General features: G+C 72.1%; 49 protein-coding genes and 1 riboswitch (1 of these 50 only partly in view). Of the genes, 10 read left to right on the top strand and 39 right to left on the bottom strand.

The window, feature by feature from the left end; translation table 11 throughout:
- Positions 1-931: aldehyde dehydrogenase family protein (locus ACGFMM_RS06675; RefSeq protein ID WP_393643735.1), on the bottom strand; the 931-nt coding region annotated here is incomplete at its 3' end.
- Positions 932-1,119: 188 nt separating this feature from the next.
- Between ACGFMM_RS06675 and ACGFMM_RS06670 the strand changes: the two genes are divergently transcribed.
- The 4 genes from ACGFMM_RS06670 to ACGFMM_RS06655 all read left to right on the top strand — a co-directional run bounded on the left by ACGFMM_RS06670 (position 1,120) and on the right by ACGFMM_RS06655 (position 5,053).
- Positions 1,120-1,626 carry an Lrp/AsnC family transcriptional regulator gene (locus tag ACGFMM_RS06670; protein WP_393643733.1) on the top strand — a complete coding sequence of 169 codons (507 nt, stop codon included), beginning with the start codon at positions 1,120-1,122 and terminating at the stop codon, positions 1,624-1,626.
- Complete coding sequence (locus ACGFMM_RS06665; RefSeq protein WP_393643731.1) at positions 1,611-2,990, top strand: aspartate aminotransferase family protein; 1,380 nt, start codon at positions 1,611-1,613, stop codon at positions 2,988-2,990. Before ACGFMM_RS06670 ends, ACGFMM_RS06665 begins: the two co-directional genes overlap by 16 nt.
- Positions 2,991-3,203: 213 nt before the next feature.
- A complete protein-coding gene (locus tag ACGFMM_RS06660) occupies positions 3,204-3,932 on the top strand; it encodes an ABC transporter ATP-binding protein (RefSeq protein WP_393643729.1) in 729 nt (242 codons plus the stop codon).
- Positions 3,914-5,053 (top strand): hypothetical protein, encoded by a 1,140-nt coding sequence (locus tag ACGFMM_RS06655; protein ID WP_393643727.1) that lies wholly within the window; start codon positions 3,914-3,916, stop codon positions 5,051-5,053. Before ACGFMM_RS06660 ends, ACGFMM_RS06655 begins: the two co-directional genes overlap by 19 nt.
- Before the next feature lie 47 nt (positions 5,054-5,100).
- Here the strand turns inward: ACGFMM_RS06655 and ACGFMM_RS06650 are convergent, their stop codons facing one another.
- The 9 genes from ACGFMM_RS06650 to rpsB form a co-directional block, all read right to left on the bottom strand.
- Positions 5,101-6,147 carry an ABC transporter ATP-binding protein gene (locus ACGFMM_RS06650; protein WP_393643725.1) on the bottom strand — a complete coding sequence of 349 codons (1,047 nt, stop codon included), beginning with the start codon at positions 6,145-6,147 and terminating at the stop codon, positions 5,101-5,103.
- On the bottom strand, positions 6,147-7,760 hold the full coding sequence (locus ACGFMM_RS06645; protein ID WP_393643779.1) for an ABC transporter permease: 1,614 nt from the start codon (positions 7,758-7,760) through the stop codon (positions 6,147-6,149). The genes ACGFMM_RS06650 and ACGFMM_RS06645 overlap by 1 nt, the downstream gene beginning before the upstream one ends.
- Positions 7,761-7,825: 65 nt before the next feature.
- Entirely contained in the window at positions 7,826-8,914 is a 1,089-nt protein-coding gene (locus tag ACGFMM_RS06640) for a thiamine ABC transporter substrate binding subunit (protein ID WP_393643724.1), read from the bottom strand.
- A gap of 90 nt (positions 8,915-9,004) precedes the next feature.
- Positions 9,005-9,131: riboswitch (TPP riboswitch) on the bottom strand.
- A gap of 20 nt (positions 9,132-9,151) precedes the next feature.
- On the bottom strand, positions 9,152-10,264 hold the full coding sequence (rlmN, locus tag ACGFMM_RS06635; RefSeq protein WP_393643722.1) for a 23S rRNA (adenine(2503)-C(2))-methyltransferase RlmN: 1,113 nt from the start codon (positions 10,262-10,264) through the stop codon (positions 9,152-9,154).
- 124 nt (positions 10,265-10,388) lie between these two features.
- Positions 10,389-11,420 (bottom strand): phosphatidate cytidylyltransferase, encoded by a 1,032-nt coding sequence (locus ACGFMM_RS06630; RefSeq protein ID WP_393643720.1) that lies wholly within the window; start codon positions 11,418-11,420, stop codon positions 10,389-10,391.
- A complete protein-coding gene (gene frr / locus ACGFMM_RS06625) occupies positions 11,420-11,977 on the bottom strand; it encodes a ribosome recycling factor (protein ID WP_393643718.1) in 558 nt (185 codons plus the stop codon). The genes ACGFMM_RS06630 and frr overlap by 1 nt, the downstream gene beginning before the upstream one ends.
- 122 nt (positions 11,978-12,099) lie before the next feature.
- Complete coding sequence (gene pyrH, locus ACGFMM_RS06620) at positions 12,100-12,864, bottom strand: UMP kinase (RefSeq protein WP_393643717.1); 765 nt, start codon at positions 12,862-12,864, stop codon at positions 12,100-12,102.
- Between the two features lie 157 nt (positions 12,865-13,021).
- The gene (gene tsf / locus ACGFMM_RS06615; RefSeq protein ID WP_393643715.1) at positions 13,022-13,858 is read right to left on the bottom strand and encodes a translation elongation factor Ts; all 837 of its coding nucleotides are present in this window, start codon (positions 13,856-13,858) and stop codon (positions 13,022-13,024) included.
- A 102-nt stretch (positions 13,859-13,960) separates the two neighbouring features.
- Positions 13,961-14,851 (bottom strand): 30S ribosomal protein S2, encoded by an 891-nt coding sequence (rpsB, locus tag ACGFMM_RS06610; RefSeq protein WP_393643713.1) that lies wholly within the window; start codon positions 14,849-14,851, stop codon positions 13,961-13,963.
- 263 nt (positions 14,852-15,114) lie between these two features.
- On the opposite strand from rpsB, the gene ACGFMM_RS06605 reads away from it, so the two are divergent.
- Positions 15,115-15,570 (top strand): murein hydrolase activator EnvC family protein, encoded by a 456-nt coding sequence (locus tag ACGFMM_RS06605; protein ID WP_393643711.1) that lies wholly within the window; start codon positions 15,115-15,117, stop codon positions 15,568-15,570.
- 6 nt (positions 15,571-15,576) lie between these two features.
- Here the strand turns inward: ACGFMM_RS06605 and ACGFMM_RS06600 are convergent, their stop codons facing one another.
- The 17 genes from ACGFMM_RS06600 to ACGFMM_RS06520 form a co-directional block, all read right to left on the bottom strand.
- A complete protein-coding gene (locus tag ACGFMM_RS06600; RefSeq protein WP_393643777.1) occupies positions 15,577-16,134 on the bottom strand; it encodes a TetR/AcrR family transcriptional regulator in 558 nt (185 codons plus the stop codon).
- A gap of 53 nt (positions 16,135-16,187) precedes the next feature.
- Entirely contained in the window at positions 16,188-17,024 is an 837-nt protein-coding gene (gene whiG / locus ACGFMM_RS06595; RefSeq protein ID WP_393643710.1) for an RNA polymerase sigma factor WhiG, read from the bottom strand.
- A gap of 218 nt (positions 17,025-17,242) precedes the next feature.
- The gene (gene dprA, locus ACGFMM_RS06590; protein WP_393643708.1) at positions 17,243-18,439 is read right to left on the bottom strand and encodes a DNA-processing protein DprA; all 1,197 of its coding nucleotides are present in this window, start codon (positions 18,437-18,439) and stop codon (positions 17,243-17,245) included.
- Positions 18,436-20,064, bottom strand: coding sequence for a YifB family Mg chelatase-like AAA ATPase (locus ACGFMM_RS06585; protein ID WP_393643706.1), 1,629 nt, complete (start codon positions 20,062-20,064; stop codon positions 18,436-18,438). Before ACGFMM_RS06585 ends, dprA begins: the two co-directional genes overlap by 4 nt.
- Entirely contained in the window at positions 20,064-20,429 is a 366-nt protein-coding gene (locus ACGFMM_RS06580) for a YraN family protein (RefSeq protein WP_393643704.1), read from the bottom strand. The genes ACGFMM_RS06585 and ACGFMM_RS06580 overlap by 1 nt, the downstream gene beginning before the upstream one ends.
- A gap of 128 nt (positions 20,430-20,557) precedes the next feature.
- The gene (locus tag ACGFMM_RS06575) at positions 20,558-20,866 is read right to left on the bottom strand and encodes a DUF2469 domain-containing protein (protein ID WP_055510545.1); all 309 of its coding nucleotides are present in this window, start codon (positions 20,864-20,866) and stop codon (positions 20,558-20,560) included.
- Between the two features lie 55 nt (positions 20,867-20,921).
- Entirely contained in the window at positions 20,922-21,422 is a 501-nt protein-coding gene (locus tag ACGFMM_RS06570) for an NUDIX hydrolase (protein WP_393643702.1), read from the bottom strand.
- On the bottom strand, positions 21,419-22,174 hold the full coding sequence (gene lepB / locus ACGFMM_RS06565; protein WP_393643700.1) for a signal peptidase I: 756 nt from the start codon (positions 22,172-22,174) through the stop codon (positions 21,419-21,421). Before lepB (ACGFMM_RS06565) ends, ACGFMM_RS06570 begins: the two co-directional genes overlap by 4 nt.
- A gap of 148 nt (positions 22,175-22,322) precedes the next feature.
- Complete coding sequence (gene lepB / locus ACGFMM_RS06560; RefSeq protein WP_393643775.1) at positions 22,323-23,240, bottom strand: signal peptidase I; 918 nt, start codon at positions 23,238-23,240, stop codon at positions 22,323-22,325.
- Positions 23,191-24,219 (bottom strand): signal peptidase I, encoded by a 1,029-nt coding sequence (gene lepB, locus ACGFMM_RS06555; RefSeq protein WP_393643698.1) that lies wholly within the window; start codon positions 24,217-24,219, stop codon positions 23,191-23,193. Before lepB (ACGFMM_RS06555) ends, lepB (ACGFMM_RS06560) begins: the two co-directional genes overlap by 50 nt.
- Positions 24,212-25,054 (bottom strand): signal peptidase I, encoded by an 843-nt coding sequence (lepB, locus tag ACGFMM_RS06550; protein WP_393643697.1) that lies wholly within the window; start codon positions 25,052-25,054, stop codon positions 24,212-24,214. The genes lepB (ACGFMM_RS06555) and lepB (ACGFMM_RS06550) overlap by 8 nt, the downstream gene beginning before the upstream one ends.
- A gap of 60 nt (positions 25,055-25,114) precedes the next feature.
- On the bottom strand, positions 25,115-25,465 hold the full coding sequence (gene rplS, locus ACGFMM_RS06545; protein ID WP_393643695.1) for a 50S ribosomal protein L19: 351 nt from the start codon (positions 25,463-25,465) through the stop codon (positions 25,115-25,117).
- Between the two features lie 133 nt (positions 25,466-25,598).
- Complete coding sequence (gene trmD, locus ACGFMM_RS06540) at positions 25,599-26,420, bottom strand: tRNA (guanosine(37)-N1)-methyltransferase TrmD (RefSeq protein WP_393643693.1); 822 nt, start codon at positions 26,418-26,420, stop codon at positions 25,599-25,601.
- Positions 26,420-26,989 carry a ribosome maturation factor RimM gene (gene rimM, locus ACGFMM_RS06535; protein ID WP_393643691.1) on the bottom strand — a complete coding sequence of 190 codons (570 nt, stop codon included), beginning with the start codon at positions 26,987-26,989 and terminating at the stop codon, positions 26,420-26,422. The genes trmD and rimM overlap by 1 nt, the downstream gene beginning before the upstream one ends.
- A gap of 76 nt (positions 26,990-27,065) precedes the next feature.
- Complete coding sequence (locus ACGFMM_RS06530) at positions 27,066-27,305, bottom strand: RNA-binding protein (RefSeq protein WP_005311361.1); 240 nt, start codon at positions 27,303-27,305, stop codon at positions 27,066-27,068.
- Positions 27,306-27,307: 2 nt separating this feature from the next.
- Positions 27,308-27,748: a 30S ribosomal protein S16 gene (gene rpsP, locus ACGFMM_RS06525; protein WP_393643690.1), complete on the bottom strand. Its 441-nt coding sequence runs from the start codon at positions 27,746-27,748 to the stop codon at positions 27,308-27,310.
- 192 nt (positions 27,749-27,940) lie between these two features.
- The gene (locus ACGFMM_RS06520) at positions 27,941-28,534 is read right to left on the bottom strand and encodes a hypothetical protein (RefSeq protein WP_393643688.1); all 594 of its coding nucleotides are present in this window, start codon (positions 28,532-28,534) and stop codon (positions 27,941-27,943) included.
- A 419-nt stretch (positions 28,535-28,953) separates the two neighbouring features.
- Between ACGFMM_RS06520 and ACGFMM_RS06515 the strand changes: the two genes are divergently transcribed.
- Positions 28,954-29,628, top strand: coding sequence for a methyltransferase type 11 (locus tag ACGFMM_RS06515; RefSeq protein ID WP_393643687.1), 675 nt, complete (start codon positions 28,954-28,956; stop codon positions 29,626-29,628).
- Between the two features lie 12 nt (positions 29,629-29,640).
- Here ACGFMM_RS06515 and ftsH read toward each other — a convergent pair whose 3' ends face one another.
- The 6 genes from ftsH to ACGFMM_RS06485 all read right to left on the bottom strand — a co-directional run bounded on the left by ftsH (position 29,641) and on the right by ACGFMM_RS06485 (position 39,350).
- A complete protein-coding gene (gene ftsH, locus ACGFMM_RS06510; protein ID WP_393643685.1) occupies positions 29,641-31,566 on the bottom strand; it encodes an ATP-dependent zinc metalloprotease FtsH in 1,926 nt (641 codons plus the stop codon).
- A gap of 133 nt (positions 31,567-31,699) precedes the next feature.
- Entirely contained in the window at positions 31,700-33,253 is a 1,554-nt protein-coding gene (gene ffh / locus ACGFMM_RS06505; protein ID WP_393643683.1) for a signal recognition particle protein, read from the bottom strand.
- 84 nt (positions 33,254-33,337) lie between these two features.
- Positions 33,338-35,785: a [protein-PII] uridylyltransferase gene (locus ACGFMM_RS06500; RefSeq protein ID WP_393643682.1), complete on the bottom strand. Its 2,448-nt coding sequence runs from the start codon at positions 35,783-35,785 to the stop codon at positions 33,338-33,340.
- Between the two features lie 24 nt (positions 35,786-35,809).
- Positions 35,810-36,148: a P-II family nitrogen regulator gene (locus tag ACGFMM_RS06495; RefSeq protein WP_030117734.1), complete on the bottom strand. Its 339-nt coding sequence runs from the start codon at positions 36,146-36,148 to the stop codon at positions 35,810-35,812.
- Entirely contained in the window at positions 36,145-37,494 is a 1,350-nt protein-coding gene (locus tag ACGFMM_RS06490; RefSeq protein WP_393643680.1) for an ammonium transporter, read from the bottom strand. Before ACGFMM_RS06490 ends, ACGFMM_RS06495 begins: the two co-directional genes overlap by 4 nt.
- Before the next feature lie 362 nt (positions 37,495-37,856).
- Positions 37,857-39,350, bottom strand: coding sequence for a hypothetical protein (locus ACGFMM_RS06485; RefSeq protein WP_393643678.1), 1,494 nt, complete (start codon positions 39,348-39,350; stop codon positions 37,857-37,859).
- Positions 39,351-39,775: 425 nt separating this feature from the next.
- Between ACGFMM_RS06485 and ACGFMM_RS06480 the strand changes: the two genes are divergently transcribed.
- The gene (locus ACGFMM_RS06480) at positions 39,776-40,429 is read left to right on the top strand and encodes a bifunctional DNA primase/polymerase (protein ID WP_393643677.1); all 654 of its coding nucleotides are present in this window, start codon (positions 39,776-39,778) and stop codon (positions 40,427-40,429) included.
- Positions 40,430-40,490: 61 nt separating this feature from the next.
- Here ACGFMM_RS06480 and ftsY read toward each other — a convergent pair whose 3' ends face one another.
- The gene (gene ftsY, locus ACGFMM_RS06475) at positions 40,491-41,693 is read right to left on the bottom strand and encodes a signal recognition particle-docking protein FtsY (RefSeq protein WP_393643676.1); all 1,203 of its coding nucleotides are present in this window, start codon (positions 41,691-41,693) and stop codon (positions 40,491-40,493) included.
- A 124-nt stretch (positions 41,694-41,817) separates the two neighbouring features.
- On the opposite strand from ftsY, the gene ACGFMM_RS06470 reads away from it, so the two are divergent.
- On the top strand, positions 41,818-42,795 hold the full coding sequence (locus tag ACGFMM_RS06470) for an LLM class flavin-dependent oxidoreductase (RefSeq protein ID WP_393643674.1): 978 nt from the start codon (positions 41,818-41,820) through the stop codon (positions 42,793-42,795).
- Positions 42,796-42,799: 4 nt separating this feature from the next.
- Here the strand turns inward: ACGFMM_RS06470 and ACGFMM_RS06465 are convergent, their stop codons facing one another.
- The 4 genes from ACGFMM_RS06465 to ACGFMM_RS06450 form a co-directional block, all read right to left on the bottom strand.
- Positions 42,800-44,233, bottom strand: a complete 1,434-nt coding sequence (locus ACGFMM_RS06465; protein ID WP_393643672.1) for a sugar porter family MFS transporter — start codon at positions 44,231-44,233, stop codon at positions 42,800-42,802.
- Between the two features lie 112 nt (positions 44,234-44,345).
- Positions 44,346-47,897: a chromosome segregation protein SMC gene (smc, locus tag ACGFMM_RS06460; RefSeq protein WP_393643671.1), complete on the bottom strand. Its 3,552-nt coding sequence runs from the start codon at positions 47,895-47,897 to the stop codon at positions 44,346-44,348.
- Positions 47,898-48,113: 216 nt separating this feature from the next.
- Complete coding sequence (locus tag ACGFMM_RS06455) at positions 48,114-48,305, bottom strand: hypothetical protein (protein WP_393643669.1); 192 nt, start codon at positions 48,303-48,305, stop codon at positions 48,114-48,116.
- 415 nt (positions 48,306-48,720) lie between these two features.
- Entirely contained in the window at positions 48,721-49,002 is a 282-nt protein-coding gene (locus tag ACGFMM_RS06450) for an acylphosphatase (RefSeq protein WP_393643668.1), read from the bottom strand.
- A gap of 156 nt (positions 49,003-49,158) precedes the next feature.
- On the opposite strand from ACGFMM_RS06450, the gene ACGFMM_RS06445 reads away from it, so the two are divergent.
- Both ACGFMM_RS06445 and ACGFMM_RS06440 read left to right on the top strand, forming a co-directional pair.
- A complete protein-coding gene (locus ACGFMM_RS06445) occupies positions 49,159-50,019 on the top strand; it encodes a CAP domain-containing protein (protein ID WP_393643667.1) in 861 nt (286 codons plus the stop codon).
- Positions 50,020-50,090: 71 nt separating this feature from the next.
- Positions 50,091-50,468, top strand: a complete 378-nt coding sequence (locus tag ACGFMM_RS06440) for a winged helix-turn-helix transcriptional regulator (RefSeq protein WP_393643665.1) — start codon at positions 50,091-50,093, stop codon at positions 50,466-50,468.
- Between the two features lie 4 nt (positions 50,469-50,472).
- On the opposite strand, the gene mutM is transcribed toward ACGFMM_RS06440, so the two are convergent.
- Positions 50,473-50,837, bottom strand: the end of a protein-coding gene (mutM, locus tag ACGFMM_RS06435; protein WP_393643663.1) for a bifunctional DNA-formamidopyrimidine glycosylase/DNA-(apurinic or apyrimidinic site) lyase. It continues 487 nt past the right edge of the window; the window shows 365 of its 852 coding nt (coding positions 488-852); its start codon lies off the right edge, out of view; the stop codon is at positions 50,473-50,475.

The following is a 50,837-nucleotide window of genomic DNA, read 5'->3' as shown; positions in this document are numbered from 1 at the left end:
CGGTCGCGGCCTTGGCGAGCGCGGCGACGAACTCGTCGTGGATGGACTCGTGCACGAGCACACGGGTCGCGGCCGTACAGTCCTGGCCCGCGTTGAAGAAGCCCGCCACCGAGATGTCCTCGACGGCCTTGGCGATGTCGGTGTCCTCGAAGACCACGACCGGGGCCTTGCCGCCGAGCTCCAGGTGGACGCGCTTGACGTCCTTGGACGCGGACTCGGCGACCTGCATGCCGGCGCGCACGGAGCCGGTGATGGAGGCCATGGCCGGGGTCGCGTGCTCGACCATCGTGCGGCCGGTCTCGCGGTCGCCGCAGATGACGTTGAAGACGCCCTTGGGGACGATCTGGCCGATGATCTCGGCCATCAGCACCGTGGACGCCGGGGTGGTGTCCGAGGGCTTGAGGACGACCGTGTTGCCCGCGGCGAGGGCCGGGGCGAACTTCCACACGGCCATCATCATCGGGTAGTTCCACGGCGCGACCTGGGCGCAGACGCCGACCGGCTCGCGGCGGACGATCGAGGTCATGCCCTCCATGTACTCGCCGGCGGACTTGCCCTCGAGCAGCCGGGCGGCGCCCGCGAAGAAGCGGATCTGGTCCACCATCGGCGGGATCTCTTCGCTCGCGGTGAGCGCCACCGGCTTGCCGGTGTTCTCGACCTCGGCGGCGATCAGGTCCTCGGCGCGCTCCTCGAAGGCGTCGGCGATCTTGAGCAGGACCTTCTGGCGCTCGGACGGCGTGGCGTCGCGCCAGGCGGGGAAGGCGGCCGCGGCGGCCTCCATGGCGGCGTCGACGTCGGCCTGGCCGGAAAGCGGGGAGGTCGCGTACACCTCGCCGGTGGCCGGGTTGATCACGTCGATCGTGCGGCCGTCGGCCGCATCCCGGAACTCCCCGTTGATGTAGTTGCGCAGCCGGCGCAGCTCGGTGGTCACTTGCCACCCCTCCTGTCACGTTATGTGTCGCACGTCGTCGTGCGTGTCCCGATGGGTGAGACACCCAAGCCTAATCGCTTCACCGACGCTTTCAACAGGCCCGACGCCCACCAACTTCGGATTCAGTGCGAAGAGCAACCTCAAACAACGAATTTCATCGCTCTCGGGTTGCCAGACTGTCGAACCTCGTGCACAGTGAAGGCGTGGCCAGTCAAAACACCCACTCCAGAACCGGAAGCGGCTCGTCCCCGACGGTCGATGCCGTCTCCCTGGCGATCATCGAACAGCTCCAGGAGGACGGGCGCCGTCCGTACGCCGCCATCGGCAAGGCCGTGGGCCTGTCCGAGGCAGCCGTGCGACAGCGCGTCCAGAAGCTGCTCGACCAGGGCGTCATGCAGATCGTCGCCGTCACCGACCCGCTCACCGTGGGCCTGAGGCGACAGGCGATGGTCGGCATCAACGTCGAGGGCGACCTGGATCCGGTCGCGGACGCGCTGACGGCCATGTCCGAATGCGAGTACGTGGTGATGACCGCAGGCTCGTTCGACCTGATGGTGGAGATCGTCTGCGAGGACGACGACCACCTTCTGGAAGTCATCAACAAGCGGATACGCACGCTCCCCGGCGTGCGCTCCACCGAGAGCTTCGTTTACCTGAAGCTCAAGAAGCAGACCTACATGTGGGGAACTCGATAGTCGTGAGCAAGGACCTCTCCCAGACCGCCTACGACCACCTGTGGATGCACTTCACCCGCATGTCGTCGTACGAGAACAACCCCGTCCCCACCATCGTCCGCGGTGAGGGCACCTACATCTACGACGACAAGGGCAGGAAGTACCTCGACGGCCTCGCCGGCCTGTTCGTGGTCCAGGCCGGACACGGCCGTACCGAGCTCGCCGAGGTGGCCGCGAAGCAGGCCCAGGAGCTCGCCTTCTTCCCGGTGTGGTCCTACGCCCACCCGAAGGCCGTCGAGCTGGCCGAGCGCCTCGCCAACGAGGCCCCCGGCGACCTGAACAAGGTCTTCTTCACCACGGGCGGCGGCGAGGCGGTCGAGACCGCCTGGAAGCTGGCCAAGCAGTACTTCAAGCTGACCGGCAAGCCGACCAAGTACAAGGTCATCTCGCGCGCGGTCGCCTACCACGGCACCCCGCAGGGCGCCCTGTCCATCACCGGCCTGCCCGGCCTGAAGGCCCCCTTCGAGCCGCTGGTCCCCGGCGCGCACAAGGTCCCGAACACCAACATCTACCGCGCCCCGCTCTTCGGCGACGACCCGGAGGCCTTCGGCCGCTGGGCCGCCGACCAGATCGAGCAGGAGATCCTCTTCGAGGGCCCCGACACCGTCGCGGCCGTCTTCCTGGAGCCGGTGCAGAACGCCGGCGGCTGCTTCCCGCCGCCGCCCGGGTACTTCCAGCGGGTCCGCGAGATCTGCGACAAGTACGACGTTCTGCTCGTCTCCGACGAGGTCATCTGCGCCTTCGGCCGCCTCGGCACCACCTTCGCCTGCGACAAGTTCGGCTACGTGCCGGACATGATCACCTGCGCGAAGGGCATGACCTCGGGCTACTCCCCGATCGGCGCCTGCATCGTCTCGGACCGCCTGGCCGAGCCGTTCTACAAGGGCGACAACACCTTCCTGCACGGCTACACCTTCGGCGGCCACCCGGTCTCCGCGGCCGTGGGCCTCGCCAACCTCGACCTGTTCGAGAAGGAGAAGCTCAACCAGCACGTGCTCGACAACGAGGGCAACTTCCTGTCGACGCTGCAGAAGCTGCACGACCTGCCGATCGTCGGCGACGTCCGCGGCAACGGCTTCTTCTACGGCATCGAGCTGGTGAAGGACAAGCACACCAAGGAGTCCTTCAACGACGAGGAGACCGAGCGCGTCCTGTACGGCTTCCTCTCCAAGGCGCTGTTCGAGAACGGCCTGTACTGCCGTGCCGACGACCGTGGCGACCCGGTCATCCAGCTGGCGCCGCCGCTGATCTCGGACCAGTCCACCTTCGACGAGATCGAGGGGATCCTGCGCGCCACCCTCTCCGAGGCCTGGACCAAGCTGTAACCGGCCTCGACACGCGCCACGCCGCCCTCACGGCGTGACCCCGGCCCGGGCATGCCGCCATCCGAGTGGATGGCGGCGGCCCGGGCCGCGTGCTGTCCGTACAAGCGGATCTGAATCCTTACGGTGCCGAGTGAGCCACGTGACCCACAGGCCCGTCTCCTCGTTCCCCCGTACGGGGGAACACACATCAGATCCGACAACGAGGTGTACGCGATGGTGGCCCCACCGGACAACGACGTGCTCTGGGCACGCTCCCTGCACCACTCCCTCGGAGGCACCCCCGCCCTCGGCGGCGTCTCCCTCGGCGTCCGCGAGGGCGAGATCCTCGCCGTCACCGGCCCGCGCGGCAGCGGCAAGACGACCCTGCTGCGCTGCCTGTCCGGCCAGCTGGTCGCGGACAAGGGCGAGGTCTGGTTCAACAGCGGGCCCGTGCACACCCTGAGCCTCGTCCAGCGCGAGCGGCTGCGGCGCGACCGGTTCGGCTGGATCGACCCCGAGCCCGGCCTCGTCCCCGAGCTGACCGCCTGGGAGAACGCCGCCCTGCCGCTGCTCCTGCGCGGCGTCTCGCACCGCACCGCGAAGTCCGCCGCCACGGAGTGGCTGGACCGGCTCGACATCGGCGCCGCCGCACGGAAACGGCCGCAGGACCTCACCCAGTCGGAGCGGCAGCGGATCGCCACCGCGCGCGCCCTGGTCACCACGCCGTCCGTGCTCTTCGCCGACGAGCCCACCGCCACCCTGCACCGCGCCGACGGCGCCCAGGTGCTGCGCACCCTGACCGCCGCGGCCCGCTCGCACCGGATCACCGTGCTCATCGCCACCCACGACCCCGAGGTGGCCGCGCTCGCCGACCGGGCCGTCGGGCTCGTCGACGGCCGCCGCGTCGCCACCGCCCCGCCGACGGGTTCGGAGGGCCGCGCCGCGTGCTCGCTCTCCGTCTGACCCGGGGCTCCCACCCGCTGGTCCTGCTGCGGCGGCTGCTCGTCGCCGCAGCGGCGGCGGGCGTGGGCTTCCTCCTGCTGTGCACCCTCGGCTACGCCGCCGGGCACCCCGCGCAGGCGCCGGGCTCCTCGCTGCGGCTGCTGTGGTGCGTGATCCCGCTGGCGGCGACCGTGCAGTTCGCCGTCGCCGTGGCCCGTACGGACCCCAGCACCCGGCCCCGGCCAGGCCTGTCCGCGGTCGGGCTCGGACCCGCCCGGCTGACCGCGCTCGCCGCGGCCTCCACGGCCGTCGCCTGCACCCTCGGCTCGGCCCTGGCGCTGCTGTTCTATCTGCACCTGCGCGGCGACATCACCGGGCTGCCGTTCGACGGGGCCGCCGCGGAGCTGCTCGCCGCCGACCGGCCGATGCCGCTCGCCGCGGCGCTCACCCTGCTCGCCGTGCTGCCGGTGGCCGCCGCGACCGCCGCCGCGCTGGCGCTGCGGCCGCGACCCGCCGGGGGCGACGAGGCGCGCGTCGGGGACATGCCCGGCGGGCTGCCCTGGGGCGTGGCGCTGCTCGCGTCCGGGCTCGCCGTGGAGACGTACGCGGCCCGCGCCGGGGGCGAGGCGGCGACGCTGCCCGGCCGCTTCGAGGCCGGCCCGATCGGCGTCCTCGCCGGCTGGGCGCTCACCGCCGCCGGCCTGGCGCTGGCCGGCCCGGCGCTCGCGTACGTGTCGGGCCGGCTGCTGCAGGTGTTCCGCCCCGGAGCGACACGGCTCCTGGCGGGCCGGGTCCTGATGGCGGAGGCGGGCCGGATCGGCCGCCCTCTGGGGGTCGTCGCCGCCGTGGCCTCGGCCGCGCTCGCCGCGGCGACGGTCGGGGGCCTCGGCCCGGGCGGCTCGGGTCCCCTGACGGTCCTGGGCGCGACGCTGGTCGTCGCCTGCACGACCGCGACCCTGCTGACCGCGGCCCTGGAGTCCAAGCAGACGCGCACCCACACGGCTCAGGCCCTCCAGCGGCTCGGCGCCCCGCCCACGGTCCTGCGCACCGCGGCCCTGCTGCGCGTCGCGGCCCTGCTGGCCGTCTTCGTCCCGCTGACCTGGACGGTCGCCACCCTGGCCGCGGCGCCGCTGAAGGGCTGACCGCTCCGCGGACCGGCGCTCAGGGCTCGGGGCTCAGGGCTCACGGCTCAGGGCTCGTCAGGGCTCCTCGGCTCCTCGCCGAGCAGGACGACCTCGTCCGGCGCAAAGGCGACGCCCACCTCCGTACCGGGTTCCGGGGCCTCCCGGAGGGTGACCTCGGCCTCCAGTGCGGGGGCGTCCCCGGTCGGGCGGAGGAGGAGGGCGGCGTGGTGGCCGCGGAACGTACGGGCCTCGACCGTGCACGTCAGGCCCTCGCCGGGGGCCACGAGACGGACGCCGGTGGCGCGGATCATCAGACGGACCGGGCCCTGCGGGGAACCCGGCGGGACCGGCACCTCACCCCAGGGGGTCTGCGCGGACCCGCCCGACACCGTCACCGGGACCACGTTGTCGAAGCCGAGGAAGCGGGCCACGAACTCCGAGGCGGGCCGCTGCCACACCTCAAGAGGCGTACCCGACTGTGCGATCCGGCCGTCCCGCATCACCACCACCCGGTCGGCCAGCGCGAACGCCTCGCCCTGGTCGTGCGTCACGGCCAGCACCGTCGTCCCCAACCGCCCGAACAGCTGCCGCAGTTCGACGACCAGCCGCTCCCGCAGCCCGCGGTCCAGCTGGCCCAGCGGCTCGTCCAGCATCAGCAGCCGGGGCCGCGGCGCGAGCGCCCGGGCCAGCGCCACCCGCTGCTGCTCACCGCCGGACAGTTCGGCGACCGCCCGCCGCTCCGCTCCCGGCAGCCCGACCAGATCCAGCAACTCCCCCACCCGTACGGCCTGTTCGGCACGGTCCGCGCCGTGCATGCGCAGCCCGAACGCGACGTTCCCGGCCACGTCCCGCTGCGGGAACAGCTGGTGGTCCTGGAACATCAGGCCCACCCCGCGCCGGTGCACCGGCACCCCGCTCTGGTCCGCGCCCCCGAGCAGCACCCGGCCGCCGTCCAGCGCCTGCAGCCCCGCGACGGCGCGCAGCAGCGTGGACTTGCCGCTGCCGCTCGGCCCGAGCACGCACACGATCTCGTGCTCGGCGACCTCCAGGTCCACCGCGTCGAGCGCGGCGCGCGCCCCGAACCGCACCGTCGCAGCGTCCAGCCTCAGCATCAGAACTCCCCGGAGGTCCGCTCGGTGCGCAGCCGTTCGAGCAGCAGCAGGGCCGCCGCGCACACCACCATCAGAATCGTCGACAGGGCCATCGCCTGCCCGTAGTTGAGCTCCCCGGGCCGGCCGAGGAGACGGGCCACCGCCACCGGCAGCGTCGGGTTGTCGGGCCGGGCGATGAACACCGTCGCCCCGAACTCGCCCAGCGACACCGCGAACGCGAACCCGGCGGCGATCAGCAGCGCCCGCCACACCATCGGCAGGTCCACCTCCCGCCAGGCCCGCAGCGGCGAGGCCCCCAGCACGGCCGCGGCCTCCCGCAGCCGCACGTCGACCGCCCGCAGCACCGGCAGCATCGTCCGTACCACGAAGGGCACGCCGACCAGCGCCTGCGCCAGCGGCACCAGGATCCAGGAGGACCGCAGGTCCAGCGGCGGCTCGTCCAGGGTGATCAGGAACCCGAAGCCGACGGTCACCGCCGAGACCCCCAGCGGCAGCATCAGCAGCGCGTCGAAACCGCGCACCAGCCGCCCGGCCCGCCGGGTGAGCGCGGCGGCCGCGAGCCCGCCGATCAGCAGCGCGATGCCGGTGGCGACGACCGCGTACTCCAGCGAGTTCCCGATCGCCTCCAGCGGCGGTACGAGGAAGGTGCCGGCCTCGTCGAGCGAGCCCAGCGCCCGGTAGTAGGCGAGGCCGTACCCGTCGGGACCGGCGAAGGACCGCTCCACCAGCGTGCCCAGCGGCAGCAGGATCAGCAGCGCCACCGACGCCAGCACCCCGCCGAGCAGCGCCCACTGGCCCGCCCCGCGCGGCCGGCGCGCCGTGCTCCCGGCGGGGACCAGCTGCAGCGCGGTCTCCTTGCGCCGCACCGTCCGGGCGTGCACCGCGAGGATCGTGCCCACGGCGACGAACTGCACCAGCGTCAGCACCGCCGCCGTCGGCAGGTCGAGCAGCCGGGCGGTCTGCCGGTAGATCTCCGCCTCCAGCGTGGAGTACGACGTCCCGCCGAGGATCTGCACGACGCCGAAGGAGGTGAAGGTGAACAGGAAGACCATCAGCGCCGCCGCGGCCACCGACGGCGTCAGCGCGGGCAGCGTCACCCGCCGCCACGCCTGCCAGCGGGACGCGCCGAGCACCCGCGCCGCCTCCTCCTGCCGCGGGTCGAGCTGCGCCCACAGACCGCCCACGGTCCGGACGACCACCGCGTAGTTGAAGAAGACGTGCGCGAGCAGGATCGCCCACACCGACGTGTCGAGCCGCAGCCCCCACAGTTCGTCCGTCAGCCCGCCCCGGCCGACAAGGGCCAGGAACGCCGTGCCGACCATGACCGTGGGCAGCACGAACGGCACGGTCACCACGGCCCGCAGCACCGTCTTGCCGGGGAAGTCCAGGCGGGCGAAGACATACGCGCCGGGCAGCGCGACCAGCAGCGTCAACGCCGTCGACGCGGCGGCCTGCCAGAGCGTGAACCACAGCACCTCGAGGATGTCCGGCCGGCTCAGCGTCTCGCCGATCCGGCCGAACTGCCAGGTCCCGTCGGTCCTCACGCCGCGGGCGACGATCGACACGACGGGCCAGGCGAAGAAGACCGCGAAGAACGCGACGGGCAGGGCCATCAGGCCGAGCCGCACCGCGCTCCCGCGCAGGTCCCGTACCACCGGCCGGCCGGCGGGGGCCCGGCCTACTTCAGGACGAGCGACGACCACGACTGGATCCACTGCTCACGCTTCTCGGCGATCTTCTCCGGAGCCATCGTCTGCGGCTGGGCGATCACCGCCCCGTGCTTCGTGAACAGCTCCGGCAGGGCCGCGTCCTTCGTCACCGGGTTGACGAACATCTGCAGCGGCATGTCGTCCTGGAACTTCTTCGAGATCAGGAAGTCGATCAGCTCCTTGCCGCCCTCGGCGTTCTTCGCCCCCTTCAGCAGGCCCGCGAACTCCGTCTGCCGGAAGCAGGTGCCGGTGGAGACGCCCGTCGGGGCCTCCTTCGGCTGCGGCTCGGAGTACAGCACCTCGACCGGGGGGCTGGAGGCGTACGAGACGACCAGCGGCCGGTCGCCCTTGGCCTTCTTGCCGCCCGCGGAGCCGGAGAACTCCTGGTTGTAGGCGAGCTCCCAGCTGTCGACGGTCTTCACGCCGTTGGCCTTGAGCTTCGTCCAGTAGTCCTGCCAGCCCTCGTCGCCGTACTGCGCGGCGGTGCCGAGCAGGAAGCCGAGGCCCGGGGAGGAGCGCTCGGGGTTCTCCACCACGAGCAGGTCCTTGTACGCGGGCTTCGCCAGGTCGTCGAAGGTCTGCGGCGGGGCGAGCTTCTTGTCGGCGAAGTACTTCTTGTCGTAGTTGACGCAGATGTCGCCGGTGTCGATCGGGGTGACCCGGTGCTCGGCCTTGTCGAGCTGCAGCGCGGCCGGGATCCGGTCCAGGCCCTTGGCCTCGTACGGCTCGAAGAGGCCGTTGTCCAGGCCACGGGAGAGCAGGGTGTTGTCGATGCCGAAGAAGACATCGCCCTGCGGGGAGCCCTTGGTGAGGATCTCCTTGTTGAGGGCCTCGCCGGCGTCGCCGCTCTTGAGGACCTTGACGGTGAGACCGGTCTGCTTCGTGAACTCGGCCAGCACCTCCTTGGAGGCGTTGAACGAGTCGTGGCTGACGAGCGTGACGGTCTTGGACTTCGTGCCCTCGCCGGCGGTGTCGGCCTTGTCGCTGCCGCACGCGGCCAGCGTCGTGACGCCGAGCGCCGCGACGAGCGCGACGGCGGCGGCCTTCTTGGTGCTCACTGATTCCTCCTGGGTATGACCAGGAGAAGACGCGGCCCTGCCCGCGGCCGGGGACGTGCGGATCCACCGGCTGCGGGCAGGGCGCAACAGCTCGAGTAACGACCGAACTTCCTACCCAGAATGACCTGGGCGAGGTTCAGAGGGTCTGCGGCCGCTGTGCCTGTTCAACAGCGTGTTACCGCACTCTCAGCGCTGTGGCGCTCCCCTGTCGGAATATGCAGATGTACGAGGCCCAGACTACCGTTCGGCCGCGGCGAGCTGTCCGCAGGCTCCGTCGATCTCCTGGCCGCGGGTGTCCCGGACGGTCACCGGGACGCCGTGCGCGGCGATGGCCTCGACGAACGCCTTCTCGTCCTCGGGGCGGGAGGCGGTCCACTTCGAGCCGGGCGTCGGGTTGAGCGGGATGAGGTTGACATGCACCCGCTTGCCCTTCAGCAGCCGGCCGAGCAGGTCACCACGCCAGGCCTGGTCGTTGATGTCGCGGATCAGGGCGTACTCGATGGAGATCCGGCGGCCGGACTTCTCCGCGTACTCCCAGGCGGCGTCGAGGACCTCGCGGACCTTCCAGCGGGTGTTGACCGGCACGAGGGTGTCACGCAGCTCGTCGTCGGGGGCGTGCAGGGAGACGGCGAGGCGGCACTTGAAGCCCTCGTCGGCGAACCGCAGCATCGCCGGCACCAGGCCGACGGTGGAGACGGTGATACCGCGCTGCGACAGTCCGAGGCCGTCCGGCTCCGGGTCGGTCAGCCGGCGGATCGCGCCGACGACCCGGTTGTAGTTGGCGAGCGGCTCGCCCATGCCCATGAAGACGATGTTGCTCAGGCGGGCGGGGCCGCCGGGGACCTCGCCGTCGCGCAGGGCGCGCATGCCGTCGACGATCTGGTGCACGATCTCGGCGGTCGACAGGTTCCGGTCCAGGCCGGCCTGGCCGGTGGCGCAGAACGGGCAGTTCATGCCGCAGCCGGCCTGCGAGGAGATGCACATGGTGACCCGGTCCGGGTACCGCATCAGCACGGACTCGACGAGCGTGCCGTCGTGCAGCCGCCACAGCGTCTTACGGGTGGTGTCCTCGTCGCACGAGATGTGCCGGACCACCGACATCAGGTCGGGCAGCAGCTCCCCGGCGAGCTTCTCGCGGGCGGCCGCCGGGATGTCGGTCCACTGGGCCGGGTCGTGCACGTACCGCGAGAAGTAGTGCGTCGACAGCTGCTTGGCGCGGAACGGCTTCTCGCCGATCGCGGCCACGGCGTCCTTGCGCTCCGCGGGCGTGAGGTCGGCGAGGTGCCGCGGCGGCTTCTTGGCTCCGCGCGGCGCGACGAAGGTGAGCTCTCCCGGTGCGGGGCGGGCCATGGCAGGTACTCCTCGTAATGACGAAAGGCGCGCCGCTCGGAGCAGCGCGCCCTTCCAGGGTAACGGCACGGGAAACCTCCGGCCGAAACCACAGCTCTCAGCCGGAGCCGCAGACAGCCCCGGCTCAGCCCGAACCGACGAACACGACCAGCAGCAGCCACACCACCGGGGCCGTGGGCAGCAGCGAGTCCAGGCGGTCCATGATGCCGCCGTGACCGGGGAGCAGGGTGCCCATGTCCTTGATGCCGAGGTCGCGCTTGATCATCGACTCGCCGAGGTCGCCGAGCGTCGCGCTCGCCGCCACCGCCAGGCCGAGCAGCAGACCCTGCCACCACGTCCCGTCGTCGATCAGCAGCTCCATGCACAGCGCGCCGGCCGCCATCGCGAACGTGACCGCGCCCAGCAGGCCCTCGCGGGTCTTGCCGGGGCTGATCCGCGGGGCCAGCTTGTGCTTGCCGAAGCGCCAGCCGATCGCGTACGCGCCGGTGTCGCTGACCACGGTCAGCAGCAGGAACGTCAGCACCCGCTCGGGCCCGTCGTCCGCGGTCAGCATCATGGACACGAACGTCGCCAGGAACGGCACGTAGAACGCGGCGAAGACGCCGGCCGTGACGTCCTTCAGGTACCCCTCGGGGGGTTCCGTCATGCGCCACACCAGCACCGCGAGCGCGGTCAGCGCCATCGCGACCCAGGCGCCCTCCGCACCGCGCACGTACCCGGCCACGACCATCGCCGCGCCGCCGACCGCGAGCGGGACGAGCGGGGCCTTGATGGCCTTGCGTTCCTGCAGGCGGGTGGTGAGCTCCCAGAGCCCGACGACGACGGCGACCGTTATGACGCCGACGAACGCGGCCTTCCAGATGAACAGGGAGGCGATGATGACGGCACCGAGTCCGACGCCGACCCCTATCGCCGCTCCCAGGTCACGTCCCGCGCTCTTCTTCTGCGGGGGCGGGGGCGGCGTGGACATGGGCTCCTGGTCTCCGGCGGCCGGAACATCGGGCACGATGGGCATGGGCGCAGTCTGCTGCGCCCGATGCTGATCGTATGCGGGACCCGCCGGAAGCGGCCCCCCGGGACCCGCCGGGGCGGGTCCCTGGTCGGGTCCCCAGACACCGGCGGGGGCCGGGGGGGCTCCCCAGGAAGAGTCGTTCATCAGACCTCGAGAAGCTCGGCTTCCTTGTGCTTGAGCAGCTCGTCGACCTGCGCGACGTACTTCGCGGTCAGGTCGTCGAGCTCCTTCTCCGCGCGCCGGCCCTCGTCCTCGCCGATGTCGCCGTCCTTGATGGCCTTGTCGATGGTCTCCTTGGCCTTGCGGCGCACGGAGCGGATCGAGATCTTCGAGTCCTCGGCCTTGCCCTTGGCGACCTTGATGTACTCGCGGCGGCGCTCCTCGGTGAGCTCCGGGAACGTCACACGGATGATGTTGCCGTCGTTGCTCGGGTTGACGCCGAGGTCGGAGTCGCGGATGGCCTGCTCGATGTTGCGCAGGGCGCTCTTGTCGAACGGGGTCACCACGGCCATGCGCGGCTCGGGCACCGAGAAGGACGCCAGCTGGTTGATGGGCGTGAGGGCGCCGTAGTAGTCCGCCACGATCTTGTTGAACATCGCCGGGTGCGCACGGCCGGTGCGGATCGCGGCGAAGTCCTCCTTGGCGACCACGACGGCCTTCTCCATCTTCTCCTCGGCCTCGAGGAGGGTCTCTTCGATCACCACTTGCTCCTGCGTGTCGTCGCGTCTGTGTCCTGCACGGTGTACCCCCGGCAGGGCTCTGTCCATCCCATGGGGGTCCCCCCGGGGCCCTGGGGGCTCCGGGGGAGGGGCGGTAACCGGCTTCAGGCCCGGGTGCCCTGGTCGCTCACGAGAGTGCCGATCTTCTCACCCTTCACCGCGCGGGCGATATTGCCCTCCGCGAGAAGCTCGAAGACGAGGATCGGGAGGTTGTTGTCGCGGCAGAGCGTGACGGCGGTGGCGTCCGCGACCTTCAGGTCCCGGGAAATCACCTCGCCGTACTCCAGCGCGTCGAACTTCACCGCGTCCGGGTTGGTCTTCGGGTCGGAGTCGTACACGCCGTCGACGCCGTTCTTGCCCATGAGCAGGGCTTCCGCGTCGATCTCCAGGGCGCGCTGCGCCGCGGTGGTGTCGGTGGAGAAGTACGGCATGCCCATGCCCGCGCCGAAGATGACCACACGGCCCTTCTCCAGGTGCCGTACGGCACGCAGCGGGATGTACGGTTCCGCGACCTGGCCCATGGTGATGGCGGTCTGGACGCGGGAGTCGATGCCCTCCTTCTCCAGGAAGTCCTGGAGTGCCAGGCAGTTCATGACGGTGCCGAGCATGCCCATGTAGTCGGAGCGGGCCCGGTCCATGCCGCGGACCTGGAGCTCGGCGCCCCGGAAGAAGTTGCCACCGCCGATGACGATCGCGATCTCCGCGCCGTCGCGGACGACGGCGGCGATCTCGCGCGCGATGGCGTGGACGATGTCGGGGTCGACGCCGAGGCCGGTGCCGCCGGAGAAGGCCTCGCCGGACAGCTTCAGCATGAAGCGGCCGGCCTTTTTGGCGTGGATGTCGTCGCCCTGTGCGGCGCCCTGGTTCATGGAGATCTCCTCGTGCACATACGAAGAAGGCCATTGCCGGTGGGTCTGGTGTCCCTGCGGCAATGGCCTCCTCGTCAGATCTGCCGTCGTCGGCGCCTGGGCGGCCGGCGACTGCTGTGGAAACCCTAGCGGGCTCCCTGGTCGATCAGATACCGGCTCAGATGCCGACCTTGATGCGCGCGAAGCGCTTCAGGGTGACACCGGCCTCGTCCAGAACCTTCTGGACGGACTTCTTGTTGTCCAGCGCGTACGGCTGGCCGAGCAGCGTGGCGTCCTTGAAGAAGCCGTTGACGCGACCCTCGACGATCTTGGCGATCGCGGCCTCGGGCTTGCCCTCGGCGCGGGTGGTCTCCTCGGCGATGCGACGCTCGGACTCCACGACCTCGGCCGGGACGTCCTCCTTGTCGAGGTACTTCGGCGCGAAGGCGGCGATGTGCTGGGCGATGCCCTTGGCGACAGCCGCGTCGGCCTTGTCCAGCTCGACCAGGACACCGATCTGCGGCGGCAGGTCGGGCATGGTGCGGTGCATGTAGGCGGTGACGAACGCGCCGGAGAACTGCGCGAAGCGGTCCAGGACGATCTTCTCGCCGAGGTTGGCGTTGGCCTCGTCCACGTACGCCTGGACGGTCTTGCCGGGCTCGATCTCGGAGGCGAGCAGCGCCTCGATGTCGGCCGGCGAGGTGGCGGCGGCGTGCGCGACGAGCGCGTTCGCGGCGGCCTGGAACTTGTCGCCCTTGGCGACGAAGTCCGTCTCGCACTTCAGCTCGAGGATGACACCGGAGGTGTTGTCGTCGGCGATGAGGGAGACCACGGCGCCGTTCTCGGCGGAGCGGCCCTCACGCTTGGCGACACCCTTCTGGCCCTTGATGCGCAGCGCCTCGACAGCCTTGTCGACGCTGCCCTCGGCCTCGTCGAGCGCCTTCTTGCAGTCCATCATGCCGGCGCCGGTGAGCTCGCGGAGCTTCTTGACGTCAGCGGCGGTGTAGTTCGCCATGAGTCTGTATTTCTCTCTCGAAGTCTGAAAGATCTACGAAGATCTACGGGTGGACGGCGGGGGCCTTGTGAGCCCCCGCCGTCAGCAACCGAAGTGTGAAGGTCAGGCCTGCTCGGCGTCGGCGGCCGGAGCCTCGGCGGCCGGAGCGTCGGCGACCGGAGCGTCGGCGACCGGAGCCTCCGGAGCCTTCTCCGCCTCGTCGGCGGCGTCCTTCTTCTCGCCCTCGAGCAGGTCGCGCTCCCACTCGGCGAGCGGCTCGCCCGCAGCCTTCTCGCCCGGCTTCTGGTCGCCGGTCGCGGCGCCGGAGCGGGCGATGAGGCCCTCGGCGACGGCGTCGGCGATCACGCGGGTGAGCAGGGTGACGGAGCGGATCGCGTCGTCGTTGCCCGGGATCTTGTAGTCGACCTCGTCGGGGTCGCAGTTGGTGTCGAGGATCGCGACGACCGGGATGTGGAGCTTGCGCGCCTCACCGACGGCGATGTGCTCCTTCTTGGTGTCGACGATCCAGACGGCGCTCGGCACCTTCTGCATCTCGCGGATACCACCGAGGGTCTTCTCCAGCTTGGCCTTCTCGCGCGAGAGGACCAGGAGCTCCTTCTTGGTGAGGCCGGAGGCGGCCACGTCCTCGAAGTCGATCGCCTCGAGCTCCTTCAGACGCTGAAGGCGCTTGTAGACGGTGGAGAAGTTGGTCAGCATGCCGCCGAGCCAGCGCTGGTTGACGTAGGGCATGCCCACGCGCGTGGCCTGCTCGGCGATGGCCTCCTGGGCCTGCTTCTTCGTGCCGACGAACATGATGGAGCCGCCGTGGGCGACGGTCTCCTTGACGAACTCGTAGGCGCGGTCGATGTACGACAGCGACTGGAGCAGGTCGATGATGTAGATGCCGTTGCGCTCGGTGAAGATGAAGCGCTTCATCTTCGGGTTCCAGCGACGGGTCTGGTGACCGAAGTGGACGCCGCTCTCCAGCAGCTCCCGCATCGTGACGACGGCCATGGCCGTATCTCCTTGAGTTTTCTCGGTTATGTCCTGACACCCCGGCGCGCCGTGCCACGAGGGACCGAAAGGCGCTGCCACGACCGGTGAGGGTGGTGGCGGGGCGTGCGAAGTCGACCCGGTGACCCGGGTCGCCATAGGAAGTGTACGGGACCCCGGACGTGCCGGGTGACGGCGCTGTCCACAACCGGTCAGTAGTCCACAGATCGAGGCGTCGGCCGTCAGGGTCCGGGCAGCCGGGGCAGCCTTCCGTCATGCACCTCATGACGACGTCGCTCCTGCTGGCGCTGGCGCTGCTGTGGCCCCTCGGGCCGCCGCGGCCGGAGGTCCTGCGGGGGTGGGAGCCGCCGCCCGGGCCGTACGCCGCGGGGCACCGGGGCGTGGACCTGGCGGCCCCGGCGGGGGCGCCGGTGCGCGCGTCCGCGGCGGGCACGGTCACGTTCGCCGGGCCGGTCGGCGGCCGCGGGGTCCTCACGATCACCCTGGCGGGCACCGGCGACCCGCCGCTCCGCACGACGTACAGCCCGGTGGAGCCGCTGGTCGCCACCGGGACCGTGGTCCGGCCCGGTGATCTCGTAGCCCGGGTCGCGCCCGGCACGCACTGCCCCGAGTCCTGCCTCCACTGGGGCCTGCTGCGGGGTGATGCCTACCTGGACCCGCTGCGTCTGCTGCGCCGGGGGCCGGCCCGGCTGCTGCCGGTGACCGGCGTCAGCGGGTGACCGGTGTCAGCGGGTGACGCCGTTGAGTGCCATCGCGACGGCGGTGTCGGCGATGGCAGCAGGGTCCTCGGCGGCGCCGAGTTCGATGCGGCGGACGGCGGCGTCGACCATGCCCTGCAGGAGCATGGCGGAGAGGCGGGGCTCGGTCCGGCCGAGATCGGCGAGGGCCTCGACGATCATGGCGATGAGCCCGCCGTGCGCCGCGCGGATCTTCTCGCGGGCGCCGTCGTCCAGCTCACCGGCCGAGATCGCGACGACGGCGCGGTGCCGGCGGTCGCCGACGAGGTCGAGCTGCTTGCGGACATACGCCTCGACCTTGCCCGCGGGGCTCTCCTCGGCGGCCATCGCCGCCTCCACCTCGGCCGCCCAGACCGGGAAGTCGACCGCGCACAGCTCCTCGACGACGGCGGCGCGCGAGCGGAAGTACTCGTACACGGACGAGCGGGCCAGGCCCGTGCGCTCGGCGAGGGCGGGGAAGGTCAGCGCCTCCGTCCCGCCTTCGGACAGCAGGGAGCGCGCGGCGTCGAGCAGGGCGCCGCGCTGCATGGTCCGGTGCTCGGCCACGGAGGCCGCTCGAATCCTGGGCACGGCACCACTGTACGACCGGCCCCGCGGCGTCAGCGTCCTACATCGGCCAGCTTGGCGCGCAGCTGCAGCACGGACTTGGTGTGGATCTGGCTCACCCGGCTCTCGGTGACGCCGAGGACATGGCCGATCTCGGCCAGGGTGAGGCCCTCGTAGTAGTACAGCGTGACGACGGTCTTCTCACGCTCCGGGAGCGTGTTGATGGCGCGGGCGAGCAGCCGCCGCAGCTCGCGGTCCTCGGCCACCTCGACGGGGTTGTCCGCCGCGGTGTCCTCCAGTGTGTCCATCAGCGACAGCCGGTCGCCGCCCTCGCCGCCGACGTGCAGCAGCTCCTCGAGCGCGACCACGTTCGCGAGTGACAACTGGCTGAAAACCGCGTGCAGTTCCTCCAGTGCGATGCCCATCTCCGCGGCGACCTCGCTCTCCGAGGGCGTGCGGCGCAGCTGCGCCTCCAGCGTGGCGTAGGCGCGCTCGACGTTGCGCGCCTTCTGCCGTACGGAGCGCGGAATCCAGTCCAGGGCCCGGAGCTCGTCGATCATCGCGCCGCGGATGCGGGTGATCGCGTAGGTCTCGAACTTGATGGACCGCTCGATGTCGAACTTCTCGATGGCGTCGATGAGCCCGAAGACCCCGGAGGACACGAAGTCGGCCTGCTCGACGTTGGAGGGCAGCCCCACGCTGACCCGGCCCGCGACGTACTTGACCAGCGGCGAGTAGTGCAGGATCAGCTGCTCCCGCAGTCGCTCGTCGCCGGAGTCCTTGTACGCGCGCCAGAGCTCGTCGAGCGATGACGGTGCGGCCGGTCGCACGGCGCCCCGGGCTGCTGGGGGCACCGCGGCGCGGTCAGACCCGGAGGTGTGCTGGGGCATGCGTTGCCTTGTGCCGTTCTGCCGTCTGGGTGGGGATCCTTGCGAGCGTAGCGTGACTGAGCAGTCGCGGTACGCGAACGCCGGCGGATCGCGCCTTGGCGGGGGGCCGGGATCGACCGCATCTTCGAACCCGGGCGGCGGCGCATGGGGGCCCCTCGCGCACGGGCGAGAGAACTCGGTTGCTCATCTGCCTCACCTTTTCACCCGAATGCTCCAGGTCAAGCACCGCCTCGCCGCATGTTCGACGCGCTTCTGCGTGTGTTCGTCAATCTCCAGCCCCCGTTCACGCGTTCCACGAACCCCAGTGAGTGCAGCTCGTACAGGCGCGCGACGGTCTCGTCGGGGGGTGTGCCGCCACGGTGGGCGACCTCCTGGGCCGAGGTGGCGCCGTGCGCGGGCAGGGCTTCGAGGACTCTGGCGCAGTCGGCGTCCAGGAGGTCCCTGGGAAGGACGGGACCTCTGCGGGCGGGGGCCAGTTCGCCCATGGCGCCGACGAGTTCGATCACCTCGGCGGCGTCCGTGACGAGGGTGGCGGGCCCGCGCAGGAGCTCGTGGACCCCCGCGGAGAGGCCGGAGGTGACGGGGCCGGGCACGCCCATGGTGTGCCGGCCGAGCCGCTGGGCGGCCCGGGCGGTGACGAGCGAGCCGCTGCGGTACTCGGCCTCCACCACGACCGTCCCCCGGGTGAGCGCCGCGATGACGCGGTTGCGGAGGATGAACCGGGCGGGCGTGGGATGGCTGCCCGGCGGCAGTTCGCCGAGGACGAGGCCCTGCTCGGCGATCCGCAGGATCAGCCCGGCGTGGCCGCGCGGGTAGGGGGTGTCGATGCCGCAGGCCAGTACGGCGACGGTCGCGCCCTGGGCGGCGAGGGCGCCGCGGTGGGCGGCGCCGTCGATGCCGAAGGCCGCGCCGGAGACGATCACCCAGCCCTGCTCGGCGAGGGCGCCGGCCAGGGTGGTCGCGGTGTGCGCGCCGTACGGGGTGCAGGCCCGGGCCCCGACGACGGCGACGGAGCGCAGCGCCCAGGCCCGCAGGTCGGCGGGGCCGCGCACCCAGAGCCCGAGGGGCCGGGCGTCGCCGAGGTCGTCGAGCTGCCGGGGCCATTCGGCGTCGCCGGGTACGACATACCGCCCGCCGAGCGCGGCGACGGCGTCGAGGTCCTGCTCGGGCGGGGTCTCGGCGGCGGCCTGCGCGGCTCGGTGCCGCCAGCCCCGCACCCGTTTCTCCCCAGTGCCGGGAAACGGCTCGGCCCCGTCGCCGGGCTCTCGTAACCGGGCCAGAAACCCGGCGGCCCCGTACCGCCGCACCCAGCTCCCCGCCTGCTCGTCCCCCGGCTCCACCGCCCGGGCCAGCGCGGCCCGGGCCAGCCGTTCGTCCTCCGGTGCCGGCGTCTGCCGCTCCTCCTCGCCGTTCACGTCCGCTCCCCCGTCCCCGCGCCGGCCGGTACCAGGTCCGCGCCCCGGGGGATGCCGGTGCGCAGTTCCAGGGCGAGCGCCACGTCCTGCGCCTCGGGGCGGTCGCGACCGGAGAGGTCGGCGACGGTCCAGGCCACGCGCAGGACGCGGTCGAGGCCGCGGGCCGTGAGGAGGCCGCGCTCGATGTCGCGTTCCGCCGCGACCAGGGCGCCGGGCGCGGCCAGGAAGCGGGTGCGCAGTTCGTGGCCGGGGATCTCGCAGTTGACGCGCCAGGGCGTGCCGTCGAGCCGGGCGGCCGCCCTGGCCCGCGCCTCGCGCACCCGGTCGGCGACCACGGCGCTGGTCTCGCCTCGCCCGCCCTGCCCCAGCAGGTCGGACCGGGTGACCGGCTCGACCTCGACCCGCAGGTCCACCCGGTCCAGGAGCGGACCGGACAGCCGGGCCTGGTAGCGGCGGATCAGCGACGAAGGGCATTCGCAGCCCGCACCGTGCTGGCTGTGGCGGCCGCAGGGGCAGGGGTTGGCGGCGAGGATCATCAGGAACCGCGCGGGCAGCCGCACCACTCCGGCCGCCCGGGCGACGACCACGTGCCCCGACTCCAGCGGCTGCCGCAGCGCGTCCAGTGCCTTGCCGGAGAACTCCGGGGCCTCGTCCAGAAAGAGGACTCCGCGGTGGGCGAGCGAGACGGCGCCCGGCCGCGGCAGACCGTTGCCGCCGCCGACCAGTGACTGCATCGTCGCCGAGTGGTGCGGGGCGCAGTACGGCGCCCTGCGGACCAGGGGCTCGCCCGGCGGCAGGATCCCCGCCACCGAGTGGACCGCGGTGACCTCCAGGGATTCCTGCCGGGTGAGCGGCGGCAGCACCGTCGGGAGCCGTTCGGCGAGCATCGTCTTGCCCGCGCCGGGCGGCCCGGACAGCAGCAGGTGGTGGCCGCCGGCCGCGGAGACCTCGATGGCGGTGCGGGCGGCGCGCTGCCCCGCCACGTCCGCGAGGTCGGGCCCGTCCCCGGGATCGGCGGACAGTCCCGTACCGACTCCGGCCCCCGGCACCAGGAGCCCGGCGAGCATCGCGTCGGGCCGGCCCTGCTGCGCGGGTTCCTCGTCGGGGACGGGTTCGTCGGCGAGGACCGCGATGAGCTGGCGCAGACTGCGCACGCCGAGCACGGAGACGCCGGGCACGAGCGCCGCCTCGCCGGCGGTCTGCTCGGGGACGACGACGTGCTCGTACCCGGCTTCGGCGGCGGCGAGCACGGCGGGCAGCACGCCGCGCACCGGCCGCACCCGGCCGTCGAGGCCGAGTTCGCCGATGAGGACGAGGTCGGCGATGGCCCTCGGGTCGATGCGCTCGGCCGCGCCGAGCACCGCCGCGGCGACGGCGAGGTCGAAGCCGCTGCCGCTCTTGGGCACCGAGGCCGGGCTCAGTCCGACGGTCAGTTTCTTCTGGGGCCACTCGCCGCCGGAGTTCACGACGGCCGCGCGGACCCGGTCGCGGCTCTCGGTGAGGCTCTTGTCCGGCAGTCCGACCAGCGTGAACGCGGCGACCCCGGCTTCCAGATCGGCCTGGACCTCGACGACCACCCCTTCGACGCCGACGAGCGCCACCGAGCAGGTGCGGGCGAATCCCATCACAGCACCCCCTTGGCGTGGGTGACCTGCGGGGCTCCGCGGTGCGGCAGGACGACGCCGACGAGGTCGATCCGGAGCCCGCCCGGCGGCGCCCCTCCGTGCCGGTGCAGCCAGCAGTCCGCGAGCCGTTTGAGCCGGGCGGCCTTGCGTACGGTGACCGCCGCCATGGGGTGCTCGTACGCCCCTTCCCTGCGGGTCTTCACCTCGCACAGGACGATGGTGTCGCCCTCCCGGGCGACGATGTCGATCTCTCCGGCGCGGCCGCAGCGCCAGTTGCGCGCGAGCACCGTCATTCCGGTCTCGACGAGCCGGCGTGCGGCCAGCTCCTCTCCGTACCGTCCGAGCGCCCCCGTGGCCTTGTTCATCGGTACCACCTCCGTCACCGACTGTGACGGATCGCGGGAGCGCATGTGGATCTTGGTGGGGCGGGCTGTGGACAAGCGGGCGGCTGTGGAAAACCTCGTCACCCCGCAGGGTGAGGCGAGCCCCCGGCTCAGCTGCTCGGCAGCTCCAGGTCGCTCTTGTTGAGCTCCTCGATGTTCACGTCCTTGAACGTGAGCACGCGCACCTGCTTGACGAAGCGGGCCGGCCGGTACATGTCCCAGACCCAGGCGTCGGCCATCGAGACCTCGAAGAACACCTCGCCCTGCACCGAGTGCACCTGCATCTCGTAGTCGTTGGTGAGGTAGAAGCGCCGCTCGGTCTCGATCACGTATTTGAACAGCCCGACGACGTCGCGGTACTCCCGGTAGAGCTTCAGCTCCATCTCGGTCTCGTACTTCTCGAGGTCCTCGGCGCTCATGGCATGTTCCCCTTCAGCCGTGCGTGACCCCATTGTGCGCCAGTCACGGGCGCCCCTAGTCGGTTTCCGGGGCGAGAACGACCGGCGCACTCGGAGGTCCCTCGTCGAGCAGCGTGCGCAGCAGCTCGGCGAGCTTTGTCGGGTACACCGTCTCACGCGCCGCCGACAGTTCGGCGGAAGTCCACCATCTCAGCCCCGTGACACTGCGCTCCTCCAGCTCGGTGAGGCCACCGGGGGCGAATTCGGTCTGGCTGGTCCTCGCCAGGTAGTACCACTCGTCCTGGAACCAGCGCCGCCCGTCGAACGGGAAGGAGCAGATCCGCTCCCAGAGCACCGGGCCGAGTTCGACGTCGGTGATCCCGGTCTCCTCGACGAGCTCGCGCAGCGCGGCCTGCTCGCGGGTCTCCTCGCCCTCCAGTCCCCCGCCGGGCGTGAACCACCAGGTCCGCTCCGGGTGGTCGGGCTCGAAGCCGTGCATGAGCAGGATGCGGTCGTCCGGGTCGAGCAGCACCACGCGCGCCACCCGCCGCAGCTCCGGCTGTTCCGCGTCCGTCATGCGGTCACCGTCTCCTTCTCGCGGCGCGCGCCGCCCCCGCGCCGCCCTCCGGCGATGCGCGCCAGCGGCCCGTACGCGGCACCGGCGAGGACCAGCGCGGCGCCGGCCACGATCGCCGTGACGATCGGCCGGACCGGCCCGGGCTCGGAGATCCCGCCCGGCAGTCCGGCGAAGCCCGTCGGCCGGGCCAGCACGCCGTCCATCGGCCAGGCGATGGCGTCGACCCTGCCGGTCACGGCCGAGCGCGGCACGGAGCCCTGGCCCGCCTCCTGGAGGTGGACGCGGGAGTCCATCGAGTTGTGCCGCTCGTCGCCGAGCAGGAACAGCTTGCCTTCGGGCACGGTCACACTGAAGTCCTGCCCCTCGGTGGCGTCCTTCGACCGCAGATAGGGCTCGTCGACCGGTTTCCCGTTCACCGTCAGCCGGCCGTCGGCGGCGCAGCAGGCGACCTTGTCGCCGCCGACGCCGACCACCCGCTTGACCATGGGCATGTCGCCCCAGAGGGCTTCGCGGAAGACGACGACGTCGCCGCGCCTGACCTGGCTGCCGTCGATCCGCTGGGCGAGCACCCGGTCGCCGGTCTCGACGGTCGGCGACATGGAGTCGGTCGGCACGGTGTAGGGCTGGTACTCCAGCGCGCCCCAGCCGAAGCCGCCGAGGAAGAGCAGGCAGCCGAGGGCCACCGCGAGCCCGGACAGCACACTGCCGACGCGGCCCCCGCCGCCGTCCTGGGTCCGTACCGTTTCGCTCACCGCTGCCCCGCATCCGATCCGATGGTCCGCCGCATCTGGGGTCGGCACCTTAACTCGCCGGTAGGGGTACGAGAAAGGGCCCATGTCACGAGCGGGACCCCGTACCGCGTGCGGTACGGGGTCCCGGCTGCCTGCCGCTCGGACCGGCTCAGCGCTCGGCGAGCTTCTTCCGCCGCCACAGCACCAGCGGCACCGCGCCGGCCAGTCCCGCCGCGCCCGGCGCGACGGCCAGGGCCTGGTTCAGGCCCGGCTGGTCGAAGGTGTCCGGCACGGGCAGCGTGGACCAGCGGGTGACGGGCCAGGCGACGACGACCGCACGGCCGACGACGTCCTCGTTGGAGACCGTGCCGCCGCCGGGCAGCTCCTGGTGCCAGCGCGAGTCCATCGAGTTCTGCCGGTTGTCGCCCATCACCCAGATCCGGCCCTCGGGGACCTTGATCGGGCCGAACGGCTTGTCGCCGCAGGGCGTCGAGCCGGGCTTGATGTACGAGGTCTCGTCGAGCGGCTTGCCGTTGAGGACGACCTTGCCGCCCTCCTTGCAGGACACGGTGTCCCCGCCGACCGCGATGACCCGCTTGATCAGGTCCTTCTCCTCGGCGGACGGCATCAGGCCGATGAAGCTCAGGAACTTCTGCAGCGCGTTCGGGTCGGGGGTGGGCTCGCCCTCAAGCCAGCCGCCCGGGTCGTGGAAGACGACGACCTCGCCGCGCTCCGGCTCGGAGCCGAACCAGGGGGTGAGCTTGTCGACGAGGACCCGGTCGCCGCGCTTGAGCGTGTCCATCATCGACTCCGACGGAATCGAGAACGCCTGCACGAGGAAGGTCTTGATCAGCAGCGCGAGGAGCAGCGCGATGCCGATGAGCAGCGGCAGCTCCTTCCAGAAGGAGCGCTGCGGCTTGTGGCCGGGGTGGTCGTCCCCGGTCTCGTCGCGCCCGGCGCCGTCGTCGGCCGGGGGCTCGCCCGCGGCGTTCCCCGGTCCGTCGTCGGTCATGGCCGCGGGCGACTGGCCGAGCTGCTCAGGCCTCTTCTCGGGCTCGTCGTGTCCGGATCGTGCCCCGACGGCCAAATCCCCCACATCCACTCCTCACTCCGTGCAATCGCCTGTCCCAGAACAGGGACAGGCCCACCACTCCCATAACGAGCGGGAGTTCCGCAGGGGTCGGGAGCCAGGGCAATCCGTTCAGATTCCGCGAGGACACACTATGCGACGCGCCGTGTGCGGACGTAGATCCGCGCCCCGCGTCCGGGACGGCGGCGAAGGTGTCGCGCTCTTCCAGGGTCCGCCAGTGCGACACGGGCCAGACGATGGAGAACGCACGGCCGACCACCTGTTCCTCGGCGACGGTCCCCTGCCCCGGTTCGTCCAGGTGGAAACGTGAGTCGGCCGAGTCGGAGCGGTGATCGCCGAGGACGAAGATGCGGCCCGGCGGCACCTTCACCTCGAACTTGATCTTCGAGGGTTCGTCGCCGGGGTTCAGGTACGGCTCGTTCAGCGGGACGCCGTTGACGGTGATCCGGCCGTCCTTGCCGCAGCACTTCACGGTGTCCCCGCCGACGGCGACGACCCGCTTGATGAGGTCCTGCTCGTCGGCGGACGGCAGCAGCCCGATGAACGTGAAGAACTGCTTCACCTGCTTGACGCCCACCGGGTCCTCGCCGGGCGGCGCGATCTCCTGCTGCAGCCAGCCGCCGGGGTCCTTGAAGACCACGACGTCGCCACGCTGGGGCTTGTTGCCGAACCAGGGCGTCAGCTTGTCGACGAGCACCCGGTCCTGGATCTGGATCGTCTGCTCCATGGAGCCGGACGGGATGACGAAGGCCTGCACCAGGAAGGTCTTCAGGACCAGGGCTATGAGGACCGCCACCGTGACCAGCAGCGGGATCTCCTTGGCGGCGGAGCGCTGCCGCCGCCGCTTGACCTTCCGCGCGAGCCGGCGCCGCTCGGCGCGGCCGGGCAGCGCCCGTTCGCCGTCGGTGGGCCGGGAGCCGGTGGGCAGCCGGGTGTCGGAGCGGTGGCCGGCCGCGCGCCGCCCGCGGTTACCCATGGCCGCCCGCCCCGGCGGGTACGGACCCGGGCTCGGGCACCCGCGCGAAGGCGTCGGTGCCGGCCAGGGCGGTCCGGCGGGCGAAGGGCCAGCCGATCCAGTCGACGCGGCCGATCACCTTGTCCACGGGCACCATGCCGCCGCCCGGGGAGCCGAGGTGGTCGCGGGAGTCGCTGGAGCGGCTGCGGTGGTCGCCCATGACCCACAGGGTTCCGTCGGGGACGACGATGTCGAAGGGGACCTTGGAGGGGGCGTCGCCGAAAAACACGTACCGCTCCTCGACCTGTGTGCCGTTCACGCGGATCCGGCCCTCCTTGTCGCAGCAGACGACGCGGTCGCCGCCGACGCCCACCACCCGCTTCACGAAGTGGGTCTCGTCGGGCTCCGCGAGACCGAGGGCGGCGCCGGCCCCGTGCAGCAGCTCGGCCACCGGGTTCTCCTCGGCGGGCTCCCGTACGAAGGAGTCGGCGCCGTCGAAGACGAGGACGTCGCCTCGGCGCGGCTGGTCGCCGAAACGGTACGCCAGCTTGTTCACCAGCACTCGGTCGCCGATCTGCAGCGTGGGCTCCATGGAGCCGCTGGGGATCAGGAAGGGCTGCAGCACGAAGTGGCTCAGGAGCAGCACGAAGACCGTGCAGGCGATGCCGACCAGCCCGGCGCTCCGCCAGGAGAGCCGTCCGCGTGCCGGACCTTCCGCGGAGTCGTCCTCCGCAACGCGCGCGGTGTCATCCTCCGCGAGGCGCGCGGTGTCGTCTCCCGTAACGCGCGCGGAGCGCGACCGCTCCTCCGGCGTGGAGGGGCGGTCGCGCTCCGTGTGCTGTGCTTCGGTGTCCATCGGGGCCTGAGCCTATCCGGCCGACCTGTGGACCCGAACGCGCGACGGTGAGCCGGGGGCTCAGTTGTCGCGCTTCTCCTTGATCTTGGCAGCCTTGCCGCGCAGCTCACGCAGGTAGTAGAGCTTGGCGCGACGGACGTCACCGCGGGAGACGAGCTCGATCTTCTCGAAGATCGGGGAGTTCACCGGGAAGGTGCGCTCGACGCCGACGGAGAAGGAGACCTTGCGGACCGTGAAGGTCTCGGAGACGCCCGAGCCCTGACGGCGGATGACGACGCCCTTGAACTGCTGGATACGGGAGCGGTTGCCCTCGATGACGCGGACGTGCACGTTGATCGTGTCACCCGGGCGGAAGGCCGGGACGTCCGAGCGCAGGGAGGCGGCGTTCAGACCGTCGAGAAGAGAAGCCATGTTCTTCGTCTGCTTTCTTCGCACGACGCCACAGGTCGCCGGGCGGGAGATTCGAGGAGAATTCGGGAGTCGTACCGCTCGACCGCGACGGTCCCCCTGTGGCAGGAGCGCGATACGGGCGTACGACAGCGGCCTATTCTTCCACGGCCGGCGCCTTGCGCCAAAATCGGCCGCCGGGCTCGGGGGCCCAGCCGAGGATGGAGAGCAGTTCGCGGTCCTTCTTGTCGAAGGCGGCGGGGTCGCAGCGCTCGATCAGGTCCGGCCGGTTCAGAGCGGTGCGTCGGAAGGCCTCGTCGCGCCGCCAGCGGGCGATCTTCCCGTGGTGACCGCTGAGCAGCACGTCCGGGATGCCCCGGCCGCGCCACTCGGGAGGCTTGGTGTAGACGGGGCCCTCCAGGAGGTTTGCCATGGCGCCCGGCGCGAAGGAGTCGTCGCGGTGGGACTCGGCGTTGCCGAGCACACCGGGCAGCAGCCGGGCGACGGCCTCGGTGATCACCAGGACGGCGGCCTCGCCGCCGGCCAGCACGTAGTCGCCGATGGAGACCTCGTAGACCGGCATGCGGGTGGCGTACTCGTCCATGACCCGGCGGTCGATGCCCTCGTACCGGGCCGGGCTGAAGATCAGCCAGGGACGCTCGGAGAGCTCGACGGCGAGTTCCTGGGTGAACGGCCTGCCGCTGGGGGTGGGGACGACGAGGACGGGCTCGTGGGCGCCGGCCTCGTAGCCGTCGGCGAGGGCCTGGTCCAGGGCGTCGCCCCAGGGCCCGGTCTTCATGACCATGCCGGGGCCACCGCCGTACGGGGTGTCGTCCACGGTGTGGTGCCGGTCGTAGGTCCAGTTCCGCAGGTCGTGGACGTGGACGTCGAGCGTGCCGCCGGACCGGGCCTTGCCGACCAGCGAGACGTTCAGCGGCTCCAGGTACTCGGGGAAGATCGTGACGACGTCGAGCCGCATCAGGACGCGTCCTTGTCGCCCTCGGCGAACTTCTCGTCGCGGGCGGACGCGATCTCCGCGCGGTCGTCGATCAGTCCCGGCGGCGGGTCGATGACGGCCCGCTGCTCCTCCAGGTCGATGTCGGTGACGATCTCCTGCACGAACGGGATCATCAGCTCGCTGCCGTCCGGCCGCTCGACGATGAACAGGTCCTGCGACGGCAGGTGGGAGATCTCGGCGATCCGGCCGATCTCGGTGCCGTCGGCGAGCACCACGTCCAGGTCGATCAGCTGGTGGTCGTAGTACTCGTCGTCGTCCTCGGGCTGCTCGTCCGGGTCGATCTCGGCGATCAGCAGCGTGTTGCGCAGCGCCTCCGCGGCGGTGCGGTCCCGCACTCCCTCGAAGCGCAGCATCAGCCGCCCGCTGTGCACCCGGCCCGTCTCGATGGTCAGCGGCCCGGTGGAGGCCGGGTCGGTGAGCAGCACGGCGCCCGGTCCGAGCCGCAGTTCCGGCTCGTCCGTGCGCACCTCGACGGTGACCTCGCCCTTGATGCCGTGGGCGCGGCCGATCCGCGCGACTACCAACTGCACTGGTGAACTCTCCTGTCGTACGGCAACGGGCCGGGGTGGGCGGTCAGCCCTCCCCGGCCCGTGCCGGTGTCAAACTTCAGCGGACCTGGTCCACGTCGACGAGGTCGACACGGATGCCACGGCCGCCGATGGCGCCCACGACGGTACGCAGCGCACGCGCGGTGCGGCCGTTGCGGCCGATCACCTTGCCGAGGTCGTCGGGGTGGACCCGGACCTCGAGGACGCGGCCGCGGCGCAGGTTGCGCGAGGCGACCTGCACGTCGTCGGGGTTGTCGACGATGCCCTTCACGAGGTGCTCGAGAGCCTCCTCGAGCATGCTCAGGCCTCGGTCGACTCGGCGGCCTCGGCCGGAGCCTCGTCCGCCTTCTTGTCGGCCTTCTTCGCCTTCGGGGTGATGGCCTCACCCTTGGCGTCGTCGCCCTCGAGGGCCTTCGCGAACGCGTCGAAGGAGGCGCGCTTGTCCTCCTTCGTCGCCGGCTGCAGCAGCGGCGCCGGGGCCGGCAGGCCCTTGTGCTTCTGCCAGTCGCCGGTGAGCTTCAGGATCGCGAGAACCGGCTCGGTCGGCTGGGCGCCGACGGACAGCCAGTACTGGGCGCGGTCCGAGTCGACCTCGATGCGCGACGGGTTGTACGTCGGGTGGTACAGACCGATCTCCTCGATGGCCCGGCCGTCACGGCGGGTACGGGAGTCGGCGACGACGATGCGGTAGTGGGGCTGGCGAATCTTGCCGAGACGCTTCAGCTTGATCTTGACTGCCACGGGAGTGGTGTCTCCTGGTGTTGACGTGGTTGGGCACATGAGATGCCACGTGGGGTTGCGGTACTCGGGTGCCCGATGGACGCGTCAGCCGGAGGAGAGAGGGGTCCTATGCGACTGTCGAGTACAGCTTGCCATTGTGCCATACGCGCGCGCCGCGGGACGCCCCTGCCCCCGGGGGGCCCCACCCCCCGCTCAGCCGGCCGCGCCGACCGTCTCCGGGATGCGGAACGGCTTGCCGCAGCCGCCGCACACGATCGGCGCCTGCGCGAGGACGGACGGCACCACGCGCACGTTGCGCCCGCAGTCGCAGACCGCCTTCACCCGCACGCCGCCGCCGGACGAGCCGTGCCGGGCGGCGGGCCCGCGGAAGGAGCGCTTGGTGTCGGCGGCGGTCGCGACCGTGTGCGCCTTGAGGGCGCGCTGGAGTCTCTCGATCGTCGGCCGGTAGCGCCGCTTCGCCTCGGGGGTGAGCGCGACCAGGGAGAAGCCGCTGCTGGCGTGCGGCTCCTCCGGATGGTCCAGGCCCATCTCCTCGGCGATCGCGAGGAAGCGTCGGTTGTGGTAGCGGCCGGCGCGGGAGGTGTCGCGGACACCCCGGGCGGCGGCGATGCCGTGGACTGCCTCGTGAAGCAGTCGCTCGAAGGAGAGTTCGGCGCCGCAGGCGGACGACGACTCTCCGATCAGGGACTCGGGCGCGGCAAGGTCGGGCAGCTCGGGGTGGTGCCGCTGAATGTCGGCCCACGCCTGTGCCAGCTCTGCGGCGAGAACAGGTGGTGTCGTGCTCACGTCGCGTACAACGAGCCGGAGCGCCCCCGGGTTCCATTCCGGGGCATCCCAAATATTTTGCACGTACCCGTCAGTTGCCATTGATGCGTCGCGACGAGGGCGGGTGCGCCGATCTGCGGAGAAGCCGCCCAGCTCGCATCAAGCCGGTACGTAGCGGCGCGTACGCCCCGGCGCGTGGGCGGCGGGTGCGCGCCGGGTGACACGGCGGTCGGGAGTGACCCTAGCGGCTCCTCCGGAGGCGTGGAGCACCGCCCCCGCCCGGACGCAAGGCGGCGCGACCACTGGACGCGGGGAAGGATGGGGAGTTCCCTGGCATACGGGGGGTGTGTGCGCCCCGCGCACACAGGAACACGCACGGGCACGGGGGACACGCACGTTCGGCCACGACACATGGACCTTCGCGGATTGGGGCCCCTTCCATGACACCTACCCTCGTCCGGCACGACCCGGTCCGGGACTGGGTCGAGATCCAGGAACGGATGCTCGCCCCGCTGTACGAGGCGGTCCACGAGCGTCTCGGCGTGGGTCCCGGCACCCGGCTGCTCGGCCTGGACTGCGGCTCCGGACTGGCGCTGCTCATGGCGGCGGCCCGCGGCGCCCGCGTGGCCGGCACGGACCCGGACGCCGACCGCCTGGCGCACGCCCGGCGCAGACTGGCCGGCCACGACGCCGCACCGGGCCCGTACGACGTCGTCACGGCGTTCCACGGCGGGGCGGCCGACGTCCCCGGTTCGGCGGTACGCGGCGCGGCCGTGGTGCTGGCGGGCTGGGGGCCGCGCGAACGGTGCGCCTCGGCGGCGGTACTGGCGGAGGCGGGCGCGGAGTGGCCGCACGACGACCTCGACCTACGGGCGGCCCGGGCGGGCCTGCGCCCCGAGGGCTCGGGCCGGGTGGCCTGCCCCTTCGGCTACGCGGGCCTGGACAGCGCCGTACGCGGCCTGCTGTCGACCGGCCTCCTGGACGCGGCCACGGCGGCGACGGACCCCGCCCGCGTCGAGAAGGAACTGACCGAGGCCCTGCACCCGTACGTGCGCCGGGACGGCACGGTGTGGATGCCGAACGTCTTCCGGTACGTGATCGCCCGGGTGCCGTGACGGGGAGCGCCGCTACCCCTCCCCCTTCGCCAGGCGCGGGACGCCCGCCGCGCGGTACGCCGCCGCCTCCTCCAGCGTCTCGTACTCCAGCAGCGCCGCCGCCAGGGCGTCCAGCTTGTCGCGGTGCTCGCGGAGCTGACGGCAGGCGCTCTCGTAGCACTCGTCGACGATCCGCCGCATCTCGCTGTCGACGGTGTCCAGCGTCCCCGGCGCCGCCGACAGCCCGTACGCCTGCTGGGCGTCGCCCGGGATCGCGGTCAGCCGCCCCACCCGCTCGCTCATGCCCCAGCGCCCGACCATCCCGCGGGCGATGTTGGTGACCTGCTCCAGGTCGCTCTCCGCGCCTGTCGTGATCACGCCGAAGACGACCTGCTCGGCGGCCATCCCGCCGAGCGCGCCGATGATCCGGCCGCGCAGGTACTCCTCGGTGTACGCGTACTTGTCGCCCTCGGGCGTCGACAGCGTGACGCCCAGCGCGCGGCCGCGCGGCACGATGGTGACCTTGCGGACCGGGTCCGCGCCGGGCTGCAGCATGCCGAGCAGCGCGTGGCCGCTCTCGTGATACGCGGTGCGCCGGCGCTCCTCGGGCGGGATCACCAGCGGCCGCTCCGCGCCGAGCTGCACCTTCTCCAGTGCGGTCGACAGGTCGGACTGGGTGACCGCCTGCTGCCGCCGCTTGACCGCGAGCAGCGCCGCCTCGTTCGCCAGGTTGGCCAGCTCCGCGCCCGTCATGCCGGGCGTCGTCCGCGCCACCTGTCCCAGGTCGACGCCCTCCGCCAGCGGGATCTCCCGGGTGTGGATCCTGAGGATGGCCTCGCGGCCGCCCAGGTCCGGCGCGTGGACGTGCACCACCCGGTCGAAGCGGCCGGGCCGGGTCAGCGCCGGGTCGAGGACGTCGGCCCGGTTGGTGGCCGCGAGCACGATCACGCCCTCCGAGCCGGTGAAGCCGTCCATCTCGGTGAGGATCTGGTTGAGCGTCTGCTCCCGCTCGTCGTGCCCGCCCATGCCCGCGCCCGCCCCGCGGGCCCGGCCGATGGTGTCGATCTCGTCGATGAAGATGATCGCCGGGGCGACCTTCCGCGCCTCCGCGAACAGCTCGCGCACCCGGGACGCGCCGACGCCCACGATCATCTCGATGAACTCGGACGCGGACGCGGAGAAGAACGGCACCCCCGCCTCCCCCGCCACCGCCCGCGCGAGCAGCGTCTTTCCGGTGCCGGGCGGGCCGGCGAGCAGCACGCCGCGCGGCATCTTCGCGCCCATGGCGCGGTACGCGGCGGGGTTCTTCAGGAAGTCGACGACATCGTTGAGTTCGCCCTCGACCTCGTCGATGCCGGCCACGTCCTCGAAGGTGGTCCGTTTGCCGCCCTCCACCTCCACCGGTTTCGGCGGGGCCTTGCGGCCGAGCATGCCGCCCGCGCCGCCGAGGCCGGAACTCATCCGGCGGGCGATGAACACCCACAGCAGGACCAGCAGCAGCATCGGGGCGAGCGAGATCAGCAGGTTGACGAGGAAGCTGCGCTCCTGGACGACCGGCTCGGCGGTGACCGTGACGCCCTTCTGGGTCAGCGAGTTCCACAGCTCGTCGTCGGCGAAGGCCGGCCGCTGGGTGACGAACTTGGTGTAGTCGCCCTTGTCGCCGTTGGGCAGCGGCTGCTTGTTCTTCAGCTCGCCCTGGATCGCGTCGCCCTTGGAGTAGATCTTGGTGACGTTGCCGGCCGCGACCTGCTTGCTGAACTCCGTGTACGAGATCGTCGGCTCGTCGCCGCGGTTGAAGAGCGACAGGACGAGATTGGCGATGAGGTACACGACCAGCGCCATGAGGATGAGCCCGCCCCAGCCACCGGGCATCTTCCTCCGCGCCGGCGGGGGCGGCGGGGCTCCCTCGGAGCGCCACGGCTGGTCGGTGCGGTCGCGCGGGGGTACGGGAGTGGCCACGGGCTCATTATTCGAGAGCCGGACAATCAGGGCATTACGGGAGTGGCGTGAGCGTGACGGCTGCGGCCGCGGACACGGGTGAGGCCCGGGGCGTACGCGACGCTCCCGGGCCTCTTCCCGTCTGCGGGCTCGGTCAGCCCATGAACTTCTTGAACTCGTCCGGCAGCTCGAAGTCCTGACCGCCCTGGCCACCCGCCGGCAGCCCGAACGCCCCGCCCGCCTGGGCCTGCTCGCGGCGCTCCTGAGCGGCCTGCTCCTCGGCCTTCCGCTTCATCGGGTTGCCGCTCTTGCGCTTGCCCTTGGCCTGCTTGACCTGCTTCTTCTGCCGGCCGGGGCCGCCGCCCATGCCCGGGATCCCCGGCATACCCGGCATGCCGCCGCCCTGGGCCATGCGGGACATCATCTTGCGGGCGTCGAAGAACCGCTCGACCAGGCCCTTCACGGCGCTGACCTCGACGCCCGAACCGCGGGCGATACGGGCGCGGCGCGAGCCGTTGATGATCGTCGGGTCCTGGCGCTCGGCCGGGGTCATGGACTTGATGATCGCGGCGGTGCGGTCGACGTCGCGCTCGTCGATGTTGTTGATCTGCTCCTTCATCTGCGCCATGCCGGGCAGCATGCCGAGGAGCTTGCTGATGGAGCCCATCTTGCGGACCTGCTCCATCTGGGCGAGGAAGTCGTCCAGCGTGAAGTCCTGGCCCTTCTTCGAGGCCAGCTTCGAGGCGACCTTGGCGGCCTCCTCCTGGCTGAAGGTCTGCTCGGCCTTCTCGATGAGGGACAGCAGGTCGCCCATGCCGAGGATGCGGGACGCCATGCGGTCCGGGTGGAACGCGTCGAAGTCGTCCAGCTTCTCGCCGTTGGAGGCGAACATGATCTGCTTGCCGGTGACGTGCGCGATGGAGAGCGCGGCGCCGCCGCGGGCGTCGCCGTCGAGCTTCGACAGTACGACGCCGTCGAAACCGACGCCGTCCCGGAAGGCCTCGGCGGTGTTGACCGCGTCCTGACCGATCATGGCGTCGACGACGAAGAGGATCTCGTCGGGGGACGTCGCGTCACGGATGTCCGCGGCCTGCTGCATCATCTCGGCGTCGATGCCGAGGCGGCCGGCGGTGTCGACGATCACGACGTCGAACATCTTGGTCCGCGCGTACTCGACCGAGTCCTTCGCGACCTGGACCGGGTCGCCGACCCCGTTGCCCGGCTGCGGGCCGTAGAACCCGACGGCCGCACGCTCGGCGACGACGCCGAGCTGGGTGACGGCGTTGGGACGCTGGAGGTCACAGGCGACGAGCAGCGGGGTGTGCCCCTGGCTCTTCAGCCAGAGACCGAGCTTGCCGGCGAGGGTGGTCTTACCGGCGCCCTGGAGACCGGCGAGCATGATCACGGTCGGCCCGGACTTGGCGAACCGGAGCCGACGGGTCTCGCCGCCGAGGATGCCGATGAGCTCCTCGTTGACGATCTTGATGACCTGCTGGGCCGGGTTCAGCGCTTTGGAGACCTCGGCGCCGCTCGCCCGCTCCTTGACCTGCTTGATGAACGCCCGGACGACGGGCAGGGCGACGTCGGCCTCGAGCAGGGCGATACGGATCTCGCGCGCGGTGGCGTCGATGTCCGCCTCGGACAGGCGACCCTTGCCGCGGAGATTCTGGAACGTCGCTGCAAGGCGGTCGGAGAGGGTATCGAACACGGCGGTCGCGGATCCTCAGTGTCGGGAGCGGGCGGACAGATTGCCCTCCAGGGTATCCGGTACGGCCCGGAACCAGGGTCGGGGTCACGCGCGCAGTGCGGACTCCAGGGTCATCGCCACCTCGCTCGCGTCCTCCGGGGCCAGTGGGGAGCCGGAGACGTCCGTGACGTAGAAGGCGTCCACCGCGTTCGCGCCCAGGGTCGAGACGTGGGCGCTGCGGACGCGGACCGCCGCGCCCTCCAGGGCTCGGCCGATGCGGTGGAGGAGGCCGGGGGCGTCCTGGGCGCGGACCTCGATGACCGTGGCGTGGCGGGAGGCGGCCGGGGCGACGGTGACCCGCGGGGGCGGGGCCTGGAGGCCGCGCCGCCTCGGGTACGCCGCCTCGCGCTCCGCCAGGCGGGCGGGGATGTCCAGGGAGCCGTCCAGCGCGCGGATCAGGTCCGCGCGCAGGCGGGCGGCCTGCGGCAGGGAGCCGTACTCGGCGGCGACCCGCCAGCTCAGCAGCAGCACCGTCGTGCCGGCGCCGCCGAGCTCCGGTGGGAGCTCCACGGCGCGCAGGTCGGCGGCCCGGACGGTCAGCCGGTGCAGGGCGAGGACGCCGGCCGCCGCGGGCAGGACGCCCGGCTGGTCGGGGACGGCGATGAGCAGTTCCACGCCGAGCGGCTCCGGCTCGTCGGACTCCTCCGCGTGCTCGGTGTGCAGGGTCAGGGCGGGCTCGCCCGTGCGCAGGGCCTCGATGGCGAGGCGTTCCTGCTCGGCGCTGGGCGCGGCCGGTTCGGGTTCGGGGGCCGGTTCGCCCGCGAGCACGCCGGCGACGCGTTTCACCAGGTCGGCGACGAGGGAGGCGCGCCAGGAGGACCAGGCGGCGGGCCCGGTGGCGAGCGCGTCGGCCTCGGTGAGGGCGTGCAGGAGTTCCAGCGTGCCCACGGTGCCGACGGCGTCGGCGACGGACTTGACCGTGGCCGGGTCGTCGAGGTCGCGCCGGGTGGCGGTCTCGACGAGCAGCAGGTGGTGGCGTACGACGGTGGCGACGACGGCGACGTCGGCGCGGTCGAAACCGATGCGGGCGGCGAGGTCGCGGGCGATGGTCTCGCCGGCGACGGAGTGGTCGCCGGGCCAGCCCTTGCCGATGTCGTGCAGCAGGGCGGCGACGAGCAGCAGGTCGGGCCGGCCGACGCGACGGGTGAGCGAGGAGGCCTGTACGGCGGTCTCGACGAGGTGCCGGTCGACGGTCCAGGTGTGGACGGGGTTGCGCTGCGGCCGGCAGCGGACGCGTTCCCAGTCGGGCAGCATGCGGGTGATCAGGCCCTCGGCCTCCAGCGCCTCCCAGACGGGCACGGTCGCCTCGCCGGCGCCGAGCAGCGTGACGAGTTCCTCGCGGGCCTCGGCGGGCCAGGGCACGGGCAGAGGCCCGGCGGCCGCGGCGAGCCGGCGCACGGCGTGCAGCGAGACCGGCAGCCCGGACTGGGCCGCGGCGGCGGCCGCGCGCAGCGGCAGGACGGGGTCGCGTTCGGGTTTGGCGGTGAGCGCGAGGACGGCCTCGCCGTCCATCTCGACGACGCCCTCGGCGAGCGGCGTGCGCTGCACGGGCGGCTTGCCTCCGCCGCGGCCGAGGAGGCCCCGCAGCCGGGGCCGGGCGGAGCGGGCGCGCAGGACGCGGCCCACCTCGCGCCAGGTGACGTCGGAGGCGTACGAGACGACGCGCGCGGCCTCGTACACCTCGCGGAGCAGGGTGTCGGCGTCGAGGAGGCCGAGTTCGGCGGCGACGGCGTCCTGTTCCTGCAGGGCGAGCCGGTCGGTGGCCCGGCCGGTGGCGAGGTGGAGGGCGTCGCGGGCGTCGAGGAGCCGGCGGCGGGCCTGGTCGAGCCCCTCGCGGGGGGCGTCGGCGACCCAGGAGGCGGCGACGGCGCGCAGGGCGGTGGCGTCGCGCAGGCCGCCGCGGGCCTCCTTGAGGTCGGGTTCGAGGAGGTACTGGAGCTCGCCCGCCCGCTCGGCGCGCTCGCGGCAGAGCGCGTCGAGTTCGGGGAGCCGTTTCGGGGCCTGGTTGCGCCAGTCGGCGAGGACGGCGGTCCGCAGCCCCGCGGCGAGGGCGTGGTCGCCTGCGAGGGGCCGGGCGTCGAGGAGGCCGAGCTGGACCTTGAGGTCCTCGCCGGCGGTCCTGCGGGCCTCGGCGGAGGTGCGGACGGAGTGGTCCAGGGCGAGCCCGAGGTCCCAGACCGGGTACCAGATCCGGTCGGCGAGCGCGGCGACGGCGGCGGGGTCGGCGCTGCCGTCGTGCAGGAGCAGCAGGTCGAGGTCGCTACGCGGGGAGAGCTCGCCGCGCCCGTAGCCGCCGACGGCGACGAGGACGGTGCCGCGGGGCGGTGCGGCGGCGGCGAAGAGCGCCGCCAGCCAGTCGTCGGTGAGCCGTGCCAGGGCGGCACGGCGCGGCGGCCCGGACCGCGCCTTCTCGGTGAGAAGGCGCAGCCGGGCCGCCGCGTAGCCGCCGGGTCCCGAGTCTTCCGTTTCCTTGCTGGTCTCGACGCTCGTCACCCTGCGGCTCCTTAAGTCCGTGCCCTACAGCGCGTCGGGGCCGCGCTCGCCGGTGCGGACCCGTACGGCGGTGTCGACGGGGACGCTCCAGACCTTTCCATCTCCGATCTTGCCGGTACGGGCGGCCTTGACGACGACCTCGATGAGCTGTTCGGCGTCCTCGTCCTCGACCAGCACCTCGATGCGGATCTTGGGGACGAGGTCGACCGTGTACTCGGCACCGCGGTAGACCTCGGTGTGGCCGCGCTGGCGGCCGTAGCCGCTGGCCTCGGTGACGGTGAGACCGTGGACGCCGAAGGCCTGCAGGGCCTCCTTGATCTCGTCCAGCCGGTGCGGCTTCACGACTGCGGTGATGAGCTTCATGCATCCACCTTCTTGGTCTGCTGGGCGGCGGGGGCGGGGGCGGCGGAGGTGCTGCGCGAGGACGCGCCGCCGCCGGCTCCGCTGAAGTCGTACGCGGTCTCGGCGTGCTCGACCTGGTCGATGCCGGAGACCTCGTCGTCCTCGCTGACCCGCATGCCCATCGTCTTGTCGATGAGGAACGCGAGGATCGCGGAGGCGATCAGAGAGTAGGCGAGGACGGAGAAGACGCCGATGGCCTGCTTGACGAGCTGGTCGACGCCGCCGCCGTAGAGGAGGCCCTTGGCGTCGGACTGGACGCCGCCGGTGGCGAAGAAGCCGACGAGCAGGGAGCCGACGACACCGCCGACGAGGTGGACGCCGACGACGTCGAGGGAGTCGTCGTAGCCGAACTTGTACTTGAGGCCGACGGCCATGGCGCAGAGGAGACCGGCGATGGCGCCGATGGCGATCGCGCCGAGCGGGGAGCAGGAACCGCCGGCGGGGGTGATGGCGACGAGGCCGGCGACCGCGCCGGAGGCGGCGCCGAGGGTGGTGAAGGCGCCGTGCCGGACCTTCTCGTAGAACAGCCAGGCGAGCATGGCGGCGGCGGTGGCGACCTGGGTGTTGACGAACATGACCGCGCCGACGCCGTCGTCGTTGCCGAGCCACGAGCCGGCGTTGAAGCCGAACCAGCCGAACCACAGCAGGCCGGCGCCGAGCATGACCAGCGGGAGGCTGTGCGGGCGCATCGGGTCCTTCTTGAAGCCGACGCGCTTGCCGATGACGAGGATCACGCCGAGGGCGGCGGCACCGGCGTTGATGTGGACGGCGGTGCCGCCGGCGAAGTCGATGACGCCCATCTCGAAGAGCCAGCCGCCGGCGCCCCAGACCCAGTGGGCGACGGGGAAGTAGACGACGGTGACCCACAGGGCGGTGAACAGGGCCCAGGCGGTGAACTTGACGCGGTCCGCCAGGGCGCCGCTGATCAGGGCCGGGGTGATGATCGCGAACATCAGCTGGAAGACGGCGAAGACGTACACCGGGATGGTGTAGCCGTCCCAGAGTTCGGTGATGCCGATGCCGCTGAGGCCGACATATTCGGAGGACCAGCCCACGACGGAGCCGATGTCCGTGCCGAAGGCGATGCTGAAGCCGTAGAGCACCCACAGGATCGTCACGATCCCGAGGCTGATGAAGCTCATCATCAGCATGTTGAGGGTGGACTTGACGCGGACCATGCCTCCGTAGAAGAAGGCGAGCGCCGGGGTCATCAACATGACCAGGGCGGAGCAGATGAGCATGAACCCGGTGTTGGCGGCAGAGAGCTCGGGGGCGTCTGCAGCCAGGGTCGTGATGGCTGGTGCCATCGGCGTCTCCTCGTCGTCGTACGGCCTGTGCGGGGCGGTGGCCGGGAGCGGCTCGGCCAATGAGGGGTGGCCGGTTATGCGCCAGAGATTCGCGCAGCGCCGTTTCACGTGATGCCGCTCGATGTTTCGCGGCAGTGACGAAGGGACGGACCGTGTTACGCGGCTGTGAACGTGCGGGTCACGGGGATGTAACGGCAGTACTCTCCCGGGCCCGGTCCGGAGGCCCGCAGATGCCCGTGATCGGCCGGGCCGGTACACAAAACCGGCCGCGCCGGGACCCTGTGACCTGGCGGCGGGGGAGCCGAGTCGGGCAGTGAGGGTCGTGCGGCGCGGCCGGAGCCTGGGATTCCCGCCGGGGCGGGTCAGACCGCTTCGGCGGTCTCGGGGAGAAGCTTGGTGAGCCGGTCGGTGAGATCACGGACCTCGGCGACGTCGCCGAAGTCCCGGGCGGTGGTGTCGACGGTCTTGCGCAGCCGGGTGTTGACGCGTTCGGAGCGGACGCTCTTGGCGACGTTCAGGGCCTGCTCGACGAGCGTGACGGCCTGCTCGGGCTCGCGCTTGAGGAGGTGGACGGTCGCCATGCCGACGAGGTTGAGCGCGTACGACCGCTGGTGGACGGAGTCGCCGGCGAAGAGGTCGACCGCCTTCTGCATGACGGGTTCGGCGAGGGAGGCGTACGTCGGGGAGCGGCCGGCGACGTAGGCGAGGTCGCGGTAGGAGTGCGAGTTCTCGCCGTTGAGCTCGGCCTCGGAGAAGAAGCGGATCCAGTCGGGCTCGGGCTCGCCGTCGAGGCCGACGTCGGCGAAGGTGTCCTCGGCCATCCGGACGGCGCGCTTGCACTTGCTGGGCTGGCCCATGTTGGCGTAGGCGCGGGCCTCCATCGCATACAGCATGGCCTGGGTGCGCGCGGTGGCGCAGTCGCGGCTGCCGTACTGGGCGAGGTGGATGAGTTCGAGGGCGTCGTCGGGCCGGCCGAGGTGGATCATCTGGCGGCTCATCGAGGAGAGGATGTACGAGCCGAGGGGCTTGTCGCCTGCCTCCTTGGCGGCGTGCAGGGCGAGCACGAAGTACTTCTGGGCGGTGGGCTGGAGGCCCACGTCGTAGCTCATCCACCCGGCGAGTTCGGCGAGTTCGGCCGCGCAGCGGAACAGGCGGCGGGCGGTGGCGTCGGGCTGGGGCTCCTGGAGGAGGTCGGTGACCTCGTGGAGCTGGCCGACGACGGCCTTGCGACGCAGTCCGCCGCCGCACTGCGCGTCCCACTGACGGAACATCACGGTGGTGGACTCGAGCAGGTCGAGCTCGGGCTGGGAGAGCCGGGGGCGGCCGACCGAGGCCGGTTCGGCCTGACCGGGGTCGGCTGTCGGGGTGGGCACCAGCCAGCGCTGCATCGGCTCGATGAGGCTGGGGCCGGCGGCGAGGGCGAGGGAGCTGCCGAGGAAGCCGCGGCGGGCGAGCATCAGGTCGCTGCGGGAGAACTCGGAGAGCAGCGAGACCGTCTGGGGGCCGGCCCACGGGAGGTCGACGCCGGACACGGAGGGCGACTGGTGCGCGGCGCGCAGCCCGAGGTCCTCGACGGCGACGACGGAGCCGAAGCGCTCCGAGAACAGCTCGGACAGGATCCGCGGGATCGGCTCGCGCGGCTGCTCGCCGTCGAGCCAGCGGCGGACCCGTGAGGTGTCGGTGCTGATGTGGTGCGCGCCCATCTGGCGCGCCCTGCGGTTCACCTGTCGCGCCAGCTCGCCCTTCGACCAGCCGCTGCGCACGAACCACGAGCTCAGCTGCTCGTTGGGGCGCTTGCCGGCAGTCGTACCGTCTGCGCCGTTGCCGCCCACTGGAACGCCCCCATCCACACTCATGCCCTTGGTGCCTTTGTCACGCGAACTCTCCTCAGGATGCCGTGAATTGTGGCCCCCGTGTGCCGTTCGTGCCCCTTCGAACAGGAAACCGGGTTGCCTCCGGCATACCCACGAGTGCGGGAAAACCCTCCGCTCGTGTACCGAAAGTAATCCTACGATCACCCCCTCGGCCATGGCGATTCAAGAAACGCCACCATTCGCCACCCCTACGGATGAACTCGCCTGGCACGGAACGCGATTCACTTGACATGCGACGATCCGGGGCCGATGCACGGGGGTGCACGGCAGCGTGCGGCACGCTCCGCACCACCCCTCCCGTTTCCGCGCGCCAGCTCACCCGGACGAGTCCGGGCCCCGGCGCGACGGAGTGTCACGGGGGCGCTCCGGCTCGTAACCACCGGCGAGTTCGACCCGTTGGAGGGGGCATGGGCTTCACGATCGGCGGCATTCGTGAGTTGCGGTCCGGCTCGCGGCGGCGCGGCCGTACCACTGAGGGCACAGCGGTGGCCGAGTACACCGGACTGTGGGGCTGGGACGTCGTCCCAGGGGCGCGGGCCGCGTCCGGCAGGTGCTCCTGCGGTGATCCGTCCTGTGCAGCGCCGGGCGCGCATCCGCTGCCGTACGCGACGGCGGTCCCGGCGGGCGCGGGCCTGGACGACGCGACCAAGGCATGGGCGGAGTACCCGGGGGCGGCGCTGCTGCTGCCGGTGGGCCGGGCCTTCGACGTGATCGAGGTGGCGGAGGCGGCGGGGCGGCGGGCGCTGGTCCGGCTCGAACGGATGGGGCTGCCGCTGGGGCCGGTGTGCGCGACGCCGACCGGCCGGGCGCAGTTCTTCGTCGCGCCAGGCGCGGCGGAGGAGCTGCCGCGGCTGCTGTACCGGATGGGCTGGGACGACGCGGATCTGGACCTGCACTGCCTGGGCCCCGGCGCGCACCTCACGGCCCCGCCGTCGGACCTCGGCGGTCTCGGCCCGGTGCGCTGGCTGCGGCCGCCGGCCCTGGACACAGCGGGCGCCCCGCCGCAGGCCCGGCTGCTCGTCGGCACCCTGGCGTACATCTGCCACCGCAGCCACGCATAGTCCGCGCGGCATGACTAAGGGCCCCGCCGGATCGGCGGGGCCCTTCGTCATGCGTCTCGCGTCAGTCGCCGATCAGGGCGTCGACGAAGGCGCCGGGCTCGAAGGGGGCCAGGTCGTCCGGGCCCTCGCCCAGGCCGACCAGCTTGACCGGGACGCCCAGCTCGCGCTGGACGGCGACGACGATGCCGCCCTTGGCGGTGCCGTCGAGCTTGGTGAGCACGATGCCGGTGATGTCCACGACCTCGGCGAAGACCCGGGCCTGGATCAGACCGTTCTGACCGGTGGTGGCGTCGAGGACGAGCAGCACCTCGTCGAGCGGACCGTGCTTCTCGACGACGCGCTTGACCTTGCCGAGCTCGTCCATCAGGCCGGTCTTGGTGTGCAGCCGGCCGGCGGTGTCGATGAGGACGACGTCGGCCTTCTCGGCGATGCCCTCCTTGACCGCGTCGTACGCGATCGACGCCGGGTCGCCGCCCTCGGGGCCGCGCACGGTGCGGGCGCCGACGCGCTCGCCCCAGGTCTGGAGCTGGTCGGCGGCGGCGGCGCGGAAGGTGTCGGCGGCGCCGAGGACGACGGACTTGCCGTCGGCGACCAGGACGCGGGCCAGCTTGCCGGTGGTGGTGGTCTTGCCGGTGCCGTTGACGCCGACGACCATGACGACGCCCGGGACGTCCTCGGGGCTCTCGGTCTTCACCACGCGGTCGAAGTCGCCGAGCAGGGCGACCAGCTCCTCGCGCAGCAGCGTGCGGAGCTCCTCGGGGGTGCGGGTGCCGAGGACCTTGACGCGCTCGCGCAGCCGGTCGACCAGCTCCTGGGTGGGGGCGACGCCGACGTCGGCGGTGAGGAGGGTCTCCTCGATCTCCTCCCAGGTGTCCTCGTCGAGGTGCTCGCGGGACAGCAGGGTGAGCAGCCCCTTGCCCAGCGAGTTCTGCGAGCGGGCGAGCCGGGCGCGGAGCCGGACCAGGCGGCCGGCGGTCGGCTCGGGCACCTCGACGGCGACCGGGGCCTCGACCTCGGCCTCGGCTTCCGCTTCCGCCTCGGCGGTCGGGAGGTCGACCTCCTCGATCGTGCGGCGCGGTTCCTCCCGCGGCGGCTCCGCCTCCTCGCCGACATGCGGCTCGGCGGGCGGGGCGGTGATGGTCGGCGTGGTGGGGGGAGCCTCGGCCGGCGGCAGCTGCTTCTTCTTGCGACCGCTGATCACGAGCCCGCTGGTCACGGCGACCGCGACGACCAGAGCGATGACTACAGCAAGGATGAGTTCCATAACCCGTCCAGTATCGGCCACCGGCCGACCGAACGGAGCGTGCGACAGCCGTTTCCATCTGACGCCACGTCAGCTATCGTCCCCCTCCACCGCGCGTACCGGCCGCCCAGCGGGGAGGGAACCCATGCCGTTCACCGTCGTCCGGTTCAATCTCGTCGATCCGCACGCCACGCCCGAATCACTCGCCCTGCGCTATCGCGCGGCCCTGGACATGGCCGTGTACGCGGACGGTCACGGCGTCGACACCGTGCAGACCGAGGAGCACCACGGGGCCGTGAACAACTGGCTCCCCGCCCCCTTCGCCTTCGCCGCCGGCGTCTTCGGGGCCACGCAGCGGATCGCGGTCACCGTCTCCGCGATCATCGGCCCGCTGCACGACCCGCTGCGGCTCGCCGAGGAGATCGCCGTCCTGGACCTGATGAGCAGGGGCCGCCTGGTCACGGTCGCCGGCATCGGCTACCGGCCGGAGGAGTACGAGGCGCACGGCGTCGACTGGGGCCGCCGCGGCAAGCTCCAGGACCTGCTCCTGGAGACGCTGCTGCAGGCCTGGACGGGCGAGCCGTTCACCTACCGGGGCCGTACGGTGCGGGTGACGCCGCGCCCGTACACCCGGCCGCATCCGATGCTGCTCGTCGGCGGCTCCTCGCAGGCCGCGGCCCGGCGGGCGGCCCGGCTCGGGCTGCCGTTCTTCCCCAGCGCGCACCTGCCGGAGCTGGAGACGTACTACACGGAGCAGTGCGCGCGGTACGGGACCGAGGGCTGGACGATGATGCCGGGCGCCGAGACGCCGCTGCTCCATCTGTCGGAGGACCCCGACCGGACCTGGGCCGAGTACGGGGAGCACTTCCTGCACGAGGCGCGGACGTACGCCTCCTGGCAGTCGAAGGACATCCGCAGCGCCGTGCGGTCGACCGCCTCGACCGTGGCGGAGCTGCGGGCGGAGGGCGTGTACCGGATCGTGACGCCGGACGAGTGCGTGGAGCTGGGGCAGCGCCTGGAGAGTCTCGTCTTCCATCCGCTGTGCGGCGGGATGCCGGTCGAGGAGGGCTGGCGCAGTCTGCGGCTGCTCTGCGAGAACGCGCTGCCCCGGCTCACCGCGTAGCCGTTCAGCCCATCTCCTCCAGCGCCTTGCCCTTCGTCTCCTTGACGTAGAGCAGCACGAAGGGGATCGAGAGCACGGCGAAGACCGTGTAGATGATGTAGGTGCCGGAGAGGTTCCAGTCGGCGAGGGACGGGAAGCTGGCGGTGATCGCCCAGTTGGCCATCCACTGGGCGGAGGCGGCGACGCCGAGGGCGGCGGCGCGGATCCGGTTGGGGAACATCTCGCCGAGGAAGACCCAGACGACCACGCCCCAGGACAGGGCGAAGAAGAGCACGAAGACATGGGCGGCGACGAGGGCCGTGACGCCCTGTGCGGTGGGCAGCTTGCCGTCGACGAGGTCGTACGAGAAGGCCCAGGCCTCGACGGCCAGCGCGATCGCCATGCCGGCGGAGCCGACGAGGGCGAGCGGCCGGCGGCCGACCCGGTCGACCAGGACCATCGCGATCACGGTGCCGATGATGTTGATGATCGACGTGGTGAAGGAGTAGAGGAAGGAGCCCTCCGGGTCGATGCCGACGGACTGCCAGAGCGTCGCGGAGTAGTAGAAGGCGACGTTGATGCCGACGAGCTGCTGGAAGACCGACAGGCCGATGCCGACCCACACGATGGGCAGCAGCCGGTGGCGGCTGCCGGCGACCAGCAGGTCCCTGAAGGTGGACTTGTGCTCGCTGCGCATGGCCAGCCGGATCTCGGCGACGCGGTGGTCGAGGTCGACGCCGTGGCCCTCGACCTCGGCGAGCACCTCCTTGGCCCGGTCGGTCCTGCCGACGGCCACCAGGAAGCGCGGCGACTCGGGGATCGCGAAGGAGAGCAGGCCGTACAGCAGGGCGGGCACGACCATGACGCCGAGCATCCACTGCCAGGCCTCCAGGCCGCCGATCTCACCGCGCTGATCACCGTCGGCGAGCTGCAGGATGGCGTAGTTGACGAGCTGGGAGATCGCGATGCCGGTGACGATGGCGGCCTGCTGGAAGGAGCCGAGCCGGCCGCGGTAGGCGGCGGGGGCGACCTCGGCGATGTACGCGGGGCCGATCACCGAGGCCATGCCGATGGCGAAGCCGCCGATGATCCGCCACATCGCGAGGTCCCACAGCGCGAACGGCAGCGCGGAGCCGACGGCGCTGACGCTGAACAGCACCGCCGCGATCCGCATGCAGCGGATGCGGCCGATGCGGTCGGCGATCCGGCCGGCGGTCGCGGCGCCGACGGCGCAGCCGATCAGGGCGATGGCGATGACCTGGGCGAGCGTGCCGGAGCCGATGTCGTACCGGTCGCGGATCGCCTCGACGGCGCCGTTGATGACGGCGCTGTCGTACCCGAAGAGGAAGCCGCCCATCGCCGCGGAGGCGGCGATGAAGATGACGTGTCCGAGATGCTCCGGATGGGCCGCTCGGCCCTCGGAGGGCGGCGGCTGAGGCGCCTTCGCGGTGTTGGTCACATGGACTCCTGAGGGCCCGGGCGGCGTTGCCGGGTGACGGGGGCGTGCCTTCCAGTGGGGCACAACTCGACGCCGCCCACCACTTCGGAACGAAGCGCCGGAGGGGGCCTGCTCAGCGCAGCCGCTGGCTGATGACCTTCGAGACGCCGTCGCCCTGCATGGAGACGCCGTACAGCGCGTCGGCGACCTCCATCGTCCGCTTCTGGTGCGTGATCACGATCAGCTGCGAGGACTCCTGGAGCTCCTGCATGATCCGGATCAACCGCTGGAGGTTGGTGTCGTCGAGCGCCGCCTCGACCTCGTCCATCACGTAGAACGGGCTGGGCCGGGCCTTGAAGATGGAGACGAGCAGAGCGACGGCGGTCAGCGAGCGCTCGCCGCCGGAGAGCAGCGAGAGCCGCTTCACCTTCTTGCCCGGCGGGCGGGCCTCCACGTCGACGCCGGTGGTGAGCATGTTGTCGGGGTCGGTCAGGACGAGCCGGCCCTCGCCGCCCGGGAACAGCCGGGAGAACACGCCCTCGAACTCGCGGGCGGTGTCCCGGTACGCCTCGGTGAAGACCTGCTCGACGCGCTCGTCGACCTCCTTCACCACCTGCAGGAGGTCGGTCCGGGTCTTCTTCAGGTCCTCGAGCTGCTCGGAGAGGAACTGGTGGCGCTCCTCCAGCGCCGCGAACTCCTCCAGGGCGAGCGGGTTCACCTTTCCGAGCTGCTGGTACGCCCGTTCGGCGGCCTTGAGCCGCTTCTCCTGCTCCGCCCGGTCGAACGAGCGGGGCCGGTTGCGCGGGTGGTCGGGGTCCTCGGGGAGCTCCTCGCCCTCGGCGGGCGGGGACGGCGGGACGAGCTGGTCGGGGCCGTACTCGGCGACCAGGCCGGCCGGTTCGACGCCGAACTCCTCAAGGGCCTTGGACTCCAGCTGCTCGATCCGCAGCCGCTTCTCCGCGCCCAGGACCTCGCCCCGGTGGACGGAGTCGGTGAGCTTGTCCAGCTCGGCCTTCAGGTCGCGGCCGCCGGTACGGGCCTGGGCCAGGCCCTGCTCGCGGGCGGCTTTGGCGGCCTCGGCGAGGGCGCGCTCCTGTTCGGCGCGGACGACGGAGACCTCGACATGGGCCAGCAGCGTACGGGCGCCGGCGGCGACGGCCGCCGCGACCTCGGCCTCGTGCCGGAGCCGGGCGCGGCGCTGGGCGGCGCGGGCGCGGGCCTCGCGCTCGGCGCGCGCACCGCGGTCGAGGGAGTCGGCCCGGCCGGCCAGGCCCTTGACCCGCTCCTCGTGGGTACGGACCTGGAGCCGGGCCTCCATCTCGGTCTGGCGGGCGTTGGCGCCGTCGGCGGCGAGCCGGTCGCGCACGGAGGTGTCGGGCTCCTCCTCCGCCGGCGACTCCTCGGCGACGAGCAGCCGCTCGGTCAGCTCCTCGGCCTCCATCAGCGCCTTGTCCAGGGCGTCCTGGGCGCGGGCCGCCGCGGCGGCGGCTCGCTCGGCCTCGCCGACGGCCCCGCGGGCCTGACCGGCGAGCCGGCCGAGCCGCTGGGCGACCGCGGACTTCTCCCGGTCGGCGGCGCGCCGCCGCTCCCCCAGCTCCTCGACGAGCGCCGCGGCGGCCCGGCGGTTCTCGGCGGCGGCCTCCTGCGCCTCGCCAAGCTCGGCGCAGCGCACGGCCAGCTCGTCCAGTTCGGCCGCGGCCTCGTCCACGGACGCCTGCACTTCGAGCAGGCTCGGCGCGCCCGCGGAGCCCCCGTGCGCGAAGTGTGCCCCGAGCAGGTCCCCTTCGGCGGTGACGGCGGTCAGCCGGGGGTACGCGTAGACGGCCTCCTCGGCCTCCTCCAGCGTCCCGACGACCACCATCCCGTCGAGCAACCGCCGTACGGAGCCGAGGAGTTCGGCGGGCCCTTGGACGTACCGGGCGACGGGGGCGAGCCCGTCGGCGTCCGGCGCTCCGGCCGGCTCCTCCGCCCCCGTCACCAGCAGCGCCGCACGGCCCGCGTCCTGCTTGCGCAGGAGGCGCAGCGCCTCGGCGGCGGCGCGGGGGTCGGCGACCGCGACGGCGTCGGCCGCCGCGCCGAGGGCGGCGGCGACCGGGACCTCGAACCCGGGGGTGACGTGGAGCAGCTCGGCGGCCGGGCCGAGCAGACCGGTCAGGGTGTCGCGGGCGGCGAGCAGCGCGCCCGTGCCGTCCTTGCGGCGCAGCCCCAGCGCGAGCGCCTCGTGGCGGGCCTGGGTCGCGGCCCGGCGGCGTTCGGCGGCGGTGGCCGCCTCGCGTGCGGCGCTCAGCGCGGCCTCCGCGTCGGCCAGCGCGGCCCGCGCCGTCTCGTGCCGCTCCCCCAGCTCGGAGTCGTCCGCGTCCAGCCCGTCGACCTCGGCCTTGAGCTGCTCGTACTCCTCCTGGGCCGCCGCCGCGCGCTCGGCGGCCTCGTCCCGGGCGGCGGCCAGCCGGTCGATCTCGGCCTGGGCGGAGGCGGCGCGCGAGCGGGCGGCGTTGACCTGCCCGTGCAGCCGGGCCAGGCCCTCGCGGCGGTCGGCGATGGCCCGGGCGGCGTCCTTGAGCCGGCGTTCCTCGACGGCGAGTTCGCGCTCCAGTTCGGCGCGGTGGGCGACGGTGTCCTCCAGGGCCCGCTCGGCCGCTTCGAGCGCGGCCTCCAGCTCCGCCTCCTGCTCGCGGATCCGGGCGGCCTCGCGCTCCATGTCCTCGGGGTCGCGGCCGCGCCGCTCCTCCGCGGGCTGCGCGGTGGCGCTCTTGACCCGGGCGTCGGCCAGCGAGATCGTGCCGCGCACCCGCTCGGCGAGCTGGGAGAGTTCGTACCAGGTCTGCTGGGCGCGCTGGAGCCTCGGCGCGAGCCGCCGCACCTCGTCCTCCAGCTCGGCCTCGCGGGCCTGCGCCGCCTTCAGCTCCGTCTCCACGCTCTGCTTGCGCGCGAGCAGAGCGGCCTCGTCGGCCACCTCGGCGCTGAGCGCCTGGCGCAGCCGTACGAGGTCGTCGGCGAGCAGCCGCAGCCGGGCGTCGCGCAGGTCGGCCTGGATGACGGCGGCGCGGCGGGCGACCGCGGCCTGCCGGCCGAGCGGCTTGAGCTGGCGGCGCAGTTCGTCGGTGAGGTCCTGGACGCGGGCGAGGTTGGCCTGCATCGCGTCCAGTTTCCGCAGCGCCTTCTCCTTGCGCTTGCGGTGCTTGAGGACGCCGGCCGCCTCCTCGATGAAGGCGCGCCGCCCGGTGGGGTCGGCGTGGAGCACGGAGTCGAGCTGGCCCTGGCCGACGATGACGTGCATCTCGCGGCCGATGCCGGAGTCGGAGAGCAGGTCCTGGATGTCGAGCAGCCGGCAGGTGTCGCCGTTGATCTGGTACTCGCTGCTGCCGCCCCGGAACATGATCCGGGTGATGGTGACCTCGGCGTAGTCGATGGGCAGCGCGCCGTCGGAGTTGTCGATCGTCAGCGAGACCTCGGCGCGGCCGAGCGGCGGCCGCCCGGTCGTGCCGGCGAAGATGACGTCCTCCATCTTCCCGCCGCGCAGCGACTTCGCACCCTGCTCGCCCATGACCCAGGACAGCGCGTCCACCACGTTGGACTTGCCGGAGCCGTTCGGCCCGACGACACACGTGATCCCGGGCTCGAACCTCAGCGTGGTGGCCGAGGCGAACGACTTGAACCCGCGGAGGGTCAGGGCCTTGAGGTGCACGCCTGCGGACTCTACCGGGGAGCCCGCGTTTCACCCATGAACGTGCAGGGCAGATCAGTCGGTAAGCCCGGGCGAACGCCCGGTGAACGGGGATGTCGGGGGGCCACGGACGGCTGCGGGCAAGAAAGAAGGGACGCCGAGGCGCCCCTTGCATATCTAGCGTTGCAGATAGCGTGAGTGTTTCTCACCTGCGCCCGTTGAGGGGCAGCTGGTACGTCAGGTGAGCGCAGGCTCCGCCTTGGGTACGTCGAGGTCGAGCTGAGCGGCGGCGGCGGTGAGCGCGTCGTTCTCGGACTGGATCCGTACGAGTTCGGACTCGAGGTCCTGGACGCGCTGCTGGAGCCGTCGCATCTCGGCGAGGAGTCGCGGGTCGGAGCCGCCGACGTAACCGAGAAGCGCCTTTGCCATGATGGATGGTCCTCCACACTGAGTGACCGACCGATGCGGTGTGGGTCGTGAGGGATTCGCACCCGCGGTGCTCGGCAGTACTTCTTGTCGTGCCGGTTCTTACTGCCAAACAGCTAAGGTGCGCGGGGCTTCCAGAGTCTCACCAAAAAGTTTGACGGTCAACACGATCACACCCCGTATCAACGGGCGACCGGGGGGTCCGCGGCCACATACGCATGTGGCGGCGCCTCGCAACTCGGTGCCCGGGGGGCGTGGAGATCATCCTTCCTCGCCGGGCGCGGCCTGACAAGTGCTTCTCGGCAATCACCAGGCCGTTTCCGTCCCAGGGGGCGCGCGGCACCGGCGCACGGACGGCGCATGATTCCGCCCGGCAGCCCCGTGGGACCGGCCGGGCGGAGTACACGCGGGCGGGCCGTCAGCGGACCGCGAAGCCGTCGTAGCCGCCGCGCGGTGTGCCCCAGATCTCCGTGACGCCGTCGACGCGGCCGGGCGTGTCGCCGGAGCGCAGCCAGTCGAGGAGACGGTGGCAATTCTCACTCGGGCCCTCGGCCACGACCTGCACCCGGCCGTCGTCGAGGTTCAGGGCGAAGCCCACGAGGTCGCCGATGTCCAGGGCGTTTGCCCTGGTGAACCATCGGAAGCCCACTCCCTGTACTCGGCCGCGCACCCAGGCGGTGAGCCGTACATGTTCGTTCATGGCTGCACGCTAACCGTCCAATTCCCCACGGAGCACCCCACCCCCGGCCGTCTTCGCGTACAGTCCCGACGCAATGGACTCACCCGTTCGGGCGTGTCGAATTGACAGTCGCACACGAAGCGATCACGAGTCGGTCAGGAACAGGAGGCGGAGCACATGGGACGCCATCGACGGAAGCGCGGCAGCAGGCCCGTGCGCACCGGGCTGCTCGGCGTCTCCGCCGCGGTGGCCGTCGGCGCGGTCGCGGTCGCGTCGGGCCTGCTGCCCGGCGGCGACACGTTCGACGTGGGCGGGGCGGAGAAGACGACGCAGGCGCAGCAGCGGAAGCTGGCGGAGCTGCTCACCCAGCAGGGCGGCGCGAGCGTGACCCCGTCGCAGTCCGCATCGGCGGCGCCGCGCACCCCGAGCACCGCCGCGCCGAAGCCCAAGCCGACGCCGACGAAGACCGCGACGAAGACGCCGGCCAAGACCCCGGCGAAGACCGCGAAGCCGACCCCGTCGGCGAAGCCGAGCAAGCCCGCGGCCCCGAAGCCGACGAAGACGGCGACCTCGGAGCCCACGAAGGCGCCGGAGCCCCGGAAGACCACGGAGACCAGGAAGCCGACGAAGCGCGTCACCGTCCCGGTGCAGACCGCCCGCGACGTGGCCGCCGAGTCCGAGGTGCTGCGCCTGGTGAACGCCGAGCGCGCCAGGGTCGGCTGCCAGGCCGTCTCCGCGAGCCCTTCGCTCGGCCGGCTGGCCGGCGCGTTCAGCGCCGACATGGCGAACCGCGCCTTCTTCGACCACACCGACCCGGACGGCGACACCCCCTGGGACCGCGCCGCGCAGGCGGGCGTCCTCGGCCTCGGCGGCGAGAACATCGCCCGCGGCCAGGCGGACGCCGCTGCGGTCATGGCCGCGTGGATGAACAGCGACGGCCACCGCGCCAACATCCTGAACTGCGACTACACCCGTCTCGGCGTCGGCGTCCACTACGCCGACGGCGGCCCCTGGTGGACGCAGGACTTCGGCGTCTGACCGGACCCGCAGCACAGCACAGCGCACAGCGCTCACCGTCGGTGAGCGCTGTGCGCACGTAAGCTGAAGGCATGACGGACAGAAGCCTCGCCTTCGACGTGTTCGCCCGCGGGTGCACCTCCCGCGAGACGCTGGAGCACGCCACGGGACGGTGGGGGGCGCTGACGCTCGCCGCACTGCACGCGGGCTCGTTCCGGTTCAACGAGCTGCGCCGCCGGGTCGACGGGGTCAGCGAGAAGATGCTGGCGCAGACGCTGCACGCGCTGGAGCGGGACGGACTGGTGCACCGGGAGGCACAGCCGGTCAACCCGCCGCGGGTGGACTACCGGCTGACCCCGCTCGGCGCGTCCGTCGCCGAGCGGCTGGTGGAGCTGATCGCCCTCGTCGAGGGGCGGATGCCGGAGGTGCTCGCGGCCCGGCAGAGCTACGACGAGACGCGCACGTCCTGACGCGCTAGCGCGGCGGCCGCTGGCAGCGGGGGCAGAAGTAGCTGGAGCGGTTCATCCAGGGCCGGCGCCGCATGGGCGAGCCGCACCTGCGGCAGGGCTCGTCCTCGCGCCCGTACGCGTCCAGGGACCGGTCGAAGTAGCCGGACTCGCCGTTCACGTTCACGTACAGGCTGTCGAAGCTGGTGCCGCCGGCGGCCAGCGCCGCGTTCATCACGTCCCGCACGTGGCCGAGGAGCTCCGCGGAGCGGGGGCGGGTGAGGGTCGCGGTGGGGCGCTCGTAGTGCAGCTTGGCCCGCCACAGCGCTTCGTCGGCGTAGATGTTGCCGACGCCGCTGATCAGCGACTGGTCGAGCAGCGCCCGCTTGATCG

It is taken from the genome of Streptomyces sp. NPDC048604, assembly GCF_043199435.1.
In the GTDB taxonomy this organism is placed as follows: Bacteria; Actinomycetota; Actinomycetes; order Streptomycetales; family Streptomycetaceae; genus Streptomyces.
This window is presented reverse-complemented; position numbering and strand designations above follow the sequence as displayed.

Bases quoted from the DNA above. Each gene is read 5' to 3' on its own strand.
- ACGFMM_RS06660 (WP_393643729.1), top strand. From the start codon at position 3,204: ATGGTGGCCCCACCGGACAACGACGTGCTCTGGGCACGCTCCCTGCAC.
- ACGFMM_RS06650 (WP_393643725.1), bottom strand. From the start codon at position 6,147: ATGCTGAGGCTGGACGCTGCGACGGTGCGGTTCGGGGCGCGCGCCGCG.
- ACGFMM_RS06645 (WP_393643779.1), bottom strand. From the start codon at position 7,760: ATGGCCCTGCCCGTCGCGTTCTTCGCGGTCTTCTTCGCCTGGCCCGTC.
- rlmN (WP_393643722.1), bottom strand. From the start codon at position 10,264: ATGGCCCGCCCCGCACCGGGAGAGCTCACCTTCGTCGCGCCGCGCGGA.
- ACGFMM_RS06630 (WP_393643720.1), bottom strand. From the start codon at position 11,420: ATGAACGACTCTTCCTGGGGAGCCCCCCCGGCCCCCGCCGGTGTCTGG.
- pyrH (WP_393643717.1), bottom strand. From the start codon at position 12,864: ATGAACCAGGGCGCCGCACAGGGCGACGACATCCACGCCAAAAAGGCC.
- tsf (WP_393643715.1), bottom strand. From the start codon at position 13,858: ATGGCGAACTACACCGCCGCTGACGTCAAGAAGCTCCGCGAGCTCACC.
- rpsB (WP_393643713.1), bottom strand. From the start codon at position 14,851: ATGGCCGTCGTCACGATGCGGGAGCTGCTGGAGAGCGGCGTCCACTTC.
- ACGFMM_RS06605 (WP_393643711.1), top strand. From the start codon at position 15,115: ATGACGACGTCGCTCCTGCTGGCGCTGGCGCTGCTGTGGCCCCTCGGG.
- whiG (WP_393643710.1), bottom strand. From the start codon at position 17,024: ATGCCCCAGCACACCTCCGGGTCTGACCGCGCCGCGGTGCCCCCAGCA.
- ACGFMM_RS06585 (WP_393643706.1), bottom strand. From the start codon at position 20,064: ATGGGATTCGCCCGCACCTGCTCGGTGGCGCTCGTCGGCGTCGAAGGG.
- ACGFMM_RS06580 (WP_393643704.1), bottom strand. From the start codon at position 20,429: ATGAACAAGGCCACGGGGGCGCTCGGACGGTACGGAGAGGAGCTGGCC.
- ACGFMM_RS06575 (WP_055510545.1), bottom strand. From the start codon at position 20,866: ATGAGCGCCGAGGACCTCGAGAAGTACGAGACCGAGATGGAGCTGAAG.
- ACGFMM_RS06570 (WP_393643702.1), bottom strand. From the start codon at position 21,422: ATGACGGACGCGGAACAGCCGGAGCTGCGGCGGGTGGCGCGCGTGGTG.
- lepB (WP_393643698.1), bottom strand. From the start codon at position 24,219: ATGGGTAACCGCGGGCGGCGCGCGGCCGGCCACCGCTCCGACACCCGG.
- lepB (WP_393643697.1), bottom strand. From the start codon at position 25,054: ATGGACACCGAAGCACAGCACACGGAGCGCGACCGCCCCTCCACGCCG.
- rplS (WP_393643695.1), bottom strand. From the start codon at position 25,465: ATGGCTTCTCTTCTCGACGGTCTGAACGCCGCCTCCCTGCGCTCGGAC.
- trmD (WP_393643693.1), bottom strand. From the start codon at position 26,420: ATGCGGCTCGACGTCGTCACGATCTTCCCCGAGTACCTGGAGCCGCTG.
- ACGFMM_RS06530 (WP_005311361.1), bottom strand. From the start codon at position 27,305: ATGCTCGAGGAGGCTCTCGAGCACCTCGTGAAGGGCATCGTCGACAAC.
- ACGFMM_RS06515 (WP_393643687.1), top strand. From the start codon at position 28,954: ATGACACCTACCCTCGTCCGGCACGACCCGGTCCGGGACTGGGTCGAG.
- ACGFMM_RS06495 (WP_030117734.1), bottom strand. From the start codon at position 36,148: ATGAAGCTCATCACCGCAGTCGTGAAGCCGCACCGGCTGGACGAGATC.
- ACGFMM_RS06490 (WP_393643680.1), bottom strand. From the start codon at position 37,494: ATGGCACCAGCCATCACGACCCTGGCTGCAGACGCCCCCGAGCTCTCT.
- ACGFMM_RS06485 (WP_393643678.1), bottom strand. From the start codon at position 39,350: ATGAGTGTGGATGGGGGCGTTCCAGTGGGCGGCAACGGCGCAGACGGT.
- ACGFMM_RS06480 (WP_393643677.1), top strand. From the start codon at position 39,776: ATGGGCTTCACGATCGGCGGCATTCGTGAGTTGCGGTCCGGCTCGCGG.
- ftsY (WP_393643676.1), bottom strand. From the start codon at position 41,693: ATGGAACTCATCCTTGCTGTAGTCATCGCTCTGGTCGTCGCGGTCGCC.
- ACGFMM_RS06470 (WP_393643674.1), top strand. From the start codon at position 41,818: ATGCCGTTCACCGTCGTCCGGTTCAATCTCGTCGATCCGCACGCCACG.
- ACGFMM_RS06455 (WP_393643669.1), bottom strand. From the start codon at position 48,305: ATGGCAAAGGCGCTTCTCGGTTACGTCGGCGGCTCCGACCCGCGACTC.
- ACGFMM_RS06450 (WP_393643668.1), bottom strand. From the start codon at position 49,002: ATGAACGAACATGTACGGCTCACCGCCTGGGTGCGCGGCCGAGTACAG.
- ACGFMM_RS06445 (WP_393643667.1), top strand. From the start codon at position 49,159: ATGGGACGCCATCGACGGAAGCGCGGCAGCAGGCCCGTGCGCACCGGG.
- ACGFMM_RS06440 (WP_393643665.1), top strand. From the start codon at position 50,091: ATGACGGACAGAAGCCTCGCCTTCGACGTGTTCGCCCGCGGGTGCACC.